This is a genomic window from Micromonospora sp. NPDC048898, from assembly GCF_043198035.1.
Taxonomy (GTDB): Bacteria; Actinomycetota; Actinomycetes; order Mycobacteriales; family Micromonosporaceae; genus Micromonospora.
Genome location: NZ_JBICUF010000002.1, coordinates 288,746 through 345,618, shown reverse-complemented (window position 1 = coordinate 345,618; position 56,873 = coordinate 288,746). Strand labels below are relative to the sequence as shown.

The following is a 56,873-nucleotide window of genomic DNA, read 5'->3' as shown; positions in this document are numbered from 1 at the left end:
GGGACCCTAATCTCGCCGGGACGGTTTCCCCCTGTCCCCCTAACGTACGAGGTGGCGGAGTCCCTAGTTCAACCGGGCCGGATGCGGGCTGAGCCCCGATGCCCGGGGTGCGCCCCCGGCCATAGCGTCACTGTCGACGTACGACACCCGCCGACGCCACATCCGAGGAGAACCCGGCACATGGACTCGCACCAGACCCTCCACGACTTCGTGCTCGACCTGCTGACGAACCCGGACGCGCGGTCGGCCTTCGACCTCGACCCCGAGGGCGCGCTGCGGGGCGCGGGGCTCACCGACATCACCGCGGCGGACGTGCAGGACGTCGTGCCGCTGGTCGTCGACTACGCGCCGGGGGCGGGCCTCGCGCCGTTGGCCTCGCCGGTCGGGCAGCTCGGGCTGGACCCGCTGCTCACCGACGCCACAGATGTGGTGGGTCAGTTGCAGAGCGTGGCGCAGCAGATCAGCGTGACGAGTTCCCCCACCGGCGTGGACATCAAGGCGGGCGTGCTCGGCGCCATCGCGGTGGACTCGTCGACGGCGGCCGCCGGGGTCACCGTGCTGCCGGGGATCGGCCTGGGCGTCGGCCCGTCCGGCCTGGACACCGACTTCGCCGGCGTCTCGGATGTGGCATACACCCTCGACGCCGACGTGGTGCAGCCGGTGGACGCGATCGCGGACCCGGTGATCGGCGACGTCACCGGCACCGTCGGTGACGCGAGCGGTCTGCTCGGCGGCACCGACCCGAACCTGATCGGCGGCGACCTGGTCGGTGGCGTCCTCCCCGGCGCCCACGGCCAGATCGGCGGGGTCGTCAGCTCCCTCGGTGTCGACGACACCCTTGGTGGGCTGGGCCTCGGGCACGGCGACGGTGTCGTCGGCGGTGTGGTCCCGCCGCTCGACGTGCAGTCGACGGTGGGCGGCGTGACGCACCAGGTGGACAGCCTCCTCCCCGGTGTCACCGACACGGTCGGTGACGTGACCGGCGGGGCCACCGATGGTGTGCTCGGCGGCGACTCGCACGCCTCGTCCGATCACGGGCTGCTGGGTCTCACCGGCGGCCTGCTCTGACCCGGTTCTCCGGTCGGAGCGGAGGGTCGGATCGTCTCGGGCGATCCGGCCCTCTCCGGTTCCAGTTCCGGAACCTCTTGATAATTGAGCCGAAATCCGCACACTTGGTGCGGTGATGGCCGGGATCTGGTTGGACGTACTGGACGACATCGCCCGCACGTGCAGTGCACACGGTCGTGGCGACCTGCTCCAGACGGTCCGACAGAAGCGTGCCCAACTGCTGGACCCGACGCTGCGCGTCCTGGTCATCGGTGAACCGAACCAGGGCAAGAGCCAGTTGATCAACGCGATCATCAACGCCCCGGCCTGCCCGGTCGGCGACGGCCGTACGACAGTCCTACCGACGGTGGTGCAGCATGCCGAGGCCCCGTCCGCCGCGGTCGCGCAGGCGCCACCCGCCCGCGGCGGGCCCGCCGGCACCGCGCTCGCGGTGGCCGTCGAGCGGACCCCGGTGGCGCTCGACCAGGTCGCCCAGAGCGTGGCCGGCATGGTCGGACGACAGCCGGGCGGCGGTCCCGCGTACGTCGAGATCGGGGTGCCCCGCGCCCTGCTCGGCGCCGGGTTGGTGCTGGTGGACACTCCCGGCACCGACGAGGTCGCCGGCATCGGTGGCGCCGCCTCGGTCGCCGCTCCCGCCCGCGCCGACACCGTGCTGCTGGTCTCCGACTCCACCCGGGACCTGTCGGTCGCCGAACTCAACATGCTGCTGCACGTCGTGCGCTCGCACCACAACGTGGTCGTGGTGCAGAGCAAGACCGATCTGGTGGCGGACTGGCGCGCGGTCGCCGAGCGCAACCGGCAGCACCTGGCCGAAGCCGGCATCCCGGCGACGCTGATCCCGGTCTCGGCGACGTTGCGTCTGCGCGCCGCCGGGGCCGACGACCGGGGCCTCAACGCCGAGTCCGGCTTTCCCGTGCTGATCGCCCGACTACAGCGGGACCTGGCCGGCAAGGCCGACCACCTGGCCAGGGCCTCGGTGCAGACGGTGGCTCGGACGGTGGTGGAGCAGTTGGCCGCGCCGCTGCGCGCCGAGCTGGCGACCCAGGAGGCCGAGGAGCAGTCCGGGCCGATCTCCCGGCTGCACGTCGCACAGCGTGAGGTCGACGAGCTGCGCCGGTGCTCCACCCGCTGGCAGAACACCCTGAGCGACGAGATCGGCGACCTGCTGTCCGACATCGAGTACGACCTGCGCGACCGGACCCGACAGATCCTGCGGACGGTCGACGAGGCGTTCGACACGGCCGATCCGCTCGTCGCCTGGGACACCTTCCAGGACTGGCTGGAGCGGAGCCTGGTGGAGGCCGCGGAGGCCAACCACGAGTGGCTGGTCCAGCGCTGCGACTGGATCGCCCGCCGGGTGGCCGCCAACTTCAACAGGTACGGCTACGACGTGTTGCCGCCCTGGTCGATGACGATGCCGGACGACCTCGGGGAGCGGCTGCCCGAGTTGCAGATGCCGACGATCGACCGGTTCACCGCGAGCCAGAAGCTGTTCACCGGCATGAAGGGCTCCTACGGCGGGATGCTGATGTTCGGTCTGGCGACCACCCTGGCCGGCATGCCGATGATCAACCCGGTCTCGGTGGGGATCGGGGCGCTGTTCGGCGGCAAGAGCATCCGGGACGAGAGCAAGCAGTTGCTCCGTCGCCGGCAGGCGACAGTCAAGACGGCCATCCAGCGACACGTCGACGACTTCTTCGTCCGGATGATCCGCGACTGCCGCGACGCCGCCCGGCAGGTGCAGCGGATGCTGCGGGACCACTTCACGGGCCTGACCGAGGAGCTTCAGGAGGCGATCGTCCAGTCGTTCCGCAGCGCCAAGCAGGAGGCCGACACCGATGCCTCGCTGCGCGAGCAGCGGCAGCGCGAGATCCGGCTGAAGATGACCCGGTTGGCCGCACTCCACGAGCAGGCCCAGCAGTTGACGGGCACGCGTTCCGCCCCGCTGCGGTTGGAGCCGCAGGCATGACGGTGGGGCAGCGCCTCGACGAGGCGGCCTGGGGGTTGCTGCACCAGGCCATCGACCTCTACCAGGACAACCCCCGGGCCGTCGGGCAGTTGCGACACCAGGTCGCCCGTCTGGAGCAACCGCTGCGGATCGCGGTTGCCGGCCCGTGGCGATCGGGCAAGTCGACGGTGCTCAACGCGCTGATGGGGGAGGAGGTCGCGCCGGTCGAGAGGGCGGACGGGGCGTTCACCTGGTACGAGGACGGCGCCGAGCCCCGCGCGACCGCCTATCCGGCCGGTCAGCCGCCGCAGGAGTTGACGGTGGTCAAGTCGGCGACCGGCCTGCGGGTGGATCTCGGCTGGGGCGCGGGGGACGTGCGCGACATCGTGGTGCGGTGGCCGACGCGGGCGCTGCGGCAGGTCACGCTCATCGACACCCCGGCGGTCACCGGTGGCGTCGAGCAGGGGCGGGCGCCGGTGTTGGAGCGGGTGTTACGGGACGCGGACGCGGTGTTGTATCTGACCCGCGACGCGCGCGACAGTGATCTGCGGGTGCTGGAGTCCGGCCGGGACAGCGTGGTCGGGCAGACCGCCCCGGTCAACGTGATCATGGTGCTGTCCCGGGCGGACGAGATCGGCGGAGGTCGGATCGACGGCCTGCTCACCGCCCGTCAGCTCGCTCGTCGGCACTACCGCGATCCACGGGTCGGCGCGCTCAGCGTGAACGTGGTGGCGTGCAGCGGGATGCTCGGCCTGGCCGGCCGGATGCTCGGCGAGTCGGACTTCGCCGCGCTCGCGGCCATCGCCCAGGTGCCCAGGGCGGAGTTGGACGCCCACCTGCTCTCCGCCGACCGCTTCCTGCACGGTGAGCTGCCGGTACGGCTGGAAACCGAGGTGCGCGCCGCACTGCTCGACCGGTTCGGCGTCTTCGGCGTCCGGCTGGCGACCACACTGGTACGCAGCGGGTTCGACAGCCGGGTGAAACTCTCCGCCGAGCTCATTCGGCGCAGCGGTCTCACCGAGCTGCGCGAGTCGGTGACCCGCTGTTTCATCGACCGCGCCGACGCCCTCAAGGCCCGGTCCGCGCTGGCCGCGGTCGAGACGTTGCTGCGGGCCGAGCCCACCCGGGGGTCCGCGGAGCTGGCCGGCGCCATCGAGCGGATCCTCGCGGGTGCGCACGAGTTCCGGGAGCTACGCCTGCTTGTCGCGCTGCGCAGCACCCGGCTCGGCTTCGACACGGAGTTGGCCGCCGAGGCGCAGCGGCTCGTCGGGGGCAACGGGGTGGGCCTCGCGGCCCGACTGGGCGTGGAGCACGAGGCGACGGTGCAGCGACTCTGGGAGGTTGCCGCCGACGCGCAGTGGCGGTGGCGGGACCGGGCCGAGGACCCCCTGCTCCCGCTGGCGCAGCGGCGCGGGGCCCAGGTCGTCGTCCGCAGCTGCGAGGGGATGATCGCCGAACTGGTCGCGGGCGGTCGCTGACGCGCGGTGGGGGCGGCCCGGACGGCCGTCCCCACCGGTGCCCGCGCCGGGCTCAGCGCGGTTGGTACGTCTGGCAGTCGGCGATGTCCTGCCCCGGGCCCACCCGAATGGACGGTGCGTGGCACTCCAACTCGGCGTTGTGTTGGCAGTCGCTGCGCTTGCAGGCGCCGACCTGGGCGATGACGCGGTCCAGTCCGCCCTTGGTCGAGGTGTCGATGAACGTCGCGCAGTTGGCGTTCTGCTGCCCGATGGTGATGGCGAACGCGTGGCAGCCATCGTGGTTGTAGCCGCAGTCGGTGACGGTGCACTCGTGTACCCGCGGCATCTCCAGCATGTCGGTCATCAGCGATCTCGCTTCCGTCGGTGTGCCTGGCAAGCTCAGTACCCGGCTTCGACGGGACAACTCCCTATCAGGTGGTTCTTTCGGGGATATTTTGCATAGGCGAGCCTTCCCTAATCGCCCTGATCAGTGCCGGTCAGTCAGCGAGGACGTCGGCTTCGGCAGCCGTGCGCCTGACGGAGCAGCGCCTCGATCTGGTCGCCGAGTTGGTCGGGATGCCACACCGGCGCCCCGAACCGCAGCCGGACGTCCCGGTCGCCCCGGGCCAACTCCAGCCGGAGCACGACGCCGTGCCGGTCCAGGCGGACCGGTCGGACCTGGCGGACACCCTGCAGGTGGTGGGCAGGTAGGAGCCGGCACAGTCGGTCGACGGTCTGCGGGTGATGGTGGTCGAGGTGACACAGCAGGTCGGCCTCGGCGGCGGCCAGTGGGTCGGGCCGGGCGGCCACGAAGGCGTCCGGGTCGACGGAGGTGGTGCGGCCGTCGGCGGTCAGTTCGGCGGTGGCGAGGTCGAGGATCGTCACCAGCTCCTGATCACTGTCGGTCGGGACGGTCTCGGCCGCCAGCCAGCCGGTGAGCGTGCCGCGCCCGCGGACCCGGTTGCGGACCGGGGTGGGCGCCAGGTCGGTCACCTCGACCATCGCCACTGTCTCCCGCTGCTGCGCGAGGTGGTGGGTCAGGTGGCAGCCGGCCGGTAGGTCGATCCGCAGCCGCCCGTCGCCGGTCACCACGTGTCGTCCGGCGACGTACGCCTCGATCCCGGGGATGCGCAGGGTGAGGGAGTCGGCGGCGGCGAGCATCGAGCGGAGTCGGACGCCCGCGTCGTCGGTGGTGTCCGTGCTGGTCGAGGGGTTGCTCACGGCGATCATCTCCTAATAAGGTTAGCCTTACCTTACTAGAGAGGTGACTGATGAATCAGACCCGTCCCAAGGTCAGGCGTTCCCGCGCTCTGGGCATCGCGCTGACCCCGAAGTGCGTGCGCTACTTCGAACGCCGACCGTTCCCGCCCGGCCAGCACGGCCGGGCTCGACGCACCACCAGCGACTACAAGGTCCGACTGCTGGAGAAGCAGCGCCTCAAGGCGCAGTACGACCTGCACGAGGGGCAGCTTCGGCGCGCGTTCGACCGGGCGGTGCGCCGCTCGGGCAAGACCGGCGAGGAGTTGATCGTCGAGTTGGAGAGCCGGTTGGACGCGCTGGTGCTGCGCGCCGGGTTCGCCCGCACCATCTACCAGGCCCGTCAGGTGGTCACCCACCAGCACGTCACAGTGAACGGCCGACGCGTGGACCGTCCGTCCGCGCGGCTGCGGCCCGGCGACGTCATCGCCGTGGCGGAACGCAGCCGGGGCAAGGCGCCGTTCGTCGTCGCGGCGGCGGGCGCGCACGCCTCGGAACGTCCGGCCCCCTACCTCGAGGTCAGCCTGTCGGGCCTGACGGCGCGGCTGACCCGGCTGCCGCAGCGCTCGGAGGTCCCGGTCGTCTGCGACGAGCAACTCGTCGTCGAGTACTACTCGCGCTGACGTCCGGCGACTGGCCGTCGGGAGGGGCCCCGAGCGCGGCGGGGCCCCGCCCGCGGGCCGGAAAACGGTTATCTGATCTTGCTTCGGGCAGTCGCGCCTGACCTGCGGAGATAACGCTCTCACGGATGGTGGAAGAGTGCTTGACGCGCCGGGATCCGGCCGCAACGATGCATGCACATACCTCACTCCACCACCAGGCGTGATCGGCGCACGCCGTCCTCGCACCGCGAAAGGACAACCGTGCGCAGATCCCTGAGATCGTGGTTCGGCGTCGCGCTGAGCGCGATCCTCGTGGCCGGCGGCATCGTCGCCGTGCCACCCGCGGCCAGCGCCGCGCCGTTCACCGTGCTGGTGTTCAGCAAGACCGCCGGCTTCCGGCACGGGTCCATCACCCCGGGCATCGCCGCCATCCAGCAACTCGGTGCCGCCAACGGCTTCACCGTCGAGGCCACCGAGGACGCCGCCCAGTTCACCGACGCCAACCTGGACCGGTTCGCCGCGGTCATCTGGCTGTCCACCACCGGCGACGTGCTCAACGCCGCCCAGCAGGCCGCGTTCGAGCGCTACATCACCGGCGGGGGCGGCTACGTAGGCGTGCACGCCGCCTCGGACACCGAGTACGACTGGCCCTGGTACGGCGGGCTGGTCGGGGCGTACTTCGCCGCGCACCCGGCCGAGCAGACCGCCACCGTCAAGGTCGCCGACCAGGTGCACCCGTCCACCGCGACGCTGCCACAGCGGTGGAGCCGGTTCGACGAGCTGTACAACTACCGCACCAACCCCCGGGGCACCGCGCACGTGCTGGCCACGCTGGACGAGAGCACCTACACCGGCGGGAGCATGGGTGCCGACCACCCGATCTCCTGGTGCCAGAACTACTCCGGCGGTCGAGCCTGGTACACGGGCCTGGGGCACACCGACGCGTCGTACACCGAGGCGGCCTTCCGGCAACACCTGCTCGGCGGCATCCAGACCGCCGCCGGGGCGGTCGACGCCGACTGCGGCCCCACCGTCACCAGCAGCTTCCAACAGGTGGAGCTGGCCAGGGGCGCGGCCGAGACCGGTGAACCGATGAGCCTCACCGTCCTGCCCGACCGGGGTGTGCTGCACACCTCCCGCGACGGCGTGATCCGACACACCGACGCCGCCGGCAACACCAAGGTCGCCGCCACCCTGCCGGTCTACACCGGAGACGAGGAGGGCCTACAGGGCATCAAGGCCGATCCGAACTTCGCCACCAACCGCTGGGTGTACGCCTACTTCGCCCCGCCACTGAGCACCCCCGGCGGCGGTGCGCCGGCCACCGGCACCCCGGCCGACTTCGCCGTCTGGGACGGCGTCAACCGGCTGGCCCGGTTCACCGTGAACGCGGACAACACCATCAACCTGGCCAGCGAGACGCTGATCCTCAACGTGCCGACCAGCCGGGGCATGTGCTGCCACGTCGGCGGTGACATGGACTTCGACGCGGCCGGCAACCTCTACCTGTCCACCGGTGACGACACCAACCCGTTCGACTCGGCCGGCTTCACCCCGATCGACGAGCGGGCCGGGCGCAACCCGGCGTTCGACGCGCAGCGCACCTCGGCCAACAGCAACGACCTGCGCGGCAAGGTGCTGCGGATCAAGCCGAGCGCGGCCGGCGGCTACACCATTCCGGCCGGCAACATGTTCGCCCCGGGCACCGCGCGGACCCGACCGGAGGTCTACGCGATGGGCTTCCGCAACCCGTTCCGGATGAGCGTGGACAAGGCCACCGGCGTCGTCTACCTCGGTGACTACGGCCCCGACGCGGGCACCGCCGACCCGAACCGGGGGCCCGCGGGCAACGTGGAGTTCGCCCGCATCGACCGGCCCGGCTTCTACGGCTGGCCGTACTGCACCGCCCGCAACGACGCGTACAACGACTACACCTTCCCGTCCGGGCCGTCCGGGGCGAAGTTCAACTGCGCGGACGGGCCGGTCAACAACTCGCCGAACAACTCAGGCATCGCCCAACTGCCGCCGGCCATCCCGGCCTGGTTGCCGTACGGTGGCTCCGGCTCGCCCCCGGAGTTCACCGGCGGCGGCCTGTCGCCGATGGGCGGCCCGGTCTACCGGTACGACCCGAACAACACCTCGCCCGTGGCGTTCCCCGAGTACTACGACGGGACCTACTTCGCCGGTGAGTTCGGCCGTCGCTGGATCAAGAACATCAAGCTCGACGCGTCCGGCCAACCACTGAAGATCAACCCGTTCCCGTGGACCGGCACCCAGGTCATGGACCTGGAGTTCGGGCCGGACGGCGCGCTCTACGTCCTCGACTACGGCACCGGCTGGTTCAACGGCGACGCCAACTCGGCGCTCTACCGCATCGAGTACGCCCGCGAGGGCCGAGCGCCCGTCGCCAAGGTGTCCGCCACCCCGACCAGCGGCACCGCGCCGCTGACCGTGGCCTTCTCCTCGGCCGGCACCCTCGACCCGGACGGTGACCCGTTCACCTACGCCTGGGACTTCGACAACAACGGCACCACCGACTCGACAGCCGCGAACCCGAGCTTCACGTACACCACGAACGGGACCCGCAGCCCCACGCTCACGGTCCGGGACAGCACCGGCAAGACGGCCACCGCGAGCCTCGTCGTCACCGTCGGCAACAGTGCCCCGGTCGTCACCGTGAACACGCCGTTGAACGGGCAGACCTTCAGCTTCGGGGACGCGGTGCCGTTCAGCGTGACAGTCACCGATGCCCAGGACGGTGCGATCAACTGCGCCCGGGTCAAGGTGAACTACGTGCTCGGCCACGACTCGCACGGCCACCAACTCGGCAGCGCGCAGGGCTGCACGGGGGTCATCCAGACCTCGGCCGACGGTGAGCACGACACCGCGGCGAACATCTTCGGCATCATCGACGCCGAGTACACCGACCTGGGCGGCGGCGGCCAACCGGCGCTGACCACGCACACCCAGGCGGTGCTGCAACCCCGGGTACGGCAGGCCGAGCACTTCGGTGACTCGTCCGGCGTCCAGATCGTCGCCGGGGCGGCCGGACACGGCGGCGCGGCGGTCGGCTACGTCGACAACAACGACTGGATCTCGTTCCGCCCGTACAACCTGACCGGCGTCCAGTCGTTCAGCGCCCGGGTCGGCGCACCGGCCGGCGGGGGCGGCACCCTCGAACTGCGGGTCGACTCACCCACCGGCCCGCTGGTCGGCTCGGCCACCGTCGTGCCCACCGGCGGGTACGCCACCTTCGCCACGGTCACCGGCGGGGTCGCCGCCCCCACCGGCACCCGGACCCTGTTCCTGGTCTTCAAGGGCACCGGCCCGTACTTCGACATCGACGAGTTCACCCTCTCCGGCAGCCCCGGAGAACCCGGCCCGGACCCCGAGCCGGGTGCCAACCTGGCTCGCGGCAAACCGGCCCGCGCGTCCAGTTTCGAGGGCGCGTACACCGCGGCGAACGCGTTCGACGGCGCGACCGGCACCCGCTGGGGCAGCGCATTCGGTGACCCGCAGTGGATCGACGTGGACCTGGGTGCCTCGTACGCCATCAACCGGGTCAAGCTGACCTGGGAGGCGGCGTACGGCAGCGGGTACCAGATCCAGACCTCACCGGACGGTGTCACCTTCACCACGATCCGGACGGTAACCGGCGGCGACGGCGGCGTGGACGACCTGACCGGGCTGACCGGCTCCGGCCGCTACATCCGCCTGCTGGGCACCACCCGGGGCACCGCCTGGGGCTACTCGCTGTTCGAGTTCGAGGTGTACGGCAGCACGGGCGGCCCGACCGGCGGCAACCTGCTGCTGAACAAACCCACGTCGACGTCCAGCACCGAGGGCGCCGACGTGTCCGGTGCCCAGGCGGTCGACGGCAGCCTCACCACCCGCTGGTCGAGCACGTTCTCCGACCCGCAGTGGATCCGGGTGGACCTCGGCAGCCCCACCGCGATCGGACGGGTCAAACTGAGCTGGGAGGCGGCCTACAGCAGCGCGTACCAGATCCAGACCTCGAACGACGGCACCACCTGGACCACCGCGAAGACGGTGACCGGGGCCGACGGTGGCGTGGACGAGCACACCGGGCTCGGCGCCAACGGTCGCTACCTGCGGATCCACGGCACCGCCCGGGGCACCGGCTACGGCCATTCGCTCTGGGAGGTCGAGGCGTACACCAGCTGAACCACCACCCGGGTCCGCCCCCACCCTCGACCGGGCGGTGGGGGCGGACTCCCCTCGATCATGTGATGCCCAGTAGTTCAGATGGCCTCCTGACAACTACTTCTCATCACCTGATCATGGTGCGGCCCCGCGCGGCGTCGGCCCCGGCGGCCGGCTGGTCTTCAACCGGTCGCTGGCCCACCGCAGCTCCGTGCACCCGTCCGGCCGGCAGCGCCGGCACGATCCGTGCGCCTGGTGCTGCGCGACGGTCTGCCGGGCCAGCATCGGTACCCACACTGACCGGGGCAACTCCCGCTCGATCACCCGCGGTGCGTCTTGAGTGTGTCCCGCGCCCAAGTCAACATCTCGCACCCGTTGTCCCGGCACTGCGCGCGGCGGCTCGGTGACTCGTGATGCTGGGTGATCGCCCGTTGCGCAGTCCAGATGACTAGCGCTGGCGTTACGGGTCCGTCGTCCATGGCCACGGCTCCACCTTGAGGAACAGGCAGGTCCGGCCACCGATCCCCGATCAGGTGCGGGGGTCCGACCTTCTGTTGTGCCGCTGACCCCTTCTCCACCATGTCCGTGGGCCAGTCGCAGATGTAGGACAGGCTCAGTGAAAGTGATGCCGTACCGTCGCCGAGGTGGGTCTGCTGTTGGCGCTGCGCCCCCCGCAGCCGCGTCCGAAGAGCCTGCGTCGTGCTACCCGGACGCAGCGGCGTGAACGCCACCGTGCTGACGCCGAAGAGTGGGCCAATGCGGAGGAATGCGGCTTGCTGCTCGACGTGCCCGTCGAGGAGCTACTGCCGTTGATGAACGCGGCCGGGGGTAACCGACTGCCGATCTTGGGACAGCTGGACCCATGGTCAGATGGCGTACTCAGTCGTGAGGATCTGCCGCAGCTCGACGTCGAAGTCGACCGTCTCGAGGCGACGGCAGATGACGACATGGAACGCGGGCTGGTGGCGGCGCTACGGGCATTGCTGGCGAGGTGGCGCGACGAGCCTGGCTTGATGCTCCACTGGTACGGAGACTGATTCCGTTCGGCGGCCCGCCAGCGGTCAACGCAAGGTGCGTCGTCGCGCACGCCGATCCCGATGGCGATGAGATCCGTCGTGGATCGGGCTGTCCGCCCCTGGGTTAAGAGGCGGCGCCGTGCCCGGACCCAGGTCCGGGCACGCCTTCGGCAGCCCGAAGCGGCATCGAGCAGGGGAGCGGTCCCGGGACAGGTCCCTTCAGGGCGGGCAGTCGGACGCAGTCACGGCCTACTGCGCCTCGGTGGTAGGCGTAGAAACCCTCACGTGTACATCCAGCTCAGTCGTCGGCGACGGCCACCGGTTCCGAGCCGATGCAGCGCACCTTCAACTCGTACTCGCGGGTCGGCCCCGCGAACGTGACCTCGACGTCGTCGTCCGGGCCCCGGTCCACGTCCCGGACCCGGTAGCCCTGGGCGGGCGCCCAGGAGACGAGGCGTACACCGTCGGGGCCGCACTCGGCCACGGCCGTGCCGCCGTCGGTGGCAAACCCGCGACGGGCCCCGGAGTTGGCGCTCGGCGCAGGGCTCGTCGTGCCCGGCCTGGGTGCGGCGGTGCCCGTCGTGCCGGTGGACACCGGCTCCGGCGAGGCGAGCGCCCGTTCGATCTCCGCCTCGCTGCGTACTCCGCCCGGAGTGCCGGTGATGCTCTCCCCGACTAACCGGATCGCACCCAGCCCGATCAGGGTGGCCACGGCGACCGTGGCCACCCACCCGGCGGCGACGAGGACCGAACGACGGCTCATGCCCCGACTATCCCCGATCCAGGGTGTTGTCGGCACCTGTGAACCCTCGACCGGTGAACGTCACGACCAGTCCGCGCTCGGGCAGCAGACGCATCGCCGACCGGACCCACGAGCCATGCCGTCAAGCCGGCCGATCGAGCGTGTCGCCAGTGGTGCTGGCCTGCCAGGCTGTCTCCATGGCGAACGGTGGATCCCTGGCGGTCGTGCTGTCAATCGGAGCCCTCGTTGTGGCGGGAGCGAGCCTGCTGGTGTCGGTGCTGACCTACCGACGGGGTGGCGCGCGTGTGAGGGCCTACGTCCACACCGCCCATCGAAAGCTGAAGAGCGGGCGTGAGGTCGGCGTCCTGGCGGCCACGATCATCAACGAGGGATACGGCGCAGTGCAGCTACGCGGGGCTTCCTTTGGCTTCATCGGCCGGCCGTGGCCCAAGTTCATGATGGAAGGCACGGATGGCCCCGACTTCCCTATCAAGCTTGAAGGGCATCACGCCGAAACGGTATGGGTACCCATCGCCAGCTGCCTCCGCGAGATGGATCACCATCGAGTGACCGAGTTTCCATTTCAGGTCGTCTTCGCGCTGGGCTCCGGCCGGGCGGTTTTCAGCACCAACCGATGCACTATCCCGCTCTGGATGATCCGCGAAGCGCTCCTCGATGTCAGAACCTTGGCGGAAGACGAGATGGATTTGTCCGACAGATGGGATGCGATTCGATACGCCGAACTTGACGCTTGGCTCAAGGACATGCTCGACAGGCACAAGCCCCCGCCGTCACTGGGACCGTGGTCTATCGCTGGCCCCGGGCACCCATCGCCAATTCCGCCCGCAGCCGATTCCGGACGGACCGGGGAATCGGCTGCGGGCTGAAGATCGGCTGGCGGTCGAGCGGCCAGCCGTTGTAGTCCGCGTAGAGCGTTGGCCGCCCCACGACGGGCATCGGCCGTACTGGCGGCCGTGGTCCCGCGCGAGCGCCTCCGGCCGCTGCTCTCCCAGCCCGGCATCGATGATCGCCCGCATGGCCTCTTCGCTGCCGCGTCACCCTCGCCACCGAAGGGCCGGGACACGGCTCGGGCCGCTTCGTCGACCGGCACGGCGAGATCGCGTGGTCCTAGGCGGTGAGCCGCTAGCCTGCCAGGTGTGCCGCGTCTACTGCTCATCGAGGACGACCTGACGATCCGTACGCCGCTGATCCGGGCGTTGCGGGAACGCGGGCACGCGGTGGCCGCCGCCTCGACCGCGATGGCCGGTCTCCGCGACGCCCTGGAGGACCGGCCCGACCTCGTCGTGCTCGACCTGGGCCTGCCCGACCTGGACGGCCGCGAGTTGCTGCGGATGCTGCGCGCGGTCAGCTCGGTGCCGGTCATCGTGGCCACCGCCCGCGACGACGAGGCGGAGATCGTCCGGGTGCTCGACGCGGGTGCCGACGACTACCTGGTCAAGCCGTTCACCGCCGCGCAGCTCGACGCCCGCGCACGGGCGGTGCTCCGGCGGGGCCCGGCCGGCGCGGACGGGCAGGACCCGTCGCTCGTCGTGGGCGGGCTGCGCGTCGACCCGCGGTCCCGGCAGGTCACCCTGGACGGGACGGCTGTCGAGTTGACGCCGCGCGAGTTCGACCTGCTGCACCACCTGGCCGGCCGCCCGGGCCAGGTGGTGACCAAACGGGAGCTGCTCACCGAGGTCTGGCAGATCCCGTACGGCGGCGCCGACAAGACCGTCGACGTGCACCTGTCCTGGCTGCGCCGCAAGCTGGGGGAGAACGCCCAACAGCCGCGCTACCTGCACACCGTGCGCGGGGTCGGTGTGCGTCTCGAGGCACCGGCGGCGCAGCCGTGAGGGTCCGGCTCGCGCTGCTCGTCGCCGCGGTCAGCGTGCTCACCCTCATCGCCTTCCTGGTGCCGCTGGCGCTGCTGGTCCGCACCGTCGCGGAGGACCGGGCCACCGTCGCGGCCACCGCCGACGCGCAGAGCCTGGTGCCGGTGGTCGGCACCGCCGACGGGGCGACGATCCGGCTCACCGTCGAGCAACTCGCCGCGGAATCCGGGCGACCGGTGAGCGTCTTCCTGCCGGACGGGTCGGTGCTCGGCGCGCAGACCCCCCGTACGCCGGCGGTGGCCCTGGCCGCGCGCGGGCAGAGCCTCACCGGGGAGTCGGCGGCCGGCCGGGAGGTGGTCATCGCCGTGCAGGGTCGGGCGGACGGGACCGGGGTGATCCGGATCGTGGTGCCGCGTGACGAGTTGACCGCCGGGGTCACCCGGGCCTGGTTGGTGCTGGCCCTGCTCGGTGTGCTGCTGGTGCTGATCGGTCTGTTGGTCGCCGACCGGCTGGCCCGCACTCTGGTCCGGCCGATCAGCGACCTCTCCGCCGTGTCGCACCGGCTGGCCAACGCCGAGCTGGACGCCCGGGTCACCCCGGCCGGCCCGGCCGAGCTGCGCGAGGTGGCCGGTGCGCTCAACCACCTCGCCACCCGCATCCAGGTGCTCCTGGTGCAGGAACGCGAACAGGTCGCCGACCTGTCGCACCGGTTGCGTACCCCGTTGACGGCGTTGCGGCTGGAGGCGGAGTCGTTGCGCGACCCGGAGGACGCCACCCGGATCACCGCCGCGGCCGACGGTCTCGAACGCGCGGTCACCGGGCTGATCCGGCAGGCCCGGTGGCGTCACTCACCGACGGCACGGCCGGCCGCCTCGGACGCGGCGGCGATCGTCGCCGACCGGGTCGCGTTCTGGTCGGTGCTGGCCGAGGACACCGGCCGGGCCGTCACCCTCGACCTGGTTCCCGGCCCGCTGCCGGTGGGTGTGCCCGCCGACGACCTGACGGCGGCCGTGGACGCCCTGCTCGGCAACGTCTTCGCGCACACCCCGGACGGGACGCCGTTCGCCGTCCACCTCGGCCGCGACGCGGGGGAGGTGGTCCTCACCGTCGCCGACGAGGGGCCGGGGATGCCGGTCGGGGCGGTCCGGCGGGGCGCCAGCGCGGCCGGGTCGACGGGCCTCGGCCTGGACATCGCCCGACGCGCCGCGCAGGCCGGCGGCGGTCGCCTGGAGTTGCACACCGGCCCGATGGGCGGGGCGCGGGTGCTGCTGCGGCTCGGCCCACCGACGTCGCAGCGGGAGGCATAGGCGCTGCGGCGTCGCAGCGGGAGGCATAGGCGCTGCGACGTCGCGGCCGGAGGCATAGGCGCTGCGGCGTCGGGTAGCTGCCAGCCATGGCGCGGTATACGAAACCCGAGCTCAGAGAGCAGATCAAGGAAGAGATCAAGGCTTCCGACAAGGGCGGTCGGCCGGGGCAGTGGTCGGCACGCAAGTCACAGCTGGTCACTCAGGAGTACAAGAAGCGCGGCGGGGGATTCCTGGGCGAAAAGGACGAGCGGCAGAAGTCGCTCCAGCGCTGGGGCAACGAGAAGTGGCAGACGAAGGAGGGCGACACCCGCGCCCGCAAGGGCGACACGACGAGTCGTTACCTGCCCAAGAAGGCGTGGGACGAGATGTCGGACAGCCAGAAGCGCGCGACCGACACCAAGAAGCGCGAAGCGTCCCGGTCCGGCAGGCAGTACGTCGCCAACACCGGGCCGGCCAAGCGAGCGCGGCGAGATGCCACCACTGCCGGGCGGATGTCGGAGATGTCGGTCGCCGAGGCGGCCAAGCTGGTCCGTGGCCTCGACACCCGCCAGCTCAGGACCGCGCTGCGCAACGAGCACGCCGGCAAGGACCGCAAGACGCTCGTCCAGCGGCTCGAGGCGGAGCTCAACCGGCGCGGCTGACCGTGCCGGTACGGCTGGTGGCGCACACCGGGCAGGTCAGAGCCGCTGCCGCACCGGGCAGGTCAGAGTGCTGCCACACCGGGCGGCTCAGGGAGCCTGACCCGCGGCCTCGAAGCCCGTCGCGGTGATCCGGTCGTCCTGTCGGCGGCGCAGGATCTGCACCTCGGTGGTGGCCTCGGTGCCGGTCAACGGCAGCACTCCCACCGAGGCGGGCACCACCGCGGAGATGCTCGCCGGGGCGATCGTCACCCCGAGGCCGGCCGCGACGAGGTGCGCCACCGTGGCCCAGCTGGTGGCTTCCTGGACGATGTTCGGTGTGTAGCCGGCTTCCAGGCACGGCCGGAGATTGCGCTGGTAGGCCCGCTCGCCGGCCACCCGGGGGAAGAAGACGAACGGGTCGTCGCGCAGCACCGCGGCGTCGATCGCGAGGTGTCCCGCGTGCGGATGATCGGCCGGCAGGACGGCGACGAAGGACTCGGTGGCGAACGTGGTGCCGACCAGGTCTTCGTGGTCGTCCGCGTCCCGAACCACGCCGAGATCGACCTCGCCGTTCAACAACCGGTCGACGATGTGCGCCGTGTACGCCTCGTGCAGGCGCAGGTGGACGGCCGGATGGCGCTCGCGGAACCGACGGATCGGCCCGGCCAGCCCGAGTTGGATCGCCGAACTGACGAAACCGATGTCGAAGCGCCCCTGCTCCCCGCGCCCGATCCGACCCGCCTCGTGCACGTCGTCGGCCACGGTGGCCAGCACCCGCCGGCACCGGTCCAGGTACGCCTCGCCCGCGGGCGTCAGCGCCACCGACCGGGAGGTACGCACGAACAGCGGCGTGCCGATCATCGCCTCAAGCTGGCGGATCTGCTGCGACAGCGGCGGCTGGGCCATCCGCAGCCGCACCGCGGCCCGGCCGAAGTGGAGCTCCTCGGCGACCGCGACGAAGTAGCGCAGGTGGCGCAACTCGGGTTCCATACCTCAAGGATACCGATGACCCCGAACAAGATATTGGACGTTTGAATGGCGGTGGCCGAGAATACAACCATGAAGCCGAGCACGCTGACCATCACGTCCATGACGACCGCCGCGGAGGCCGAGGCCTTCCGGACGCTGAACGAAGAATGGATCTCCCACTTCTTCACCATCGAGGAGTCGGACCGCAAGACGCTCAACGACCCGTTCACCGCCATCGTCGACCCGGGTGGCGACGTGCTGATCGTCCGCGACGGCGCGGAGATCATCGGCTGTGTCGCCCTGGTCCGCAGCTCGGACGACGTCTTCGAACTGTCGAAGATGACGGTGGCCCCGGCGGCGCGCGGCAAGGGCCTCGGCCGCCAGCTCATCGAGGCGGCGATCGAGCGCGCCCGCCAACTCGGCGCGACCACCCTGTTCCTGGGCAGCAACACCCGGCTCGCGAACGCCGTGCACCTCTACGAGGCCACCGGTTTCCAGCACGTGAGTCCGGATCAGATCCCGCTGCCGCCGTACGCCCGCGCGGACGTCTTCATGAAGATGGCGCTCTGACCAGCCCAGGCCGAGGGCCCGGCCGCAGGGTCGCTGGCTTAACCCGGCCTTAGCGTTCGGACAGCGCGGTGCTATCCCCGTTCAGCGGATCCTCAGAGTCGACAGCCCAGGAGTTGACATCCGAGGAAAGGTGGACACCACGATGAAGCGCACCAACCTGCTTCTGGCGACGGTCGGCGGGTCGGCGGTGCTGGCGGTGGCCGGGGTCGCGCTCGGCGTCGACGCGGCGAACGACAGGCGTACCAGCGGCACGGCACTCGCCGCGGCCACCGTCGCACCGACGGCCACGGACGCGCCGGAGGGCAGCGCCGCTCCGGCGACGAGCAGCGGTACGCCGTCGGCCGGCACCGGATCGGGTACGCCGTCGAGCGGTACGCCGTCCACCGGCACCGCTCCGGCGGGCGGCGCGGTCGACGAGAAGCGCGCCGGTGAGATCGCGCTCGCCAAGGCCGGTGGCGGCCAGATCGTCGAGGTCGAGGCCGAGCAGGAGAACGGACAGCCGGTGTGGAGCGTCGAGATCGTCGCGGGCGACACCGAGCACGAGGTGGACGTCGACCGGGACAACGGCTCGGTGGTCAAGGCCGAGCAGGAGCCGGTCGACGCCGATGACGACAACGACGCCGACAACGACGCCGACGACAACAACGACGCCGACGACAACGACGACGCCGAGGACAAGGACGACGACGACAACGACAACGACTGACCGTCCGCTGCCGCCGCCCGCCTCGGGGATTCCCCGGGGTGGGCGGCGGCCCGCGTCGTGCAGCAGGCGCCCGCTGCGGCGGCCTCAGATGGCGACGCGTTGCTCCTGGACCGTCGGCTGGTCCTGGTCGAACTGGGTACGGTACAGCTCCTGATACCGCCCACCGGCGGCGAGCAGGTCGTTGTGTCGTCCACGTTCGACGATCCGGCCGTCTTCGACGACGAGGATCTGGTCTGCCGCACGGATGGTGGAGAGCCGGTGCGCGATGACCACACTCGTCCGGCCGGTCAGGGCTTCGGCGAGGGCCTCCTGAACCGCAGCCTCGGAGGTGGAGTCGAGATGCGCGGTGGCCTCGTCGAGGATGACCACGCGCGGACGGGCCAGCAGCAGCCGCGCGATGGTGAGCCGTTGCCGTTCCCCGCCCGACAGCCGGTACCCGCGTTCACCGACGACGGTGTCGAGCCCGTCGGGAAGTGAGCGGATCAGGTCGTCGAGGCGGGCCCGCCGGAGCACCTCCCACATCTCGTCCTCGGTGGCGTCCGGTCGAGCGAACGCCAGGTTGGCGCGGATGCTCTCGTGGAAGAGATGCCCGTCCTGGGTGACCACGCCCAGCGCCGTCCGGATCGACTCGGCCGACAGGTCGCGTACGTCGACGTCGGCGAGCGTCACCGCGCCGTCCTCGACGTCGTACAGGCGGGGGACGAGCTGCGCGATCGTCGACTTGCCCGCCCCCGAGGAGCCGACGAGGGCGACCATCTGCCCCGCCTCGGCGCGGAACGACACCCCGTGCAGCACCTCCTCGCCGCCGCGGGCATCGAGCTTCACCACGTCCTCCAGGGATGCGAGCGACACCTTGTCCGCCGAGGGGTAGCCGAACCGCACCCTGTCGAACTCCACCGCGACCGGCCCGTCGGGCAGCGGGCGCGCGTCGGGCCGGTCGAGGATCAGCGGCTTGAGATCGAGGACCTCGAACACCCGCTCGAAGCTCACCAGCGCGCTCATCACCTCCACCCGAGCGCTGGCCAGCGAGGTCAACGGCGCGTAGAGGCGCGACAGCAGCAGAGCGAGGGCGACCACGGTCCCGGCGTCGAGGCTGCCCCGGAGGGCGTAGAGACCACCCAGCCCGTAGACCAGGGCCAGCGCCAGCGAGCCGACGACGGTGAGCGCGGTGATGAAGACCCACTGGAGCATCGCGGCACGGATGCCGATGTCCCGCACCCGACGCGCCCGTGCCGCGAACTCGGCCGACTCCTCGGCCGGCCGCCCGTACAGCTTGACCAGGGTCGCGCCGGGCGCGGAGAAACGTTCGGTCATCCGTGTGCTCATGGCCGCGTTGTGCTCGGCCGCCTCACGCTGCAACTGGGCGAGCTTCGAACCCATCCGACGCGCCGGGAGGACGAAGACGGGTAGCAGCACGAGCGCCAGCACCGTGATCTGCCACGAGAAGCTGAGCATCACCGCAAGCGTCAGCGCCAGGGTGACAGTGTTGCCGACCACCCCGGACAGGGTGTCGCTGAAGGCCCGCTGCGCGCCGATCACGTCGTTGTTCAGGCGGCTGACCAGCGCACCGGTGCGCGTCCGGGTGAAGAACGCCACCGGCATGCGTTGGACGTGGTCGAAGACGGCCGTCCGCAGCGCGACGATGAGCCCCTCACCGATGCTGGCGGACAGGAACCGCGTCACCAGACCCAGGCCGGCTTCGGCCAGGGCGATCACGGCGATCAACACCGCCAACCGGATGACGACGCCGCTGTCGGCGCCGTCGACGATCGCCTCCACCACCCGCCCGGCGAGGACCGGTGCCGCCACGGTGAGGACCGCCGTCAGCACGCTCAACAGCAGGAACCTGACGATCAGGGTCCGGTGCGGCCGCGCGAACCCCACGATACGTTTCAGGGTGACACGGGACAGCGGTCGTTTTTCCTTCGCGTTCATCGCGTGGTGCAGAGACGTCCACGCGGTAAATTCCATACTCATGCCCTACCTCCGATAGTGGAGGCTAGGACCTCACCCGAGCTTGAGGTCAAGTCACCGCGCCGCGTGGCTGTGTTGTCGCTGGACGCGTGGCCGAGCGACGGTGTGGGGGCGCGGAACCCCGCGTCAGGCGTCGGGCTGCCGGTAATCGGCAACGCCCTCGGCACCGGAGCGGGGTTCGAGAACCACCACAGCGGTCTCGGACGAACGCAGCGCCGCGAAGGCGTCGAGCTTCGTGTCGACCTCACGCCAGCGGGCCCACAGGCGTGCCCGTTCGTCGCCGGTCGCGGCGCGTCCATGGATCTGCCGCTGCCCGTCCACCAGGTCGACTGCCGCGTCCGGATGTGCCTGTAGGTTGAGCCACCAGGCGGGCTCACCCTCGCCCCAGCCGTTCATCGCCAACGTGAACAGGTTCGGCCCATCCTCCAGGTACGCGACGATGACACCGCGCTGCTGGCCGCTGCGGCGACCCGTGGTGGTCAGCCGTAGCGTGCCCCAACGGTCCGGGCGGGGCCGCCAGAGCCCGACCCGGCCGCGGAAGACCCGATAGAGACCCCGGTGTACGGACCAGGCTGTCCGGATGAACCAGCGCGGCGGAAGCTTCGGCTTCTCCGCTCGATCCTCGATCGACACGACGACCTCCCACACCTGCCCGGCGATGGTGCGAACAGGATGCCAGCCACGGCGCCGGGCGCACCAGTGGCCGTCTATGCATCCGACACCTCCGATCGGGCCACGATTGCCCGCCAGGGCGGGTGCGAGCGGTTCTCTCGGTGTGCCGGTGCCGGTTGCCCCGATTGCCGGTGGACCGGCCGTCCCCGCATCGGTGAGCGGAATCCGCTACCGTTGGCGGGCAATGTGTGGACAGCGTTGAGTTGGTGGAGTGGGTGGTGTCTGTGTGGGCGGCAGGTAAGGTCATCAGGTTCGACGAGACGCGTGGCTACGGCTTCATCGCGCCGTCGAAGGGCGGCGAGGACATCTTCGTCCACGCCAACGATTTCGGTGAGCTGCGGCATCTCGTGCATCCCGGCATGCGTGTCGAGTACGAGGTCGAGGCCGGCGACCGTGGCCTGAAGGTGGCCACGCTTCGGGTCGTCGATCCGGTCGCGGTTCCCCGTCCGGAACGTGTTCCGGACGCCGCGCCGACGCGGACCGGGCAGACCGGTGACGACGACGGGATGTGCGACGTCCTGTCACCGCGCGAGTTCACCTACGAGGTGACCGAGTTGCTGATCGGGCGGGTGCCGACACTGACCGCGGCCCAGGTCTCCTCGATCCGGCAGGCTCTCGTCGACCACGCCAGATCGCACGGCTGGGTCGAGAGCTGAGTCGCTGGTCGCCGCGCCGACGCGCCGCGAAGTAGGGTTCACCGGCGCGGGTCACCGCGCCGGTGAGCACCCCAGGGCCGGTCCGCGACTCGCCCTAGGCGCTCCTGCGCAGGTAGGCCTCGGCCAACTGGCGAAGGCGTGCCCGGTCGAAGCTGGGCCCGTGGCCGGGATGCACGACGGACACGTCGAGGTCGGCGAGGAACTCCATGCTTCGTCGGTAGGCGGCCACGTCGGAGTTCGGCAGATCGTCGATCAGATAGCCCTCGTAGACGACGTCGCCGGAGTACAGGGCACCGCTGACCTCGTCCAACAGGGCGATGCTGCCCGGTGTGTGGCCGGGAAGGTGCAGCACGGTCAGTGTCCGCCCGCCCAGGTCGACGCGGTCGCCATCGTCGAGCACGCGGTGCAGGGTGACGGGTTCGACGCGGTAGGAGGCCGGGTCGTAGTCGGGCTCGGGCAACGTGTCGAGCATCAGCTCCGGGACGGATTGTCCCGCCGCGTCGATGCCGAGTTTGTCGTAGAGTTCCGCCCCGTACAGGCTCGCCGGCACGCCCGCCGCCAGGAGCCCCGCTTCGGCGGAATGGGCGGCCCGGTCGGCGAACTCAGCAGCCCCACCGACATGATCCAGGTGCGCGTGGGTGAGCAGGACCATCGGATCACGCTCGAACATGGCCGGGATCGCCTCCCGCAGGGCGACGACACCGAGCCCGGCGTCGACCACGATGTCACGATCGTTGCCGCGCAACCACCAGAGGTTCGCCGACAGGAGTTCGTTGACGTGCGGCTCCGAGATCCGGATGACGCCATTACCCGCCTCACCTCGGACGTACCAGTCGACCATGTCGACAATTGTGCCAGTGATGGATATGCGTCTCGATCGGTCACAGCCCGGCGTGCGTGGTCAGGCTCTGCCGCAGGTGCAGTTTCGGCCTGGACCCGACGACCGAACCGACGACCTCACCCCGACGGAACACCAGCAGTGTCGGCAGGGACATGACCCGGTAGCGTCGCGTGGCCTGCGGGTTGTCGTCGGAATTGAGCTTGGCGATGACCATCCGGTCGCCGAACTCCCCGGCCAGCTCGACGAGGCTCTTCTCGATCATTTTGCATGGCGGGCACCACTCGGCCCAGAAGTCGACCACGACGGGCCGGGCGCTGGCGAGCACCAGCTCGGCGAACGTGGCATCGGTGACGGTGGTCAGGGAGCCGACTGTCGTCTCCTGGGGCATGTTTCCTCCCGGTGCGTGATGGCGTGGGTGAGCTGGGTGTGCAACTGCTGACGGACCGCTGTGAGCCGACCGAGGTAGTCGTCGACCTCGGCGAGCTTGCGTCGCAGCACCAGCACGGAATCGGGGCAGACGTCGCCCGACGTGTTTCCCGCCCGCAGGCAGGCGACGAACGGACGGACGTCGTCGAGGCCGAAGCCGACGTCGAGCAGCGCGCGGATCTCCTGGACGACCCGCAGCTCCGCCTCGTCGTAGACGCGGTAGCCGTTGGCCGAGCGCTGCGGACGTACCAACCCGTGGGCCTCGTAGTAGCGCAACGTCCGGGTGCTCGTGCCGGCCCGTTCCGCCAGCTCGCCGATCAGCATCAGACCTCCTCGACCAGCCCGTCGCGGACCAGGCTAAACCTTGTCGTCAGCGTCAAGGCAAGGTCGCGCCCAGGGACGGCTCAGGGTGCCGCGAGGCGGCACCCTGAGCGTCTACTCGTCTATCCGATGCGGAACTGTTCGCCGTAGACGGCGAACACCAACGGCGTGTTCAGGGTGAAGTTGCCGTTGTTGAGGAACACCCGCTGGGCGGTGTCGACGCGGGACGTGTCCGAGTGGGCCTCCTCCTTCTTCATCTCGATGACCCGCTCGTCGAGGAACGCGTTGAGCCAGGTCCGCTCGTCGCCACCCTGGGCTGGGGGCTTCGCGCGGGCGAGGGCGCGGTTGCGGATCTGGCGCATGCCCTCGTACCCGTGCATGACCGCCGCGTCGTAGTAGGCGAACTGACCGAGCGCCCGAACCTGGTCGTTCTTGCCGTCGCGTACCGATGGGTTGAAGTAGACCCGGTCCCGCTCGGCCTCCTGCGCGGCGCGGAACACCGAGTCGGTGGCCGCGGCCCGCCAGTCGCGGGGGAAGTTGGGGTCCAGACCCGCGTGCGAGGAGGTGCCGTTGACGGCGCGCAGCGCCGGCAGGTATCCGGCCAGCACGTTGCCCGGCTTGGTGCGCGTGTACGCCTCGACCAGTTCGAGCATGTCGCCCGTGCCGGAGCAGAAGCCGATGATGCCGGCGGTGTAACCGCGCCCGTCGCCGATGTCCTCGATGTAGGAGAACTGCGCGCGCCAGTCGAGCGAGGAGTTCTCCGCGGCCGAGACGAGCTGCATGGCGACGTCCTTCTTCGCCGGGTCGTCGAGGTTGGTGCCGGCCGGGACGGTGGCGGTCGGCGTCGGGCCGGGTGTGCCCCCGCCGGGCAGCGTCCACTGCTGGTTGGTGGTGCCCCCGCAGGTCCAGATCTGCAACCGGGCGCCGTTGGCGGTGCTCCGGTCGGTCACGTCGAGGCACTTGCCCGAGGCGGTGTTGACAAGTGCGCCGTTGCTGGCCGTCCACTTCTGCGCGCCGGTGTTGTTGCAGTCGTACAGCTGGACCTTGGCGCCGTTGGCGGTCGACGCGGCGGTGACGTCCAGGCACTTGCCGAGCGCGCGGATCGAGGTGTCGGTGTTGCCGACCGTCCACGTCTGGGCCGCGCTGCCGTTGCAGTCGTAGAGCTGGACCGGCGTGCCGTTCGCCGGGTTGGCCCCGGCGACGTCGACGCACCTGCCGCCGAGACCGGTGATCGGGCCGGCGGTCGCGGCGCTGGCCGACGGCAGGCCGTAGCCGACCGCCGCGACGCCGGTCAGCAGGGTGCCCATGACGTAGGCGGCTGTTCTCTTGCGCACCATGGTGTTCCTCGGGGAAGGGGCGGCGTGCCGCCGGCCGGTCGGTGCCCGGCGCGGCGATCGGCCCCGGTGGGCACCGCGAGCATCAGGAAACATTATTAACAAATAGTGCTACGTCGATCAACAGTCAATCGTGGACGACGCGGGATCAACCGCGATCTCATGAACACGATGATGCGCAAGGCCCTCGGCCGAGCCTTGACGGCCGGACGGTAGACGCTGGACCGGCTCGCGGTGCCCGTCCGCACGGTTGCGCACCTGCGGAGCATCCTGGTCAGCGCCGGCGCGCTGCCCCAGCGAGACGAGTACCTGGCCGCACTCTGTAGCTCCGGCTCCGCCTCTGGTGTGGACTTCAGCCGCGTTGACCCGGCGTCGCCCTTCCGAGACGGACGGGCCGTATGGTCCAACCAGGGTCAGCGCAGGTGCATGCGCTCGTCGATGACGTTGGTCGGCTCGGCGAGGAAGATGTCGGGAGGAACCGAGCCGTACGCGATGTTCAGCGTGTCGAGACGGTAGTGCCAGTTCGCGCTGTAGCGGGCGGCGAACCGGTAGTTGACCTGCCAGCGCAACCACTCACCTCGGGGGACTCGCACCGCCCCTCGGCGGCGACGGCGCAAGGGTCTACCCGAGGGTGCCGGGATGAGGTCTACCCACAGTTCCCCGTCCGCACGGCGGAGTCGGACCGTGTCACCGGAGGGCTCCGCATGGTGAACGGTGCTGTGGGGCTCGAACCCGTCACGCTCGTCCATCGCGACTTCGTGCGTGAGCGTGGCCTGCCCCTCCGGGAGCGCGAACGCTACGGGCAGGGCGTTCCGGCGGTTGTCCTGGGCGTCTCCCCGGGACTGCTTGATCCAACTGATTCTGACCCACTGGGCGACGACGTCCATCCAGGGATGCTCCCGGACCACGCCCCGCACTGGCAATCCGTTCCCGACTCGCCTCTCGACGCGTTTGATCTACGAGCCCTGTTAGGGCCTGTGTCAAAGCCCCTGGCCGGCCTGCGGCGGGCCCAGACGACGACCGGCCGCGTTGGAGATTGGTCCGGATACAACACCGGTATCCGGACGAATCTCCGCCTTGCCGGATCGCCGCCTGGACTCCGCCTCGGCTCGACCGAGGGCTTTGACACAGGCCCTAGTCGCGCAGCGGGGTGTGCCGGCTTGGCGATCATGGAGTTGTGGTGCCGAGCTTGGGGGTTTACGGGCGTTCTGTTGCCCACCACAACTCCATGATCGGCGAGGCAACGCCGGTTGACGAACAGCCGTTCCACCTAACGCAACGATCTGGTCGAGGATCGGCCGGCTCGCACAGTCGGACCGGAACCAAGATCGTGCTCGGCGACAGCCCGGTAGACGGTCTCAGAAGTGGCCACGGCGGTATCCTCCTCGCCCGGTAGTTGCTGGAGCCGATGGCCACCTTCTCCTCGTCGGTAAACAGCGCGCCCTCCCGGCGGCTACCGGCCGGTGACCGGACGGCACCCGCCGGGCGGCGTCCGCATGGTCAGTGCTCCCGATAGGTGGCCCGGTCGAAGTCGGCGTACACCCCGTCGCCACCCAGATCCTGCACCCACAGGCCGACGAACGCCCCGGTGAAGCCCCACGCCGCCGGCTCCCCGTCGATGATCAGCGCGGCGTGCTCGTCGGACAGGATCGTCGCGTCCAGGTCGACCGGCAGCCGCTGCCAACCCGCGCCGAGGTCGTACTCGAAGCGCACCACCGGCCCGTCGAACACCGCCCGCAGACCCACCCGCGCGACCCCGCTGGCATCGACGGTCAGTTCGGGGTACGGGGTGCGCCGCCCGTTGTCGGAGCTGAGCAACTCCAGCACCGTCCGCCCGTCGTCGGCGCGGGTCAGGTAGAGGTGGTGCCAGTTGAGGGTGTTGTAGTACGCGGTGATCCCAGCGAGCTGACGGTGGTCGACCGGGTCGAACTCCACCACGGTCTCCAGGGAGCAGTGCGTCGCCTCGACGCGTCGCGCGACCAGGCTGGGGGCCTGTCGGCCGACCGGTGACTGCCCGCCGTGCACGCGCAGGTGCGACGGCCGGGACCGCAGATCGATCCAGTCGTCGGTGGCCGGCCGGCGCAGCGTCGACCAGCACAGACCCAGCTCGGGGGCGTCGAAGTGGTCGGTGTCCGGCTCCGCCGGCCACGGGTGCGGGGGCAGGTCCGGTGCGACGACCTCGTCCGCCGGCACCCCTCCGGCGATGCGGGGCCAGCCATCCGACGGCCACTCGACCCGCTGGATCGCGGTCTCCCGACCGAGCACGCAACTGCCCAGCGGCGAGTAGGGGCGAGCCACCAGGTGGGCCAGATACCACTCGCCGCCCTGGGTACGAACCAGGCTGCCGTGCCCGGCCTTCTGCAACCGCAGGTCGGGTCGGCCGACGGAGCTGAGCAGCGGGCCGTCCGGGTCGACCTCGTACGGCCCGAACAGCTCCCGGGAGCGCGCCACGGTGACCTGGTGCTCCCAACTGGTGCCGCCCTCGGCGGTGATCAGCCAGTACCAACCGTCGTGGCGGTACAGGTGCGGACCCTCGGTGAGGCCGACCGGGCTGCCGGTGAACAGGATGCGGGGTCGGCCGACCAGGCGGCGCGCGGCGCGGTCGTACTGTTGGATCTCGATGCCGCCGAAGCGGTCCCGGCCGGGTCGCCAGTCGGCGCTCATGCTCAGCAGCCAGGTGGTGCCGTCGTCGTCGTGGAACAGGGCGGCGTCGAAGCCGCGCCCGTGCAGCTTCACCGGATCCGACCAGGGGCCGGCGATGTCCTCGGCGGTGACCAGGAAGTTCTGTGGATCCCAGTAGCCGCTGGCGAAGCTGGCCACGTCGCTGTAGACGAGGTGGAACTGGCCGTCGTGGTACGTCAGGTCGGGCGCCCACACGCCGTTGGAGTCGCCGCAGCCGCGCAGGTCGAGCAGGCGGCGGTCGGTGATGATCCCGCCCAGCGTGCGCCAGTTCACGAGATCACGCGAATGGTGCACACGCACGCCCGGATACCACTCGAAGGTCGAGGTGGCCAGGTAGTAGTCGTCGTCGACGCGCAGGATCGACGGATCCGGATGGAAGCCGGCGAGGACGGGATTGCGGATCGACCGGGCAGCGGTCACCACGTCAGCGATGTCGGTCGACACGAGAGCTCCTCTGGGGGACTGTCTGGAACTTCCGGAAACTTGCGGTCCAGGATCACTGGAAGTCCTGACTACGCTAGCCGGTCTTTTCGCAATAGGACAGAGGTCTTGACCGTCGCGGCAACAGCTCGTAGCGTGCCGGCCATCGACCGGTAATACCGGCGAAGCATTGAAAGTTCCGGAGATCCATGTTCCCCCTGCCGGCTCGACCGGCGTCCGAGCACCCCCGTGAGTCCCCGAAGGGATGGATCATGACAGCGCACCTTTCCCGCCGAACGCTGCTCGGCCTCGCCGGTGCCGGCGCCGGCGCATACCTGTTGAGCGCCTGTAGCGGTGACGACAAGTCCAGCGACCCGAACGCGCCACAGACCATCAACTGGTGGCACATCCAGAACACCGACCCGCTGCTGCCCGTGTGGGCGGCGATGGCGAACGAGTACAAGGCGGCACACACCAACGTCACCTTCGACATCCAGCCCCTGGAGAACGAGGCGTTCAAGGCCAAGCTCACCACCGTCACCCAGGCCGGCGACCCGCCGGACCTCTTCCAGTCCTGGGGCGGCGGCGTGCTCAAGCAGCAGGTCGACGCGGGCCTGGTCAAGGACCTCACCGACGACGTGAAGCCGTGGATCGGGGGGTTGCTGCCCGCCGCCATGGAGCCGTACACGATCGACGGCAAGATCTACGGCGTTCCGTTCGACATCGGTATGGTCGGTTTCTGGTACAACAAGGACCTCTTCACCCGCGCCGGCATCACCGCCGCACCCACCACCTGGACGGGTCTGCTCGACGCGGTGCGCAAGCTCAAGGGTGCGGGCATCACCCCGATCGCCCTGGCCGGCAAGGACAAGTGGCCGGCCCACTTCTACTGGTCCTACCTTGCGATGCGCATCGGCGGCAAGGACGCGCTGGGCAAGGCCGTCACGGACAAGAACTTCGACAGCCCGGACCTCGTCGCCGCCGGCGACCGGCTCAAGGAACTCGTCGACCTCCAGCCGTTCCAGAAGGGGTTCCTCGGCGCCTCGTACAGCTCGCCCGACGGGCAGGCCGCCACCATGGGCAACGGTGGTGCCGCCATGGAGCTCATGGGGCAGTGGGCACCGGCGACGCAGGCGACGAGCTCCACCAGCAAGAAGGGCATCGGCGACAAGCTCGGCTTCTTCCCCTTCCCCTCCGTCGAGGGCGGAAAGGGCACCGCCACCGAGGTGTTCGGCGGCGGCAATGGCTTCGCCATCGGCAAGAACGCGCCAGGCGCCACCGTCGACTTCCTGAAGTTCCTGCTCAGCCCCGACAACCAGCGCACGGCCACGAAGACCGGAGCGGTGCTGCCGACCGTGAAGGAAGCCGCGTCGGCCATCACCGACCCCAACGCCAAGACCGTCGCGGAGACGCTCGCCAGCTACACCGGCTTCCAGCTCTACCTCGACCAGGCGTACGCGCCCGCGCTCGGTTCGCAGATCAACGACAGCGTGGCCGAGCTCATCGCCGGCAACAAGTCGCCCGCGCAGATCGTCAAGGACATCACGCAGGTGGCGAAGAGCGTCTGACAGTGCTCTCCCACCCATTCGTAGCCGGCCGCAAAACCCCAGTGGAGTAGGCATGACCACGCCATCGACCGTGTCGGACACCAGGCACGGCGACACGGCGACGGACCCGCCGGCACCGGGGCCGGGCACCGCGCGTCAGCGCGGCCGCCAGCCCCGGCCGGGCCGCGGCGGCGTCCTCGCTGTCTTCCTCACACCAGCCCTGGCGTTGTTCCTGCTGCTGGTCATCGCCCCGATCCTGGTGGCCAGCTACGCCAGCCTCTACAAGTGGAACGGCTTCGGGCTGCCGGAGAACTTCGTCGGGCTGGACAACTACACGCGCGCCTTCAACGACCCCACCTTCCGGGGGGACCTGTGGCGTGGGTTCGTGCTGGTGCTGCTGTCGCTGGCCGTCCAACTGCCCGCCGCGCTGGCCCTGGCCATGTTGCTCAACCAGCCCCTGCGGGGCCGCGCCGTCTACCGGCTGATCTTCTTCGCCCCGTACGTGCTGTCCGAGGTCACCACGGCAGTCCTGTTCACCCTGGTGTTCTCGCCCAACCGGGGTCTGGGCGAGGCGCTCTCCGGGTGGCTGGGCGCGGATGCCGGTGCCGTCTTCGCCGACCCGGACACCGTGCTGTTCGCCGTCTTCCTGGTGGTGTCCTGGAAGTACTTCGGCCTCTACATGATGCTCTTCCTGGCGGCCCGCCAGGGCATTCCCAAGGAGCTCTCCGAGGCCGCGGTCACCGACGGCGCATCCGCCTGGCAGGCGTTCCGGCACGTCACCCTGCCCCTGCTGGGCCCGACGATCCGGATTAGCGTGTTCCTGTCGGTCATCGGCACCATCCAGCTGTTCGACATGGTCTGGGTGCTCACCGGCGGTGGCCCGATCCACTCCTCGGAGACCATGGCCGTGACGATGTACGAGTACGGTTTCCGCCGCTTCGAAGTCGGCTACGCCAGTGCGATCAGCATCATCATGTTCCTGCTGAGCCTCGTCTTCGCCCTGTTCTACCAGCGCGTGGTCCTGCGTCGGGACACCGAGGGCGCGATCACCAACCAGGGAGGCCAGCGATGACCGCCAGGACCAGTCGCGCCCAGCGGACCCGCAGCCTCGTGCTGCACCTGATCTGCGTGGCCGTCGGCGCGCTGATCGTCGTGCCGGTCTGGTTCGGGGTGCTCGGCGGCTTCAAGGACAACGGTCAACTGTCCACCAACCCGCTGGGCTGGCCCGACCCCTGGGTGGGCAACTACGTCGACATCCTCGCCAACGGGTTGTTCTGGCGACAGCTCGGCAACAGCGTGCTGATCGCCGTCACCAGCACCCTCATCGTCGTCGGCGCGGCGGCGATGGCCGCGTTCGTCTTCGCACGCTACGCGTTCCGGGGCCGCGAGTTCCTGGTGACCCTCTTCGCGATCGGTCTGATGTTCCCGTTCGCGGTGGCCATCCTGCCGCTGTTCGTGCTGCTGCGCGCCATGGGTCTGCTGGACAACCCGCTCGGCGTCATCCTGCCCCAGGCCGCCTTCGGGCTGCCGATCACCATCATCATCCTGCGCCAGTTCTTCCGTACCATCCCGGCCGAGGTGGAGGAGGCCGCCGTCCTGGACGGCTGCAGTTCCTTCGGGTTCTTCTGGCGGGTCCTGCTGCCGATGGCCCGTCCCGCCCTGGCCACCGTCTCGGTGCTGGCGATCGTGACCAGCTGGAACAACTTCATGCTGCCGCTCGTCGTCTTCAGCGACCAGAGCTGGTGGACGCTCCCCGTCGGGGTCCAGGCCTTCCAGGGCCAGTACGCCGACGACACCGCACGGGTGCTCGCCTACGTCGTGCTGTCCATGATCCCGGCCCTCGGCTTCTACGCCGTGGCCGAACGCCAGCTCATCGGCGGCCTGACCGGCAGCGTCAAGGGGTGACACCCCACCACCGCGAGCAGACCTGAAGCTTCCAGGCAGACGAAGGAGCGACCGTGGGCGCGGAGACCGGCCGAAACGTCACCATCGCGATGATCGCGCGACTGGCCGGTGTCTCCGTGCCCACGGTCTCCCGGGTCATCAACGGACGCTCCGACGTCGCCCCGGACACCCGGGAACGTGTCGAGGCGCTGCTCAACCGGCACGGCTACCGCCGCCGGTCACCGGCCCGACGCACCGACGCCGCGCTCATCGACCTGGTCTTCAACGACCTGGACAGCCCGTGGGCCGTGGAGATCATCCGCGGGGTTGAGGACGTCGGCCAGAGCAGCGGCGTCGGCACCGTCGTCTCGGCCATCCACTGGCGCATCTCCTCGGCCAAGCAGTGGCTCGACAACATGCGTACGCGCTCCACCGAGGGCATCATCTTCGTGACCTCGATGGTGAACCCGCCGTTGCAGGCCGAACTGCGCCGCCTGCACCTGCCGGTGGTCATCATCGACCCCGCCGGCGTCGACCCGCAGGAGTCACCCACCATCGGCGCCACCAACTGGGCGGGCAGCCTGAGCGCCAACCAGTACCTGATCAGCCTCGGGCACCGCCGCATCGGCTTCATCGCCGGCCCACCGCACCTGATGTGCAGCCGGGCCCGGATGGACGGCTACCGGGCCGCGCTCGGTGCCGCCGACATCCCCCTCGACGACAGCCTCATCCGCCCCGGCAACTTCTACCACGAGGCCGGGTTCAGCGCGGGCACCCAGCTCCTGGCCCTGCCCGACCCGCCCACCGCCATCTTCGCCTCCAGCGACCAGATGGCACTCGGCGTCTACGAGGCGGTCCGCAAACGTGGCCTGCGGGTGCCCGACGACATCAGCGTGGTCGGCTTCGACGACCTGCCGGAGGTCCGGTGGTGCTCGCCGCCGCTGACCACCGTGCGTCAACCCCTGGCCGAGATGGGCATGCTGGCCGCCCGGACCGTGTTGCGCCTCGCCAGCGGCGAGAGGACCGAGAGCCCCCGGGTCGAGCTCGCCACCGAGCTCATCGTCCGCGACAGTGCCGCACCACCACGGCGGCCGGTGACCTCGGGCTCGTGACGCCTCGCTCAGCCGTCCCGTGATCGACTCGGGTGCACGGGAATCGCGGTGTCCGGGTGTCGGGGACACCCGACATCATGAAAGCCGAGTCGACCTGGGCACGGGAGCCGGCGGGCCGCCGAGAGCCGGGTGGCCCGGCTCGGGAAGGGTCCCGAGCCGGGCCACAGGCGTGGCTCGAACCGAACAGCGCCGGTACGGACTCAGCTTCGGGTCCACCGTTGGCTGGTCGCGCCGTTACAGGTCGCGAGAACGACCGGGGTGCTGTTGGCGGTGCCACCGGCGTTCGGTGCGAGGCACAGGCCGGACTGCACGCCGGTGACGGTGCCGTCGCTGTTGACGTTCCACTGCTGGTTGGTGCCGCCGGTGCAGTCCCAGATGATCGCCCGGGTGCCCGCCGTGGTGCCCTGGCGCTCGGCGTCCAGGCACTTCGTGCCGTACACCTGGAGTTGTTTGGCGGCGGTCGGCGTCCACTGCTGGTTGGTGCCGCCGTTGCAGTCCCACAACGCGACCTGGGTGCCGTTGGTCTGCGACCGCGACGGGACGTCCAGGCACCGACCGGCGTTGGCGTTGCGCAGCGGCCCCGCCGTGCCGCCCGGTGGCGGAGTGGTCGGGTTCGGCGGCGGCGTGGTGGGGCTCGTGGTGTCGAAGCCGAGGAACCGGATGGCCTGCGCGGCGTCGAACGGGATGGAGTGGCCGTACCCCTGGAAGCTGATGGCCTCGACGGGCGCCGTGCCACCGGTGCCTCCGTACCGGGTACGGGTGGCGCTGGCCTGCGGGGAGTCGGTGTAGCTGGGGGTCTGGGACACGCCCTGGACGTTTGTCCACTGCTTGACCTGCTCGCCGAAGTTGACGTAGCTCAGCGTGGTGTCCGTGGTGCCGTGCCAGATCTGGACCCGGGGACGTTTGCCGGTGTAGCCGGGATAGGCGTTGCGCACCAGGTCACCCCACTGTTGCGGGGTCCGGACGATGCGCCCGCCGGAGCACTCGCTGTTCCACTCGGCGCCGTTGGTCGTGGCGAAGCAGCCGAACGGCACCCCGGACGAGCTGAACCCGGCACTGAACAGGTCCGGGTAGAGGCCGACCATGACGTTCGTCATCATGGCCCCGGAGGAGAAGCCACCCACGGCGATCCGGTTCGCATCGACCGGGTAGCGGCCCCGGACGTAGTCGACCATGGACTTGAGGCCGATCGGGTCGCTGCCGCCGTCGCGCCGCAGCGCCTGCGGGGAGGAGACATCCCAACACTTGCTGCTGCGGGTCACCGACGGGTAGATCACGATGAAGCCGTAGCGGTCGGCGAGGGTGCTGAGCCCGAAACCGGAGTGCACGGCCGGGCCACTGCCGGTGCAGTAGTGCAACGCGAGCAAGAGGGCTGGCTGGGCCGCGACCCGGTCCGGCACGTACAGGTGCATCTGGAGGTTCGTCGGGTTGGTGCCGAAGTTGGTCACCTGGGTGAGCGTCGCGGCCGACGCCGGGGTGGCGGCCGTGACCACGGCCGTCATCGTCGCCAGGGCCGTCGCGAGCGCGGCGGCCAGCAGTGCGATCCTTGATCTCATCGGCGCTTCCTCTGTGCGGGGACGGGGGACTCGGCGGCAGTACGGAGCGCGGACATGCGTCGTCCGCCGCGCGTCGCCGGCGGCCGCTGTCGAGTCCTGATGCGACGCCCGGATGCCCGGCCGGACGCCGTGACGCCGAGGCCGACCAGCGGGAGCTCTCCCGCGAGCCGCGAACGCCGGCCGCCTCGACATCGACTGTGAGCGATAACATGCCGTTCGTCAAGTTGTAACGTATGACGTCAGTCGATTGCTTGGAGGCTTGTTTTTCGGTGGGGCGGGAGTGTCACAATGGCGGTGGTGCTCTGGCGGCTGACCGCTCGGGCCCGGGGGAGGGCCTTCCGCAGGAAGCGGACGGTGGGCACGAACCCGGAGGCAGTTCATGGATCTTGTGCCGCACGCTGACGCCATCTCCAGCCTGGTCGACCTGCTGGGCGCCGCACTCCAACTGACCGCTGCGGTCGTCACCCTGCTGGCTGTCGGCACGGTGCGTCGACACCGTGGCGGCCGGGGCGACGACGAGGACGCGTAGCGCGTCGGGAGATCCCCGATCCGGCCGTGAGATCGGTGTGCGTCGACGACGGGCGGCGTGCGGGGCCGATGTCCGTCCAACGGCGCTTGCCGATCGTCAGTCGTCGGCCCCGCCCGACGGCCGCACAACGGTCAGGTCGGGCTCGCCAGCGATCGGTTCGAGCGCGTGCACGATCCGTCCGACGTAGACCCCTGCCGGCGCGATGCAGTAGCTGCCCTGGAGAAACTGCCGCAGCGTGGCAGCGGGTATCTCCTTTTCGAACTGGATCTGACAGACCACCACTCACTCCTGGTATTTGCTGTGATGGCGGAAGACCTCCAGCGCGCGGGCCCGGTGCGCCGGCGTGTTGGAGGGGTCCCTGGACAGCTCGGCCTCGGCCGCATCGAGGTCGCCGTCAAACTTGATGTAGGCCTTGAGCGCCTCGTACTCCTGATAGTCCAACGCCTCCAGGCCAGGCCCAGACTCGGGAACCATTCTCCCATCCTTGGGGACGTAGGTACGTCCGTTCACCACGTAGCGCTGGCGGCCGGCATCCCAGGTCGCCCGACCACTGTTGATGTCGTCGATGTCCTTGGTGACGTCCGCGCTGGGTAGGACGACGGTGTTGGCCGCCTTCGTGCGGCTGCCCTGGTGGACTCTTTCCAGATTGTGGCGCGGGTGTGGGGGTAGTTGCGCTTTCTTGCCGGCAGGTCCGGCGATGCGTCCGGTGGTCGTGCTAGACGACGCTCCGGTGTCTGGCGGTGACCTTCGTGCGGTGTTCGGTCGCGTCGAGGTCAGTGTGGCGGCCCGAATCGCCGTGGCACACCTGTTTGCGGCCTCCTGGTAGAGGCCCTTGGCCTGCAGAGCAGAGGCCCGAGCCTCCTGGCGTTCCGCCTCGCACAGCCGGGCCGACCGGCCGACGAAGCTGGCCATTGAGTAAACCGGTTCACGTTCTCCTGACGCGTCGAACTCGGTGAGACCGCGCCAGATCCCCGACCCGTAGCGACGCCGACGGGTCAGTGCGCAGAACTGATCGAGCAGGCTGCGGTACTGGTTGTCGGCCGCCATCCCCCTCTGCAGCGCCGTGCGGGACTGCCGCTGGACCCGCTCCAACTCGTCCGCGAACGAGGAAAGGGCTCGGGCACAGGCCATACAGGCGTCCGCCAGGGCCTTCGCCTCACTGGGCAGCGGCGCGAGTTCCTGCTCGACGGTCGCGGCGAAGTCGCCCCGTAGGGCCAGCGCGCCGCTGTCCGCCGCGATGGCGCGCAGTCGCGTGCCGTGCTCGTCGGCCTCCCCGCCCCCGCGTCGGAAATCGGCCGCCATCGCACGGATCGAGGCCGGCTCACCGGGGGTCGGATCGCCGTCGTAGATGTCGAGGACCCGCCACTGTTCCACGTCGGTCGGCGATCAGCCGTTGATGCCCCCGGCCAGCCTGGCGTCCAGGTCCTGGTGCTCGCGGACGACGCCGACCAGGAACGTGGACATGCCCTCCAGCCCGCCGATCATGTTCTGCGCGCCGGTGGTCCACTGCTGGTAGGACTCCTGGAAGCGACCCGAGGCCAGCTGGGTACGGAACTCGCTGTTGACCAGTTGGTCGATCATCGACTTCAGGGCGTTCAACTTCTGGGTCATCTCCTCCTGCCCCGCGGTCAGGGTGCGGGCCGCCGACTGGAGGCCCTCGTAACCGACGCTGACGTCACTCATCGCGCTTCCCCTTTGCGTGTTGGTTGGTCGGTAGCTCGTTGGCCAGTGCGCTGTCCAGTTGGGCGTGGCCCGTGACCACGCCGTCGAGCCGGTCCGCGACGGCCGCCACCGCGGCCAGCAGATCGGTCTGGTGCTCGATCGCGGCCTCGGTGAACTCGTCGAGCGCCAGGTCGATGTCGTAGGAGCCGGTCTTGGGTAGCTGACCGGTCTGCTGCCGGGCGGACTCGAGACCGGAGCGCACATCCGTCAGCTGCCGCACGGCCTGAAGGACCGCGTCCCGGTCGAAGCCGAACCCGGTCGCCATCGCCCGTCCCCCTGAAAGTCGCGCGTTTCCCGGTCGAACCCAGCCCACCGCCGGCCCACGACAGGCAGTAGACGTCGATCAACTCCTATGTGGATGGACACCGCCGAACGATCCGCCGGAGTATGGTTCGCACCGACTGTAATGCCCGATGGCAAGGAGCGCGAAGGTGCCCAATCCCCAGTCGCCGCACCAGCTCATCGCGGGACGTTACCGGTTGGAGAGTGTCCTCGGCCGGGGCGGCATGGGGGTGGTCTGGCGGGCGACCGACGAGCTGATGGGACGCACCGTCGCGGTCAAGGAGGTCCGCGTTCCCCTCGGGCTTCCCGCCGAGGAGCGTCTGCGGTTCGCCGAGCGGGCGCTACGCGAGGCGCGCAGCGCGGGGCGCATCAACCACCCGGCGGTCGTGGCGATCCACGACGTGGTCCCGGCCAACGGCGACGACGAGGCCGTCTACATCGTGACGGAGTTGGTGGAGGCTCCGACGCTCGCCGATCTCCTCGACCGGGAGGGGGCGTTGTCGCCGGATCGGGTGGTGGCCATCGGCATCCGTGTGCTCGGCGCACTGGCCGCCGCGCACTCGGTAGGTGTGGTGCACCGCGACGTCAAACCCGGCAACATCATGGTGCTCCCCGGTGACGAGGTGAAACTGCTCGACTTCGGCATCGCGCACGCGGCGGGGGACACCCGCCTGACCCGCCAGGGGATGATGGGCTCGACGGGCTACCTCGCACCGGAGCTGTTCCACGGCAACGACCCCACGCCGGCGGCCGACCTGTGGTCGGTGGGTGTGACCCTCGCCCAGGCCGTGACCGGTGAGCTGCCGTTCGAGGGGGCCTCCACCGCGGCCATCCTGCACGCGGTCCTCTACGACGACCTGCCGGCCATCCGCTGCGGCGAGCCGCTGGCCACGGTGATCGCCGGCCTGCTCACCCGGGACGTGGCCCAACGGCTCACCCTCGAGCAGGCCCGTGACCTTCTTGACGCCCCGGTCAGCGCGGGCGTGCCCGGCCGGCGCGACAGCCCGGCCGCCGCGGTCGGGGAGCACGACCAACCCGGCCCTGCCCGCCTCGCCCCCGAGCCGGAGGGCGAATCCTGGGAACGGCATGCCACCACCGTGCAGCCGGCTGGGCCCACGCCTCCTCGGCAACGCCCGGTCGCGCCAGACACGCCATCGACCGAGCAGCCGGCGGTCAACTTCCTCGCCGAGGTGCCGAAGAAGACAGTCATCGTCAACATCGCCACCCGGTTCGTCGTCGTGGGCCTCGTCCTGTGGGTGGCCGGCCTGCTCGCCAGCCTGCTGTTGATGACCGGCCGCCCCGACTGGACGCTGTTCCCCGCGATCCTCCTCCCGCTGCTGGTGGGGGCCGGGCTGGTGGTGAGCATCGTCAGCCCGCCGCACGGCTGGGTCCAGCTGACCAACCGCTCGATGCGGATGCACTTCCGCCGTGGGCAACCGACGCATCTGCTCTGGGAGCACGTCGCCGCCGTCACCGTGGGGCCTGGTGCCGGCAGGTCGGCCACGCGCGCCAGGCTCGGCATCGAGCTGACGACGGATGCGCCGGCGGCCACGATCAACCGCTGGAAAGCCCGCGGGGTGTTGCGCGAACACAACGACAGCGGCGCGGTCTGGATCGTCGGCGACCTCGATGCCGAGCCTTCGGTCCTGGTGGACGAGCTGAATGCCACAGCTCCCGGTCAGGTCCGCATCGCCGGTCCGACCGACGAGACGCCGGGCGGGTCCACCCGAGCCTTCCTGCCGCTCGGCCGTCGGTGGCCGATTCCGGTGCTGTCCGCTGTGTTGCTGGTCGTCCTCGTCGTGGCCGGTCACGTCCTCGTACGGCAGAGTCGGTCGGCGATGGTGGAGCTCGACGGCGACCGGGTCAGCACGCTGGCGCTCAGCCCGGACGGCACCACACTCGTCAGCGCCGAAGACGAGACGTCGAGTATCACCTTCTGGAATGTCGCCGACCGCACGGCGATGGCGACCGTGCCCGGGCATACCAGGGGTATCGAGGTGCTCAGCTTCAGCCCGGACGGCAAGACGCTCGCCAGCGGCGGGCGCGACGGCGTGGTCAAGCTCTGGGACGTCGCCAGCCGGCAGCACACGGCCGATCTCAAGTTCGGCGACTACGGCAGCGTCGACTACGTGGTGTTCTCGCCACAGGGTGACAGCATCGCCGTCCTCGGCGGGTTGCGGGTGATGATGTGGCGACTGTCGTCCACGGACGCGCGCGTCGATCTGCCCATCGATCCGGAGCCCGAGCCGATCGACTTCGACGAGCTCCGCTTCGACCAAGACGGGAAACTGCTCGTCGCCTTCAGCTACCGGGGGGGTCTACGCGCCTGGGAGACGGCCAGCGGTCGCCAGACCTCCCAGGTGGGCGCGCCCCTCACGCCTTGGGCGCAGACCACGTCCGACTCGAAGGTGTTGCTCCGCACGCCCGGCTCCAACCAGGTCGTGACCACCCTGGTCGGTGACTCGAGTGGCACTTTCGGTTCCACCGCCTTCGGCCCGGGAGACCTGTTCGTGGCTGCGTCGGCGGGCGACATCCGGATCTGGCACACCACGACCGGCCGCACCGCGCACCTGTACAAGCCAGGAGTCGTCCCCAGTCAGGGGGTGCCGGAGTCGGTGGTGGCAATCAGTTCCGCCGGCACCGTCGCACTCGGCGGCTACTCCGGGCTGTGGCTGTGGACGTACGACTCGGACCGCTGAGGGCACAGTCATGATCCTGCGGTTGACCGTGTGGGAGCCCGGCACCGGGAGCGCGCACGACGTCGAGGTGATCGCCGCACCCAGCAGCAGCGTGCGGTCTGTGCTCGCGGCGCTGCCCGCCTCCGTGGGCGGTCGTCGCTGCTTCGTCGGGGCCGTCGCGTTGGACCCGGCCGCGAGCCTGGGCGACAGTCCGCTGCTCCGCGGCTCGGTGATCAGCGTGGGCGGGCCCGGGCCGGTCGGTCGCCTGGCCACGGCTGGCGCGATGGGTGTGCTGGAGGTGGTGGACGGCCCGGACGCCGGCCTGGCCGTCGCGCTGCGCGCCGGCGCCCACCCGATAGCTCGCCGTTCCGCGGCGGCGCTGCCACTGCGGGACACGGACGTCTCCCGGGACACGCACGCGCGGCTGGACGTGGCACCGGACGGCACGGCCACGGTCACCGACGGCGGATCGAGCAACGGCACGTACGTCGACGGTGTGCGGATCGCCGAGCGGACCGCCGTCTCGCCGACCACCGTGCTCCAGATCGGCGCGAACGAGCTGCGGTGGACCCCGGTGCCGGCCGGGGCGCGGCGACTCGTCCGAGCCCCGGACTGTCGACTCGACTTCGACCGCGCCTTCGGCCGCGCCCCGGTGGTCCCCACCGCCGAAGTGACCCTGCCGTTCCAGCCGAGCGTGACCAGGGGTCCCGTGGTGGCCGCCTACCTGTTGGGTGCCGCGGGCTCGGTGGGGGCCGCTCTGCTCACCCAGTCACCCATCCTGTTGCTCGGTGCGGCGGTCTCCATCGGGGGGATGCTGCTACACCAGTCCGCACAGAAGAAGCAGGATGCCGAGCGCGAGGCCGAGTTCACCGCGGCGCGCAAGGTCGTCGAGGCGACCATCGCCACCCAGGTCACCGCGGAGCAGCAGGCACGCCGGGCGCTCGCCCCGAGCCGGGCCGAGATCATCGACATCGCCCGGGGTGCCCGCGCCGATCTGTGGACACGTCGGGCGGCCGCACCGCACGCACTGGCGCTGCGCGTCGGCGTCGCCGACGAGCCGGCATCGGTCACGGTACGCGGTGAGCCCTGGCCGGATTTCCAGCCTCCGAAGCTGTCGGCCGTCCCGGTCACCGTGGACCTGCGTACCGTCGGTGTGCTGGGTGTGACAGGTGACGACGAGCAGGTGCACGCCGTCCTGCGGTGGCTGCTGCTCCAGTTGGCCACCCTGCGCGGCCCCGACGACCTGCGGATGGTGCTGCTCAGCGCCGACCCGGTGGGCCGTCTGGCCTGGGCGCGCTGGCTGCCGCACGTCGACGCGGGCGAGACGGCGTCGTTTCCGTGCCGGATCGGCAACACCACCGCCACCCGGGCCGACCGGGTTCGGGAGCTGCGTACCCTCATCGCGTCGCGGCGTGCCGAACGCGGCCCGCAGCAGTTCGAGGACGTGGTCGTCGTCCTCGACGGCGCGTTGGCGCTGCGGGACCTGTCCGGCATGGACGAGGTGCTGCGGGACGGTCCGGCGGTCGGGGTCTACCTCATCTGCGCCGACCGGCACAGCATGAACGAGTGCCGGGGTCTGATCGAGACGGCGGGCGACTCGGCGCAGCTCACCCGCAGTCCGGACGGCCCGGCGACGACGGTCTGGGTCGACCGGCTCGACGCGACGACCGCCGAGCGGCTGGCGCGGGCGTTGGCGCCGATGCGCGACCGGGCGACACTCGGCGCGGCCCAGAACGCCATCCCGGGGGCGGTGCGCCTGCTCGACCTCCTGGATCTCGGCGCGCCCACCGGCGACGACGTACGCGCGCTCTGGGAGCGGGGGCGGGGCCCGCGGACCCGCGTCGTGCTCGGCGCGGACGCCACCGGCCCGGTGTACGTCGATCTCGCCGGCCAGGGACCGCACACCATGTTGGGCGGTGCGACGGGTGCCGGTAAGAGCATCCTGCTGCAGACCCTTGTCACGTCCCTGCTGCTGGCCAATCGGCCGGACGAGCTCAACCTGGTGCTCGTCGACTTCAAGGGTGGCAGTGCCTTCCTGCCCTTCGAACGCTGCCCGCACGTCGTCGCGCTCATCCGCTCCACCGGTGAGACTGCCGCCGACGTGTTCGACGACGCGGCGGCGGCCCGGGTGCTCGCCTCGATCCGGGCCGAGGTCAGCCGCCGGGAGTCCCTGCTGGCCCGGTACGACGGGGAGATCGACAGGTACTGGCAGAGGTGCCTGGCGGGGGCGGACCTGCCGCCGCTGCCCCGCCTGGTGATGATCTTCGACGAGTTCGGCCGGGTGCTGGACGCCGCACCCGACTTCGTCAAGGAGCTGGTCAACGTCGCCGCGAAGGGGCGCTCGTTGGGCATGCACCTCGTGCTGGCCACGCAGTCGTTGCAGGGCAAGCTCTCACCCGAGTTGAAGAACAACGTGTCGCTGCGGATCAGCCTTCGGCAGAACGAGCCCGCCGACAGCACCGAGGTGCTCGGAGTCCCCGACGCCGCCACCATCCCGGGCGCGTTGCGGGGCCGCGGCATGATCCTGTGCACCACCGCGGAGACCCGGGTCCCGCAACCGTTCCAGTCGGGCTACCTCGGCGATCCTCCGCCGACGGGTGGAGCCGCCCCGGCGGTCGTCCGCGTCCTGGGCCCGACGGACCTCGGCACCCCCCGACCCACCGCGTCGGCGCCGGTCGCAGCGGGACCCACCGACCAGGACCGCACCATCGCCGCGATCGAGGACGCCGCGGCCCGGTCCGGGCTACCCGCGCCCTTCCGGCCGATTCTGCCCCCGCTGCCGGCCACCCTGACGGCGGACGAACTGCCGGCCCGGTGGACCGCCGCCGCGCCGGAGACCGCCGTACCCTTCGGTCTGGCCGACGACCCGGCCCGGCAGGCACAGCCGGCGGACTTCCTCGACCTCGCCGGAGTCGACCGACTGCTCGTCGCCGGTGGCCCGCAGTCCGGTCGGACGACGTTCGCCCGCACCCTGATCACCGGTCTGGTCGCCCGCTTCCGACCCGACCAGGCCCACCTCTACGTGCTGGAACGGCACCCGGCGGGCCTGACCGAGTACGAGGCGTCACCGCACTGCGGCGGGGTCTTCTCGGCAGCGGAGCCGGACCGGATCCGTCGCCTGGTCACCTGGCTGGACCAGGAGGTCCAACGCCGTGCCACGACGGTGCCTCCGCCGGACGGCCCCCGACCGCACATCGTGGTCGTGGTCGACGGGTGGGAACACTTCGAGGATCACAGCGACCCCGCCTTCGTCGAGACGACACTGCTCGCCACCCTGCGCGGCGTCATCACCGCGGGCGCTCCACTCGGCGTGCACGTCGTGCCGCTCGGTGGCCTGGACATGCTCAACCACCGGCTGCCGACCCTCTACAACCGGCGGCTGCTCCTGCCGTTTCCCAAGGAGGAGACCCGCCGGATGCAGTTGCAGACCGGCATGGCCAGCCCGCCCGTCCTGCCGGGGCGGGCCATCGACGCCGGCAGCGGCCGGCATGTGCAGGTGTGCCTACCGACGAGAGTCGACGCCGTCGAGCCGCAGGACACAGCCGCGCACCTGCTGCCTCGGCGGTTCCCAGCCCTGCCCGCGCGCATCGACCTGGCCGCACTCGGGTCGAGCGCCGACACCGGGGCGCCGTCCACCTGGATACCGCTGGGCATCGGTGGGTCCGACCACACCACCGTCGGCATCGACCTGTTCCAGGCCGACTCGCACCTGTTGCTGATCTCCGGTGCCGGCCGGACGGGCCGTACGACAGCGGCGGCCACCGTGGTGCACGCGCTGCGGCGGCGGGGGATCGGCGTACTCGCTGTCGCCTCGCCCCAGTCCCCGTTGCCGAAGCTGCTCCCGGACGACGCCGGGCTTCGGATGCTCACCGGTGTCACGTTCCGGGACAGCGACCTGCGCGAGGCCGCCGCAGCGTTCGGCGACGAGCCGTACGCGGTGGTCGTCGACGACGTCGACCGGATCACCGTGCTCCCCAGCGAACAGGGCTTCGCGAGCAGCCCCACGCTGCTGGACGACATCAGCAGCCCTGCGGCTCGGGGGCAGCGTGCCCTGGTCGTCACCGCCGACGCCGCGCCGCTGCTGACCGGCTTTCCCAGCCCGCTGACCCGCCTGGTCAACGCGGTCACGATGACCGGGGCACGTCTCGTGCTGGGCCCGGGCAACCGGTCGGCGGCGGTGGCCCACAACATCACCCTCGAACCCGACCAGTACCTCACCGGTCCACCCGGTCGCGGCTATCTCTCCACCGGCCGTGCGCTGGTGCTGCTGCAGGTGGCCACGCCGTAGGACCGGTCGCCTTTCTGAAAGTCGGGGTGTCCAAGGGCCGCCGACACCCCGACTTCCAGAAAGCCGAGTGGATGATGCCCGGTTCGTCAGCCGACCACCGACCGCAGCGGCACTCGCGCGTCGCGTAGCGCGCGTACCAGATCGGCCGTGAACGGGTGTTCGTCGACCTGGAGTCCCTGCGGGTTCGGGATCACGACGTACGCCGAGTCGCCCTTCGCGGACGTCCGCGCGTCGGTGGTGAAGCGTTCGACGAGGGCCCGGGCGCGCGGCAGGTCGGTCGCCGCCACCTCGATGGTGATCGGTCGCCAGCCGCCGCCCAGGTCCGCCGCCGCCGGTGTGGCGGCGGCGTCGGCGCGCGCCGGGTCGATGCCCGCCGTGCGTCGGGCGGCCGGGGCGCCCGACGGGTAGAGCAGCGCGTTGGCCACCAGGTGCAGGCCGTTCTCGTTGTACGCCCGGAAGAGCGGGTTGAACGCGAACAGCACCGCCCGACCGGCACCGGTCGGCTCGTCGACGACGGCCGCCGTCCCGCTCAGGGTGTCCGCGCCGACGGTGTAGCCGTTGGCCCAGAACGTGTCGCCCGTCGGGTAGCTGAGCACGTTCGTGCCGGTGGTGCTCGGGTTGAGGATCGGGTCGCTGTTGTTGAACTCGAAGTCCTCCGCCGGGCGACCCAGGGCGACCGGGCTGGCGGTGTCCACGTCGACCCGCAGGTGCGAGCCGATCACCAGGTAGTCGGCCGGTTTGGTCTTCTCGGTGGTGGAGGTGAGGCCGGCGGCGCGGGCCAGCCGGGTGCCCTCGTTGCGCAGCCCGACGTAGGTGTGGCCCTGGGCGATCCAGGCACGCAGGTTGGCCTGGCCGGCGGCGGTCAGACCGCCGGTCGCGCTGCTGCCGTCCGGCACCAGCAGCACGGTACGACCGGTGAACGCCTCGGTGTTGTCGTTGATGTCGGCAGTGGTGACCGGGGTGAGGCCGAGCCCCCACCGCTTGCCGAGCACGTAGCGGGCCTCGCCGTGTGAGCCGGACGTGGTGGAGATGCCGGTGCCCTGGAACAGCCCCACGTCGGGCCGGGTGAGCGGGGTGCCGGTGGGGCGTCCGCCCGGAGTGAGGGTCACCCCGAAGGATTCGGCCAGCTCGTCGACCGTACGGCTCAGCGTGGCCGCCGGGAGCGCGACCCGGCCCGTCGTCAGGTCCCGCACGAGCGGGACGCCGCGACCGAGCAGGCCGAACGTCAGCTCCGCGGCGGCGGCCGAGTCGAGTGGGTACGTGTAGGAGCCCCACGGCCAGGCCGGGGCGGTCCGGCCGCCGGAGATCGCACGGACGAGCTGGGCCTTCGGCCGGACGTCGTCGCCGGTGTAGATGGTGGAGACACCCATCAGCAGCGGGTTGCTCCAGGACGACACGTCGTAGAAGTAGGGGAACGGCGTGTACGGATCCTCGCCCATGACGGCCTGGATCCAGTGCTTCTGCGGCTGGTCCATCGGAATCCAGTACGCGCCCCTGGGCACTGTCACGTTTGTGGCGCTCCGGCCGCCGAAGACCCGCGCGGTCGGCACCCGGGTCGGTTGCTGCACCTCGTACACCTCGACGTCCATCCGGCGCAGCCGCTCGACGAGCTGGCGGACGTCGGCGAGCTGCCGGTCCGGCAGGAGGAAGTACGAGCGGATCGTGAGGTCGGGCACCGGGAACTGGACCTCGTTGGTGGGCTGCACGACCTCGTTCGGTTCGAGGGTGCCCGCCCGGCCCTGGGCGAGCGCGTCGGTCCAGATGTCGAAGTAGCCGTCGAGCACCTCGCGCTTGTTCGCGGCGGCCCAACCCAACGTCGACCACTGGGTGTGGAACTGTTGCTGGACCCGGTCGGCGACCGCCGACGCACTGCCCTTCTCGTACGTCATTCCGGCCGCGCCGAAGCCGGTGGTCGGCACGGTGTCGCCGTAACCCATGAAGAACATGTCGTACGTGTCGAAGTTGAAGTAGCACTCGGTGGTGACCGTCTCGTCGCAGGCGCCGTTGTAGCCGAAGCCGGCCTTGTTGGCCTCGCCGATCCGGTTGATCCAGTCCACCGCCTCGCCGGCGATCTCGTGGTGGATCGGGTCGGCGTTGGGCGGGAAGAAATACTGTCGGCCACCCATCTCGTGGGCGTCGACGAAGACCTGCGGCGGATAGCGGCGCAGCAGTTCGAGTTTGCCGTCGGTCTCCTGCTGGGTGCGGGCGAACCAGTCCCGGTTCAGGTCGAAGCCGAACTCGTTCTGCCGCCGGTTCGCGTCGCGGCCGTCCGGGTTCTGGGTGGGAACGATGACGGTGACCAGGTTGTCGTTGCGCCGGGCGACCTCGCAGGACAGGCCCGCCGCCAACTCGTACAGCGTCTTGAGGGCCGCGTCGGTGCCGCTCTTCTCGCCGCCGTGCACGTTCGCGGTGACCCAGACGATGGCCGGGCTGTCCTTCGCCGTCCGGGCGGCCGTCCGCGCGCTGGTCCGACGGGGATCACGCAGGTCCCGTACGTCGTCGGCGATCCGGCGCAGCGCGGCGGGTCGCACGTGGCGCTCGTTGGACACCACCGCGTACGGCAGGGGTTGCCCGGCCACGCTGGTGGCCAGCACTCCGGTGACGACCCGGTCCGAGGCGCTGTCCACCGCCCCGAGATAGGTCCGGACCTCCTCGTTGGTGACGACCCGCTCCTGACCCACGCCGAGCGGGAAGCCGAACGCGGACTCCGGGGCGGGCACCGTGCTCAGGCGTGCGGTCGGGTCGTCGACGCACGGTGCGGGTCGCGCGGCGCTCGCGGCCGGCGTGCCGCCGAGCAGGGGAGTCAGGCCGAGCAGGAGCGCGATCGTGGCGGCACTCGCCAGCCGCTTCGGGGGAACCGTCCAGAACTGGCGCATCGATGGGGGCATGTGTCGTGTTTCCCTTCTCGGGAACAGCCTCGCAGTGGCCGGAGCCTATGAACCGGCCGACACGACGGTCAAGGGTGATCGACATTGCTCACTACACCGCGTGCCGGTTCCGACGCGGAGTGGCAGGATGACGGAGTGGGCTCGTCGTCTGGGAGGAGCAGCCCGTGCCAGAGATGATCACGCTTTCGGTTCATTCGGATCTGCCGTCCGCCGATGCTCGGCGCTCTCTGGCGTCCTGGCTGCGCGCCGAGGACCGGCTGCGCGACGGGGTGACCTCGACACCGGCCGGTGCGACGCCGGCCGGCGGCACGGACTCGCTGACGGTGGCGGTCGACGACGCGGGGGCCGCGATGGTGCTGGTGCAGACGATCGCCAGCTGGCTCATCCACCGCCGTGAGGACGTGACGGTGCGGCTTGCCCGGCCCGACGGCTGGACGGCCGATGTGGACGTCCGCCAGGCGCGGGACATGGACCAGGTGACCGCCCTCATCGAGGCGGCGGTGCGCGCGGTCACCCCCGTGCAGGAGCGGCTGCCTTGATCAGGTGATGAAAAAGGAGGTCGGGAACGCTCCTGACACCTGTGTCTCATCACCTGATCAAGGCGAGTGCGCACGGCTACCGGGTGGTCAGGCCCAGACCGATCGTCTTGGTCAGCGTGGCGTTGTCGTCGTCGCCGTCGAGTGACCAGATCATCGCGCCGGCCAGGCCGGCGCGGCGGATGTAGAGCGTCTTCTGCAACACGACCGCCGGATCGTCGTACGTCCAGAACGTCGTACCGTCGAACAACCAGGCGTGCCCGGTGCGCAGGTCGCGGTGCACGGCGTAGCCGTTGCCGGCCAGGGTCCTGAGCTTCTTGTAGTCCTCGTACCCGGCCTCGAAGGTCGCCGGCGCGGGCCCGGCGGCCGGCTGGAAGAGGCCGTTGCCGCCGCCGGTGACGCCGGTCCAGCCGCGACCGTAGTAGGGGATGCCGAGGACGAGCTTGTCGCGTGGCGCGCCACGGGCGATCCAGCCGTCGATGGCCACCTCGGCGGAGAAGTCCGGGTTGTCCGGCGAGCCCGCCGGTACGCGCAGCGCCGACTGCTGGTTGGTCACCGCGTCCCAGCCGCCGTGGAAGTCGTACCCCTGCACGGTGGCGAAGTCCAGGTACTTGAAGATCTTGCGGCCCTCGTAGCCGGCGTCCATGGTGGCCGGGTTGGCCGGTAGGAAGGCGGTCAGCGGGTGGTGTGCCCGGGTCGTGCGCCCGTACGCGTCGAGCTGCCGGCGGAACTCGGCGAGCAGCTTGGTGAAGTTCTCCCGGTCCTCCGGGCGGATGACGTTGCCGGGCTCACCCTCCCAGTTGGGCCACTCCCAGTCGAGGTCGACACCGTCGAAGACACCGGCGGCGGCGCCCGGGGCACCCGGCAGGTTGCCCCTGAGGTAGAGGTCGACGCAGGACGCGACGAACGCCCTGCGGGAGGCGTCGGTGCGGGCGGCGTTGGAGAAGTACGTCGACCAGCTCCAGCCGCCCAGCGAGATCAGCACCTTGAGCTTGGGGTGCTTGGCCTTCAGCTTGGCGAGTTGGCCGAAGTTGCCGTTGAGGGCCTGGCCCGGGGCGTCCGCGACACCGTCGACGCTCTCCTCCGCCGGAACGGGCCGCTGGTAGTCGGCCCAGGCGTCGCCCTCGCCCGGCCCACCGTCGAGGTAGCAGCGGCCGTCCTCGCTGACGTTGCCGAAGGCGTAGTTGACGTGGGTGAGGCGGCTCGCCGCCCCGGAGGTGTCGAGCTTCTTGACCGGGAAGGCGCGGCCGTAGATGCCCCACTGGGTGAAGTAGCCGACCCGGTGGTAGCCGGAGCGGCGCTGCTGGTGGTCGCCGGCGCTGGCGGCGGTGGGCGGGGTGGCCGTGACCAGCAGGGTCGCCAGGGCGACGACGGCGGTGAGACGGCGGTGGCGGAATTGTCGCATCGGCACACTCCCACGACGGTTGGCGCACAATTAGTAAAGACACTTATCTGATTGATGAAGTTAAGCCGACCACACTCCACGGTCAAGAGTCGACCGGCCACACGGGGGATTGTTAACGCGTTACCGACTGGTAACGATGTTGTGCCATGGACTCCGCCCTGACCCTGATCGGCCTGCCCGTCGCCCTCGGCATCATCATGCTCGGTCTGGGTCTCGGCCTGACCGTCGCGGACTTCCGCCGGGTGGCCCAGCACCCACGAGCCGCCGTCATCGCGCTGGTGTGCCAGGTGCTGGTGCTGCCGGTGCTCTGCTTCGGCCTGGTCCTCGCGTTCGACCTGGCACCGGAGTTGGCCGTCGGCATGATGCTGCTGGCCGCCTCACCGGGCGGCACGACCGCCAACCTCTACAGCCACCTGTTCGGCGGACACGTCGCCCTGAACATCACCCTGACCGCCATCAACTCGGTGCTCGCCGTGGTCACCCTGCCGATCCTGGTCAACCTGTCGGCGGCGTACTTCCTGCCCGGCGGCAGGAGCATCGGACTGCAGTTCGACAAGGTGGCGCAGGTCTTCGCCATCGTGCTCGTCCCGGTCGCGATCGGCATGCTGATCCGCGCCCGGGTGCCGCACGCCGCCGAGCGGCTGAACCGGCCGATCCGGATCCTCTCCGTCGTCGTGCTCGTCGCCGTCATCGCCGGAGCCGTCCTCGGTGAGCGGGACAACATCGCCGACTACTTCGTCTCCGTCGGCCTGGCCGTGCTCGCGTTCAACCTGCTGAGCCTCGCCATCGGGTACGGCGTGCCGCGGCTCTCCGGGGTGGACCGGAGTGCCGCGACCGCCGCCGGGTTCGAGATCGGCATCCACAACAGCACCCTGGCCATCACGATCGCGCTCAGCCCGGCGCTGCTCGACAGCACCCAGATGGCGATCCCGGGCGCCGTCTACGGCATCGTCATGTTCTTCACCGCGGCGGCCTTCGGCTACCTGGTGACCCGCGCCGGCACCCGGCCCGCCGCCAGCCTGACCCCCTGACCGGCGGCGTCAGCCGACCTGGTCGTTGTCCTTCTGTGCGCCCCAACCGTGCCACCTGTCGATCTCGATCAGGGCACTGACCCGGGCGCGCTCCCGCCGCGGGTACGCGTTGCCCGTGTAGTGCTGGGACAACCGGTCGATGTCCGCCAGGCCCTCGTCGGCACGCAGCTCGGCGACGTGCCCGACGACGCTGACGTGGGTGTACCAGCCGGCCTCGTCGAGCACGGTCAGGGACACCCGCGGGTCGTTGCGGATGTGGTCCAACCGGCGGCGGCTCTCGTCCAGGTTCACCAGGATCCGGCCGTCCTCCCACAGGTACCAGGTCGCGGCGGACACCGGCTGACCACCGTTGCGAAGCGTGGTCATGACGGCCGGGTTCGGCTTGCGGAGCATGGCGATCGCGGCCTCGGGAAGCGGTGGCTTGGACATGCAGTCTCCTCGTCGCGTCAGCGTTTACCCCTGCACGTTACGCACCCGCGGGGCCCGAGCACGCGCGGACCGGCAGGTACACCGCAGGGAGTACCTCGTGCAGCGGATGTGCGCCCACCCGGTGGCTCGTACGCATCATCACCAAACTCGGCGTCCGAGACCGTACGCAGTTGGTGGTCCTGGCGTACGAGAGCGGGCTCGTCACCCCCGGCGGTTAGGGCCGCGCGCGGGCCTGCGGTCGCTTTGGGCGAGGATGTGGTGATGAGCAACTCCGCACCGCCCAGGCGTGTCGTCGTCACCGGTGCCACCGGCAAGCTCGGGCGGGCCGTGGTCGCCCACCTGCGCGCCGTGGGCGTCGACGTGCTGGCGCTGGACCGCGCCGGTGGCCGTGATCCGCGCGACGTGGACGGCGAGTTCCTCCTGGTCGACCTGACCGACTACGGCCAGGTGGTGGAGGCGTTCACCGGGGGCGCCGACGAGCACGCCGGCGGGGTCGACGCGATCGTGCACCTGGCGGCGGTCCCGGCTCCGGGGCTGAGGTCGAACGCGACGACGTTCGCGAACAACTCCGCCGCCACGTACAACGTCTTCGCCGCGGCACGGGCGGCCGGGATCAAACGGGTGGTGTGGGCGTCGAGCGAGACGGTGCTCGGGCTGCCGTTCGACACCCCGCCGCCGTACGCGCCAGTGGACGAGGAGTACGCGCCGCGGCCCGAGTCGACGTACTCGTTGAACAAGGTCCTCGAGGAGGAGATGGCCCGGCACTTCTGCCGGTGGGACCCGGAGCTGGTCATGGTGGGTCTGCGCTTCTCCAACGTGATGGACGTCGAGGACTACGCGCCGTTCCCGTCGTTCGACGCCGACCCTCAGGCGCGGCGGTGGAACCTGTGGGGCTACCTCGACGCCCGCGACGGGGCGCAGGCGGTCGAGCGTGCGCTCGCCCACGACCGGCCCGGCGCCGACGTGTTCATCATCGCCAACGCCGACACCGTCATGAGCAGGTCCAGCGCCAGCCTGCTGGCCGAGGTCCACCCGGGCGTCGAGGTCCGTAAGGAGTTGGGCGAGCACGAGACCCTGCTCAGCATCGACAAGGCACGCCGGGTGCTGGGGTACGAGCCGCGGCACTCCTGGCGAGACCACGTGGATCCGGTTCAGCGCGCGGCCTGGTAGGCGCGGCCCACAGCGGTCGCCTCGCCGCCGGCACGGAAGAGCCCGGACTGGTCCTTGTCGGTGGCGGGCAGACCGAACCACGCGTACCGGTGCAGCCAGGACAGGCCGCCCAGCATCCGGGTCGCCGCGGTGAGGAAATCGGCCTGCTGTGCCTGGGTCGGAAAGCGCACGCCGTTGGAGAAGTCGATCAGGGCGAACTCGGTGAGCCAGATCGGCAGCCCGTAGCGGTCGTGCACCGCCTGGAGGTACGACCGGAGTTGGTTGACCGCGTTGGCGGTGGTGAAGTCGCCGCCGTACCAGTGCAGGGCGATGAAGTCGACCCGGTGACCGCGCTGCTTCGCCCCGGCCATGAAGCGGTCGAGCCACTCGCCCGGCCGGTCACCGCCCCAGGCCACCGCAGGGCTGCCCAGCGGCAGGCCGGTCGCCTCCAGCTGCGGCCACAGCTCCAACGCCTGCTCCACGGTCATCTCGGCCTGACCCTTCAGGTCCGGTTCGTTGAACCCGAGCAGGTGGCGGCCGTTCTGCCGGGCCTTCTGCAGGTTGCCGGCGGTGACGCTCCTCGCCCCCCAGATCATCGGGACGAACTCGGCGTTCCTCGGGCTGGTGACGCCCGGGTGTGCGACGTCCCAGGTGTAGAACCAACTCGCCCCGGAGTTGGCCAGCGCCGGGCCGACCCCGTCGAAGGTCCACACCCCGACGCCCTTGCGCGTCGAGGTCACGGCGGCCGCCGCCGGGGCGACCGGACGCCGGGCCGTGGGCGTCGCCGTCGGCGTGCTCCGCGGGGTCGGGGTCGTCGCCGTCGGGCTCGTCGTGGGGGCAGGCGTGGTCGCGGTGGGTGGGCTGGCCTCCGGGCTCGTCGACGGCGACGCGTCGACCGCCCGCGTCGCGGCGGGGACGGGCACCGGCCCGGTCGGTTGCACCACGACGATCACCCCGGTCACCAGTACGGCGACCACGACGGCCACGGCGAGGGGCCACCGCAGACGCCACACGCCGATCGGGAGGCTTAGGCGTCGGGGCTCCGCGTGGACACCCCGGGGGCCCTTCGGGGTATCCGCTTCACCCGGGCCGGTTGCGCGCATCGTCTCGACTCCTCCGTGTGGTCACATCGCTGCTCGACGCTCCGTTGGCGGGAATCCCGCCAACGCCTCACCTCAGGAGACTCGCCAGACGCGCCCGGATGACAGTTTCGGCGGCAATGCTGTCCCACACGGCCCGAACCGGGCCGCCCGCGTCAGCGAAGTGTCGGGCTGGCGGGCTGAATGTCCGGCATCCCGGTCAGCGACGGAGGGTCTCCGCCGGCGACTCACCGAACCGGCTCCGATGCTCGGTCGCGAACCGGCCGAGGTGCACGAACCCGTGCCGCAGCGCGACTGTCGTCACCGAGACCCCCGGCTCGGCCGCCCGCAGCGATCGCTGCGCCGCGTCGAGGCGACAGGAACGCAGGTACGCCGTCGGGGTGGTCCGCAACTCCCGGCGGAAGCAGTCCTGCAGCGTTCGTACGCTCACCCGCAGCGCCTCGGCGACATCACCGACGGTCAGCGCCTCGGCGTGGTGGTCGGCGATCAGGGCGCAGGCCCGGCGGACGAGTCGCCCGGGGTTGGGTGGTGGTCCGGCTCGGCGAACAGGTATCCCGGCCTGCACACCCAGAACAACAAGGGCACCTCGAGGTGCTTGACGAACTGGGGCTCAACCTCGGCCCACTGACCCGGGCTCGGCAGTGGCTGCTCCCCGTCTACCCACGCTCCTAACGGGCGGTGACGGCACGCATGATCCGGCGTACCGCCGAGGCGGGCGGAACGGACGAGGTGGCGGCGGTCCGCCCCGGGCGCGGCGGTGTCCGCCACGACCGCGACGACTCTCCGGTCGCCGGATGAGGGCGGGCGGGTGACGACCTGACCGTGGTCCGGCACCCGCCGCCGTCCGAGACCAACCCGACGGCGGACACCTGTTGCCCGCCGTCGACCGCCGCGCGTATGGTTTCGTGGCACGCCGTCGAGCTGGAAGGAGGTCAGAACAATGTCCGATGTTCTGCGCCCCCTCCGCGCTCCGGCGTCCGCGCGGGCCTGACCCGGGGCGCTCGCCACCCGGAGGACCACGATCCATGACTGACCTGCTCATTCGTCCGCTCGTCGCGGGCGAGGAAGACCTGTTCGACTCCATGCCCGATCCGCTGCCCCAACTGCGCCAGGTCGCGTACGCCGACGGGGTCGCCGGCGGCGGCTACCGGCCCGAGACCACCTGGGTAGCCCTGCGCGCCGGCCGGGTGGTGGGCCGGGCCGCCTGGCTCCGCCCACCGGGCGCGGTCGGCGCCCCCTGGCTGGACCGGTTCGATCTGGACGCCGAGCCGGAGGTGGGCGCCGAGTTGTTGCACGCCGCCCACGAGGCGCTGGGCGGCCCCGGCCGCTACTACGCCGCACTGCCGGCGCACTGGCGGCGTCGACCGGAGGTGCTGGCCGTGGTGCGGGCGCCGATGGAGGCCGCCCGGCTCGCCGGGCTGGTCGAGCGGGGGGAGCGGCTCCGGTGCTCCTGGACGGGCACACCGCTGCCGGCGTCCTCCGGCCGCTACGACTTCCGGGCCCCCACCGACCTGGCGGAGATCAACGTCCTGGTCGCCAGGATCGCCGAGCCGGACGTGCTGACCGGTGCCGAGATCGCCCGGGCGGTCGGCGGAGTGGACCTGGCCACCGACCCGCTGGCCTGGCTGGGAGACGCCGCCGAGAAATGGCGCGTCGCGCTGGAGGCCGGGCAGCCGGTCGGGCTGGCCGGAACGTTCGGGGACGCCTGCTACCCGCTGCTCGCCTATCTCGGCCTCCTCGACGAGGCGGCCCGGCCCGAGCTGCTGGCCGAGGCGGTCCGGGTGCTGGCCGCCGGCGGTGCCCGCGAGGTCATCGCCGACGTGGACGCCCACCGGGTGGCGGTGCTCGCGGAACTGGAACGGACCGGCTTCCGGCAACTGCGCTCCCGGGTCGTCTTCGCGCCGCCGCAATAGCCGATCGGGTGCGCCCGGTCACCCGGGCGCACCCCCTCGGCCGGCACCGGACCCCGCCCCGCGCCGCCGACGACCATGCGGGACGTGGGCCGCGCGCTGCCGCGCCGGCGTCTAAACTGCGCCCGTGTCGTGCCTCGTGTGGGCGCGTCATCTTCATCCGGCCAGGCGTACCCGCTATTGACCGCACGAGATGTTAGCGCTAACCTGCCGCGCTACCGCATCGAAGGGTCGCGCTGCGACGGATCCCATCCCCACCCCGAAAGGCGACACCAGCAATGAGTACGGCCGGATCAACCGACTTGCGTGCCGCAGTCCTCGCCGCGAACCGTCTCATCTCCGAGGCCGGTCTGGCCGCGCTGACGTGGGGCAACGTGAGCGGGGTCGACCGAGAGGCCGGCATCTACGTGATCAAGCCCTCCGGCGTGGCATACCAGGACCTCACGGCCGACCTCCTCGTCCCGGTGGATCTGGAGACCGGGCAGGTCGTCGCCGGTGAGCTGAGGCCCTCCGTCGACAGCGAGACCCACCGTGCGTTCTACCTGCGCTGGCCGTCCATCGGCGGGGTGACCCACACCCACTCGACGAACGCCGTCGCCTTCGCCCAAGCCGGGCGGGACGTGCCGGTGCTCGGCACCACGCACGCCGACACCTTCGCCGGCCCGATCCGGGTCACCCGGGACCTGACGGCCGACGAGTGCGCCCAGGACTACGAGTTCAACACCGCCCTGGCGATCATCGAGCTGATCGGGGGAGAGGCCGAGGCGCTGGCCAACCCCGTCGCGCTCGCCGCCAACCACGGCCCCTTCACCTGGGCGGCGAACCCGCTCAAGTCGGTGGAGAACGCGATCGTCTGCGAGGCGGTCGCGGAGATGGCCATGAAGACGCTCTCGCTGAACCCGGCGGCGGCCGCGCCACAGTGGTTGTTGGACCGCCACTTCACCCGCAAGCACGGCGCGGGTGCCTACTACGGCAACCAACTGCCCGAACAGAGCCGGCCGTGACCGCCGGCACGGGCTCCGCGATCGGAGCCCGTGCCGGCGTCGCCGTCCTCGCTGGTCGGCGGGCGGCGGTCCCGGATCGCCTCACGTCGAGGGCTGGGCGGCGGCGCCGTTGAACACCGGAGGCGCGTAGCCGGCCGGCTTGTCGCCGATGCCGAGCCCGGGGCTGACCACCCAGGACTGGTACTGCGGGGTGAACATCACGTAGGGCGCATCGAGCTTCGGTGCGCTGGCCTCCTCGATCCGGCGACGCGCGTCGGCCGGGATCTCGAACCGGAGCGCCTCGAAGTTGCTGCGAACCTGCTCGGCGCTGCTCGCCCCGATGATGACCGAGGCGACGGCGGGCTGGGTGGCCACCCAGTTGATCGCGACCTGGGCCATGGTGCGGCCCAGGTCGGCCGCCACGTCCTCCAGAGCCTCGATGACCTGCCAGTCGCCGGGGCTGATCTCCCGGCCCGCGGCGTCGGGGTTGGTCAACCGACCGGTCCCGCTCAGGCCGTCGCCGGTACGCCGGTACTTTCCGCTGAGCAGGCCTCCGGCGATCGGGCTCCACGCGGTGAGCCCCATGCCCACGGTCTGGGCCATCGACACGTACTCCGCCTCGATGCCCCGACTGACCAGGGAGTACGGGAGCTGCAGATTGATCATCGGGGCCAGGCCGTGCGCCTCGGCGTAGCTCTGGGCGCGGGCCGCGTACCAGGCCGGCACGTCGGACAGCCCGGCGTACCGGATCTTGCCGGCGCGTACCAGGTCGTCGAGGGTGTGCACGACCTCCTCGACCGGGGTGATCCGGTCCCAGGTGTGCAGCAGGTACAGGTCGATGTAGTCGGTGCCGAGCCGGCTCAGCGACGCCTCCACCGCCCGCACGATGTGCTTGCGGCCGTTGCCGCTGGCGTTCGGGTCGCTTGGGTCGACGGTGTTGGTGAACTTGCTGGTGAGCACGAGCCGTTCACGGACACCGGCACTGTCGATCAGGCGGCCGAGCATCCTCTCGCTCTCCCCGGCGGTGTAGAAGTCCGCCGTGTCGATGAAGTTCCCGCCCGCCTCCAGGTACTGGCGGAAGATCGGCTCCGCCTCCTCCTCGGTCTTGCCGTACGCGGCGTGGAACCCGTCGACGCCGAAGTTCATGGTGCCCAGCGCCAGTCGGCTCACCCGCAGACCGGACCGCCCGAGCAGGTAGTAGTGGTTCATGGTGGTGCCCTCCCGATCGTGGTGTCGGCCCGGAGCGGACCGCGTTGCCGACCTTTGCTCGCCAAAAATGGACCTGCAAGTCCAGAGTTCGGGCTAGGGTCGGACCAGCAGGTACGGGCCAGGAAGCGGTGACGGAGGTCGCATGACACGGGCGTTGACCCGCAAGGGCGAGGCCACCCGGGCGCGGATCGTCGCCGGCGCCGCCGCCGAGATCCGCGAACGCGGGGTCGACGAGGTACGCCTCGAGGACGTGATGGCCCACACCGGCACCAGCAAGGGTCAGCTCTTCCACTACTTCCCCGACGGCAAGGAGGAGCTGCTGCTCGCGGTGGCCCAGCACGAAGCCGACCAGGTGCTCCTCGACCAGGAGCCGATGCTGAGCAACCTCACGTCCTGGCCGGCCTGGTCGGCGTGGCGCGACCGGCTCATCGAGCGCTACCTCGCACAGGGCGTGAAGTGCCCGCTCAACGGTCTGCTCGGTCAGACCGGCCGACGCGCACCGGCCGCCCAGGCGATCGTCACCGGGCTCATGTGGCGCTGGCAGGCGGCGATCACCGAGGGCATCCGACACATGCAGTCGACCGGGGACATGGCCGCGCGGGTGGACGCCGACCGCGCCGCCGCGGCACTGCTGGCCGGCATCCAGGGCGGTGTCCTGCTGCTGCTCTCCACCGGCAAGATCGACCACCTGGAGGCGGTCCTCGACCTCACCATCGACTCGCTGCGGGTGACCGAGGCTCAGGAGGGGCACGGCAATGAGTGACGACGAAAAGCGCCCACCGTTGGTGCTGCTGCACGGCCTCACGTTCGACCGGCGACAGTGGGACCCGGTTCGGCGCGAGCTCGCGGTGATCGATCCCGCCCGGCAGGTGCTCACCCTCGACCTGCCCGGGCACGGCGACGCACCCCGGCGGGCGTCCTACGGGATGGCCGAGGTGGCCGACGTCGTGCACGAGCAGGTCACCGAGGCGGGCATCGACCAGCCGATCGTGGTGGGACACTCGGTCGGCGCGGTGGTCGCCACGGCGTACGCGGCCCGCCACCCGGTGCG

General features: G+C 70.7%; 50 protein-coding genes (1 of these 50 cut by a window edge). 27 read left to right on the top strand and 23 right to left on the bottom strand.

The genetic code is table 11. From position 1 onward, the window contains the following. The first annotated feature begins 180 nt into the window (after positions 1-180). The 3 genes from ACGFIQ_RS08395 to ACGFIQ_RS08385 all read left to right on the top strand — a co-directional run bounded on the left by ACGFIQ_RS08395 (position 181) and on the right by ACGFIQ_RS08385 (position 4,494). Positions 181-1,068 (top strand): IniB N-terminal domain-containing protein, encoded by an 888-nt coding sequence (locus ACGFIQ_RS08395; protein ID WP_393241203.1) that lies wholly within the window; start codon positions 181-183, stop codon positions 1,066-1,068. 115 nt (positions 1,069-1,183) lie between these two features. Further along, positions 1,184-3,037, top strand: a complete 1,854-nt coding sequence (locus tag ACGFIQ_RS08390; protein ID WP_393242156.1) for a dynamin family protein — start codon at positions 1,184-1,186, stop codon at positions 3,035-3,037. Then, a complete protein-coding gene (locus ACGFIQ_RS08385; RefSeq protein ID WP_393241201.1) occupies positions 3,034-4,494 on the top strand; it encodes a hypothetical protein in 1,461 nt (486 codons plus the stop codon). The genes ACGFIQ_RS08390 and ACGFIQ_RS08385 overlap by 4 nt, the downstream gene beginning before the upstream one ends. A gap of 52 nt (positions 4,495-4,546) precedes the next feature. Here the strand turns inward: ACGFIQ_RS08385 and ACGFIQ_RS08380 are convergent, their stop codons facing one another. Then, on the bottom strand, positions 4,547-4,837 hold the full coding sequence (locus ACGFIQ_RS08380) for a DUF1540 domain-containing protein (protein WP_393241198.1): 291 nt from the start codon (positions 4,835-4,837) through the stop codon (positions 4,547-4,549). 137 nt (positions 4,838-4,974) lie between these two features. After that, entirely contained in the window at positions 4,975-5,703 is a 729-nt protein-coding gene (locus tag ACGFIQ_RS08375; protein WP_393241195.1) for a DUF2470 domain-containing protein, read from the bottom strand. A gap of 41 nt (positions 5,704-5,744) precedes the next feature. Here ACGFIQ_RS08375 and rpsD point away from each other — a divergent pair, with 41 nt between their 5' ends. The 3 genes from rpsD to ACGFIQ_RS08360 all read left to right on the top strand — a co-directional run bounded on the left by rpsD (position 5,745) and on the right by ACGFIQ_RS08360 (position 11,533). Next, positions 5,745-6,353, top strand: a complete 609-nt coding sequence (gene rpsD, locus ACGFIQ_RS08370) for a 30S ribosomal protein S4 (protein ID WP_357064267.1) — start codon at positions 5,745-5,747, stop codon at positions 6,351-6,353. A gap of 240 nt (positions 6,354-6,593) precedes the next feature. Continuing rightward, positions 6,594-10,517, top strand: coding sequence for a ThuA domain-containing protein (locus ACGFIQ_RS08365; protein ID WP_393241192.1), 3,924 nt, complete (start codon positions 6,594-6,596; stop codon positions 10,515-10,517). Between the two features lie 623 nt (positions 10,518-11,140). Continuing rightward, a complete protein-coding gene (locus tag ACGFIQ_RS08360) occupies positions 11,141-11,533 on the top strand; it encodes a hypothetical protein (RefSeq protein ID WP_393241189.1) in 393 nt (130 codons plus the stop codon). Between the two features lie 277 nt (positions 11,534-11,810). On the opposite strand, the gene ACGFIQ_RS08355 is transcribed toward ACGFIQ_RS08360, so the two are convergent. Beyond that, positions 11,811-12,275: a septum formation initiator gene (locus ACGFIQ_RS08355; RefSeq protein WP_393241187.1), complete on the bottom strand. Its 465-nt coding sequence runs from the start codon at positions 12,273-12,275 to the stop codon at positions 11,811-11,813. A gap of 53 nt (positions 12,276-12,328) precedes the next feature. Between ACGFIQ_RS08355 and ACGFIQ_RS08350 the strand changes: the two genes are divergently transcribed. The 4 genes from ACGFIQ_RS08350 to ACGFIQ_RS08335 all read left to right on the top strand — a co-directional run bounded on the left by ACGFIQ_RS08350 (position 12,329) and on the right by ACGFIQ_RS08335 (position 16,034). Next, positions 12,329-13,141: a hypothetical protein gene (locus tag ACGFIQ_RS08350; protein ID WP_393241184.1), complete on the top strand. Its 813-nt coding sequence runs from the start codon at positions 12,329-12,331 to the stop codon at positions 13,139-13,141. A gap of 270 nt (positions 13,142-13,411) precedes the next feature. Further along, on the top strand, positions 13,412-14,107 hold the full coding sequence (locus ACGFIQ_RS08345; RefSeq protein WP_393241181.1) for a response regulator transcription factor: 696 nt from the start codon (positions 13,412-13,414) through the stop codon (positions 14,105-14,107). Further along, entirely contained in the window at positions 14,104-15,393 is a 1,290-nt protein-coding gene (locus ACGFIQ_RS08340; RefSeq protein ID WP_393241178.1) for an ATP-binding protein, read from the top strand. The genes ACGFIQ_RS08345 and ACGFIQ_RS08340 overlap by 4 nt, the downstream gene beginning before the upstream one ends. A gap of 86 nt (positions 15,394-15,479) precedes the next feature. After that, the gene (locus ACGFIQ_RS08335) at positions 15,480-16,034 is read left to right on the top strand and encodes a DUF5872 domain-containing protein (RefSeq protein ID WP_357557339.1); all 555 of its coding nucleotides are present in this window, start codon (positions 15,480-15,482) and stop codon (positions 16,032-16,034) included. An 87-nt stretch (positions 16,035-16,121) separates the two neighbouring features. Here ACGFIQ_RS08335 and ACGFIQ_RS08330 read toward each other — a convergent pair whose 3' ends face one another. Further along, positions 16,122-17,003, bottom strand: coding sequence for a LysR substrate-binding domain-containing protein (locus tag ACGFIQ_RS08330; protein WP_393241174.1), 882 nt, complete (start codon positions 17,001-17,003; stop codon positions 16,122-16,124). A gap of 69 nt (positions 17,004-17,072) precedes the next feature. Here ACGFIQ_RS08330 and ACGFIQ_RS08325 point away from each other — a divergent pair, with 69 nt between their 5' ends. Further along, positions 17,073-17,552 (top strand): GNAT family N-acetyltransferase, encoded by a 480-nt coding sequence (locus tag ACGFIQ_RS08325; RefSeq protein ID WP_393241171.1) that lies wholly within the window; start codon positions 17,073-17,075, stop codon positions 17,550-17,552. 142 nt (positions 17,553-17,694) lie between these two features. Then, a complete protein-coding gene (locus tag ACGFIQ_RS08320; RefSeq protein ID WP_393241168.1) occupies positions 17,695-18,258 on the top strand; it encodes a PepSY domain-containing protein in 564 nt (187 codons plus the stop codon). An 84-nt stretch (positions 18,259-18,342) separates the two neighbouring features. On the opposite strand, the gene ACGFIQ_RS08315 is transcribed toward ACGFIQ_RS08320, so the two are convergent. Further along, the gene (locus ACGFIQ_RS08315) at positions 18,343-20,235 is read right to left on the bottom strand and encodes an ABC transporter ATP-binding protein (RefSeq protein WP_393241165.1); all 1,893 of its coding nucleotides are present in this window, start codon (positions 20,233-20,235) and stop codon (positions 18,343-18,345) included. Positions 20,236-20,358: 123 nt separating this feature from the next. After that, positions 20,359-20,865, bottom strand: a complete 507-nt coding sequence (locus ACGFIQ_RS08310; protein ID WP_393241162.1) for a nitroreductase/quinone reductase family protein — start codon at positions 20,863-20,865, stop codon at positions 20,359-20,361. A 227-nt stretch (positions 20,866-21,092) separates the two neighbouring features. On the opposite strand from ACGFIQ_RS08310, the gene ACGFIQ_RS08305 reads away from it, so the two are divergent. Further along, positions 21,093-21,560, top strand: coding sequence for a cold-shock protein (locus tag ACGFIQ_RS08305; RefSeq protein WP_393241159.1), 468 nt, complete (start codon positions 21,093-21,095; stop codon positions 21,558-21,560). 94 nt (positions 21,561-21,654) lie between these two features. On the opposite strand, the gene ACGFIQ_RS08300 is transcribed toward ACGFIQ_RS08305, so the two are convergent. The 6 genes from ACGFIQ_RS08300 to ACGFIQ_RS08275 all read right to left on the bottom strand — a co-directional run bounded on the left by ACGFIQ_RS08300 (position 21,655) and on the right by ACGFIQ_RS08275 (position 27,608). Next, on the bottom strand, positions 21,655-22,401 hold the full coding sequence (locus ACGFIQ_RS08300; RefSeq protein ID WP_393241156.1) for an MBL fold metallo-hydrolase: 747 nt from the start codon (positions 22,399-22,401) through the stop codon (positions 21,655-21,657). 40 nt (positions 22,402-22,441) lie between these two features. Then, on the bottom strand, positions 22,442-22,789 hold the full coding sequence (gene trxA / locus ACGFIQ_RS08295) for a thioredoxin (RefSeq protein WP_393241153.1): 348 nt from the start codon (positions 22,787-22,789) through the stop codon (positions 22,442-22,444). Then, complete coding sequence (locus ACGFIQ_RS08290; RefSeq protein ID WP_393241150.1) at positions 22,759-23,151, bottom strand: MerR family transcriptional regulator; 393 nt, start codon at positions 23,149-23,151, stop codon at positions 22,759-22,761. Before ACGFIQ_RS08290 ends, trxA begins: the two co-directional genes overlap by 31 nt. A 119-nt stretch (positions 23,152-23,270) precedes the next feature. Then, entirely contained in the window at positions 23,271-24,485 is a 1,215-nt protein-coding gene (locus ACGFIQ_RS08285) for a chitosanase (RefSeq protein WP_393241147.1), read from the bottom strand. 410 nt (positions 24,486-24,895) lie between these two features. Continuing rightward, the gene (locus tag ACGFIQ_RS08280; RefSeq protein WP_393241144.1) at positions 24,896-25,075 is read right to left on the bottom strand and encodes a hypothetical protein; all 180 of its coding nucleotides are present in this window, start codon (positions 25,073-25,075) and stop codon (positions 24,896-24,898) included. A 907-nt stretch (positions 25,076-25,982) separates the two neighbouring features. Continuing rightward, positions 25,983-27,608, bottom strand: a complete 1,626-nt coding sequence (locus ACGFIQ_RS08275; protein WP_393241141.1) for a glycoside hydrolase family 43 protein — start codon at positions 27,606-27,608, stop codon at positions 25,983-25,985. A gap of 248 nt (positions 27,609-27,856) precedes the next feature. Between ACGFIQ_RS08275 and ACGFIQ_RS08270 the strand changes: the two genes are divergently transcribed. The 4 genes from ACGFIQ_RS08270 to ACGFIQ_RS08255 are packed head-to-tail and all read left to right on the top strand — an operon-like array spanning position 27,857 to position 32,127. Then, entirely contained in the window at positions 27,857-29,152 is a 1,296-nt protein-coding gene (locus tag ACGFIQ_RS08270; RefSeq protein WP_393241138.1) for an extracellular solute-binding protein, read from the top strand. Positions 29,153-29,204: 52 nt separating this feature from the next. After that, a complete protein-coding gene (locus ACGFIQ_RS08265; protein ID WP_393241135.1) occupies positions 29,205-30,203 on the top strand; it encodes a carbohydrate ABC transporter permease in 999 nt (332 codons plus the stop codon). Beyond that, complete coding sequence (locus ACGFIQ_RS08260) at positions 30,200-31,036, top strand: carbohydrate ABC transporter permease (RefSeq protein ID WP_393241132.1); 837 nt, start codon at positions 30,200-30,202, stop codon at positions 31,034-31,036. The genes ACGFIQ_RS08265 and ACGFIQ_RS08260 overlap by 4 nt, the downstream gene beginning before the upstream one ends. A 53-nt stretch (positions 31,037-31,089) precedes the next feature. Next, positions 31,090-32,127 carry a LacI family DNA-binding transcriptional regulator gene (locus ACGFIQ_RS08255; protein WP_393241129.1) on the top strand — a complete coding sequence of 346 codons (1,038 nt, stop codon included), beginning with the start codon at positions 31,090-31,092 and terminating at the stop codon, positions 32,125-32,127. Positions 32,128-32,327: 200 nt separating this feature from the next. Here ACGFIQ_RS08255 and ACGFIQ_RS08250 read toward each other — a convergent pair whose 3' ends face one another. Further along, positions 32,328-33,683 (bottom strand): PHB depolymerase family esterase, encoded by a 1,356-nt coding sequence (locus ACGFIQ_RS08250; protein ID WP_393241126.1) that lies wholly within the window; start codon positions 33,681-33,683, stop codon positions 32,328-32,330. A gap of 379 nt (positions 33,684-34,062) precedes the next feature. Between ACGFIQ_RS08250 and ACGFIQ_RS08245 the strand changes: the two genes are divergently transcribed. Next, entirely contained in the window at positions 34,063-34,212 is a 150-nt protein-coding gene (locus ACGFIQ_RS08245) for a hypothetical protein (RefSeq protein ID WP_393241123.1), read from the top strand. Between the two features lie 96 nt (positions 34,213-34,308). Here ACGFIQ_RS08245 and ACGFIQ_RS08240 read toward each other — a convergent pair whose 3' ends face one another. The 4 genes from ACGFIQ_RS08240 to ACGFIQ_RS08225 form a co-directional block, all read right to left on the bottom strand. Continuing rightward, positions 34,309-34,491: a hypothetical protein gene (locus ACGFIQ_RS08240; protein WP_393241120.1), complete on the bottom strand. Its 183-nt coding sequence runs from the start codon at positions 34,489-34,491 to the stop codon at positions 34,309-34,311. 3 nt (positions 34,492-34,494) lie between these two features. Continuing rightward, complete coding sequence (locus tag ACGFIQ_RS08235) at positions 34,495-35,514, bottom strand: hypothetical protein (protein WP_393241117.1); 1,020 nt, start codon at positions 35,512-35,514, stop codon at positions 34,495-34,497. A gap of 84 nt (positions 35,515-35,598) precedes the next feature. Then, positions 35,599-35,895, bottom strand: a complete 297-nt coding sequence (locus tag ACGFIQ_RS08230; RefSeq protein ID WP_393241114.1) for a WXG100 family type VII secretion target — start codon at positions 35,893-35,895, stop codon at positions 35,599-35,601. After that, on the bottom strand, positions 35,888-36,199 hold the full coding sequence (locus tag ACGFIQ_RS08225; protein ID WP_393241111.1) for a hypothetical protein: 312 nt from the start codon (positions 36,197-36,199) through the stop codon (positions 35,888-35,890). Before ACGFIQ_RS08225 ends, ACGFIQ_RS08230 begins: the two co-directional genes overlap by 8 nt. Positions 36,200-36,365: 166 nt before the next feature. On the opposite strand from ACGFIQ_RS08225, the gene ACGFIQ_RS08220 reads away from it, so the two are divergent. Both ACGFIQ_RS08220 and ACGFIQ_RS08215 read left to right on the top strand, forming a co-directional pair. Next, complete coding sequence (locus ACGFIQ_RS08220; protein ID WP_393241108.1) at positions 36,366-38,915, top strand: protein kinase; 2,550 nt, start codon at positions 36,366-36,368, stop codon at positions 38,913-38,915. 28 nt (positions 38,916-38,943) lie between these two features. After that, positions 38,944-43,182, top strand: a complete 4,239-nt coding sequence (locus ACGFIQ_RS08215) for an FtsK/SpoIIIE domain-containing protein (protein ID WP_393242153.1) — start codon at positions 38,944-38,946, stop codon at positions 43,180-43,182. An 86-nt stretch (positions 43,183-43,268) separates the two neighbouring features. On the opposite strand, the gene ACGFIQ_RS08210 is transcribed toward ACGFIQ_RS08215, so the two are convergent. Next, positions 43,269-46,070 carry a M14 family zinc carboxypeptidase gene (locus ACGFIQ_RS08210; protein WP_393241105.1) on the bottom strand — a complete coding sequence of 934 codons (2,802 nt, stop codon included), beginning with the start codon at positions 46,068-46,070 and terminating at the stop codon, positions 43,269-43,271. 173 nt (positions 46,071-46,243) lie between these two features. Between ACGFIQ_RS08210 and ACGFIQ_RS08205 the strand changes: the two genes are divergently transcribed. Further along, entirely contained in the window at positions 46,244-46,609 is a 366-nt protein-coding gene (locus tag ACGFIQ_RS08205; RefSeq protein ID WP_393242150.1) for a hypothetical protein, read from the top strand. Between the two features lie 76 nt (positions 46,610-46,685). Here the strand turns inward: ACGFIQ_RS08205 and ACGFIQ_RS08200 are convergent, their stop codons facing one another. Further along, complete coding sequence (locus tag ACGFIQ_RS08200; RefSeq protein WP_393241102.1) at positions 46,686-48,011, bottom strand: glycoside hydrolase family 18 protein; 1,326 nt, start codon at positions 48,009-48,011, stop codon at positions 46,686-46,688. Between the two features lie 146 nt (positions 48,012-48,157). On the opposite strand from ACGFIQ_RS08200, the gene ACGFIQ_RS08195 reads away from it, so the two are divergent. Then, the gene (locus ACGFIQ_RS08195; RefSeq protein ID WP_393241099.1) at positions 48,158-49,042 is read left to right on the top strand and encodes a bile acid:sodium symporter family protein; all 885 of its coding nucleotides are present in this window, start codon (positions 48,158-48,160) and stop codon (positions 49,040-49,042) included. A 9-nt stretch (positions 49,043-49,051) separates the two neighbouring features. Here the strand turns inward: ACGFIQ_RS08195 and ACGFIQ_RS08190 are convergent, their stop codons facing one another. Continuing rightward, complete coding sequence (locus ACGFIQ_RS08190) at positions 49,052-49,471, bottom strand: PPOX class F420-dependent oxidoreductase (RefSeq protein WP_393241096.1); 420 nt, start codon at positions 49,469-49,471, stop codon at positions 49,052-49,054. A 261-nt stretch (positions 49,472-49,732) separates the two neighbouring features. On the opposite strand from ACGFIQ_RS08190, the gene ACGFIQ_RS08185 reads away from it, so the two are divergent. Further along, positions 49,733-50,641 carry an NAD-dependent epimerase/dehydratase family protein gene (locus ACGFIQ_RS08185; protein ID WP_393241093.1) on the top strand — a complete coding sequence of 303 codons (909 nt, stop codon included), beginning with the start codon at positions 49,733-49,735 and terminating at the stop codon, positions 50,639-50,641. Here ACGFIQ_RS08185 and ACGFIQ_RS08180 read toward each other — a convergent pair. Both ACGFIQ_RS08180 and ACGFIQ_RS08175 read right to left on the bottom strand, forming a co-directional pair. After that, positions 50,623-51,606 carry a glycoside hydrolase family protein gene (locus ACGFIQ_RS08180; protein ID WP_393241091.1) on the bottom strand — a complete coding sequence of 328 codons (984 nt, stop codon included), beginning with the start codon at positions 51,604-51,606 and terminating at the stop codon, positions 50,623-50,625. The genes ACGFIQ_RS08185 and ACGFIQ_RS08180 overlap by 19 nt on opposite strands. Positions 51,607-51,919: 313 nt before the next feature. Then, entirely contained in the window at positions 51,920-52,285 is a 366-nt protein-coding gene (locus ACGFIQ_RS08175) for a helix-turn-helix transcriptional regulator (protein WP_393241088.1), read from the bottom strand. A gap of 460 nt (positions 52,286-52,745) precedes the next feature. Here ACGFIQ_RS08175 and ACGFIQ_RS08170 point away from each other — a divergent pair, with 460 nt between their 5' ends. Together ACGFIQ_RS08170 and araD are read left to right on the top strand one after the other, a co-directional pair. Continuing rightward, complete coding sequence (locus ACGFIQ_RS08170; RefSeq protein ID WP_393241085.1) at positions 52,746-53,633, top strand: acetyltransferase; 888 nt, start codon at positions 52,746-52,748, stop codon at positions 53,631-53,633. 299 nt (positions 53,634-53,932) lie between these two features. Next, the gene (gene araD / locus ACGFIQ_RS08165) at positions 53,933-54,634 is read left to right on the top strand and encodes an L-ribulose-5-phosphate 4-epimerase AraD (RefSeq protein ID WP_393241082.1); all 702 of its coding nucleotides are present in this window, start codon (positions 53,933-53,935) and stop codon (positions 54,632-54,634) included. Between the two features lie 81 nt (positions 54,635-54,715). On the opposite strand, the gene ACGFIQ_RS08160 is transcribed toward araD, so the two are convergent. Then, entirely contained in the window at positions 54,716-55,822 is a 1,107-nt protein-coding gene (locus ACGFIQ_RS08160) for an aldo/keto reductase (RefSeq protein WP_393241078.1), read from the bottom strand. Between the two features lie 142 nt (positions 55,823-55,964). Here ACGFIQ_RS08160 and ACGFIQ_RS08155 point away from each other — a divergent pair, with 142 nt between their 5' ends. Then, the gene (locus ACGFIQ_RS08155; RefSeq protein WP_393241075.1) at positions 55,965-56,585 is read left to right on the top strand and encodes a TetR/AcrR family transcriptional regulator; all 621 of its coding nucleotides are present in this window, start codon (positions 55,965-55,967) and stop codon (positions 56,583-56,585) included. Further along, positions 56,578-56,873, top strand: the beginning of a protein-coding gene (locus ACGFIQ_RS08150; RefSeq protein ID WP_393241072.1) for an alpha/beta fold hydrolase. 445 nt of this gene lie beyond the right edge of the window; only the first 296 of its 741 coding nucleotides appear in the window; its start codon is at positions 56,578-56,580; its stop codon lies off the right edge, out of view. Before ACGFIQ_RS08155 ends, ACGFIQ_RS08150 begins: the two co-directional genes overlap by 8 nt.

Coding starts and splice junctions, on each gene's coding strand:
- ACGFIQ_RS08395 (WP_393241203.1), top strand. CDS start 181: ATGGACTCGCACCAGACCCTCCACGACTTCGTGCTCGACCTGCTGACG.
- ACGFIQ_RS08390 (WP_393242156.1), top strand. CDS start 1,184: ATGGCCGGGATCTGGTTGGACGTACTGGACGACATCGCCCGCACGTGC.
- ACGFIQ_RS08385 (WP_393241201.1), top strand. CDS start 3,034: ATGACGGTGGGGCAGCGCCTCGACGAGGCGGCCTGGGGGTTGCTGCAC.
- ACGFIQ_RS08380 (WP_393241198.1), bottom strand. CDS start 4,837: ATGACCGACATGCTGGAGATGCCGCGGGTACACGAGTGCACCGTCACC.
- ACGFIQ_RS08375 (WP_393241195.1), bottom strand. CDS start 5,703: ATGATCGCCGTGAGCAACCCCTCGACCAGCACGGACACCACCGACGAC.
- rpsD (WP_357064267.1), top strand. CDS start 5,745: ATGAATCAGACCCGTCCCAAGGTCAGGCGTTCCCGCGCTCTGGGCATC.
- ACGFIQ_RS08355 (WP_393241187.1), bottom strand. CDS start 12,275: ATGAGCCGTCGTTCGGTCCTCGTCGCCGCCGGGTGGGTGGCCACGGTC.
- ACGFIQ_RS08335 (WP_357557339.1), top strand. CDS start 15,480: ATGGCGCGGTATACGAAACCCGAGCTCAGAGAGCAGATCAAGGAAGAG.
- ACGFIQ_RS08330 (WP_393241174.1), bottom strand. CDS start 17,003: ATGGAACCCGAGTTGCGCCACCTGCGCTACTTCGTCGCGGTCGCCGAG.
- ACGFIQ_RS08325 (WP_393241171.1), top strand. CDS start 17,073: ATGAAGCCGAGCACGCTGACCATCACGTCCATGACGACCGCCGCGGAG.
- ACGFIQ_RS08320 (WP_393241168.1), top strand. CDS start 17,695: ATGAAGCGCACCAACCTGCTTCTGGCGACGGTCGGCGGGTCGGCGGTG.
- ACGFIQ_RS08315 (WP_393241165.1), bottom strand. CDS start 20,235: ATGAGTATGGAATTTACCGCGTGGACGTCTCTGCACCACGCGATGAAC.
- ACGFIQ_RS08300 (WP_393241156.1), bottom strand. CDS start 22,401: ATGGTCGACTGGTACGTCCGAGGTGAGGCGGGTAATGGCGTCATCCGG.
- trxA (WP_393241153.1), bottom strand. CDS start 22,789: ATGCCCCAGGAGACGACAGTCGGCTCCCTGACCACCGTCACCGATGCC.
- ACGFIQ_RS08290 (WP_393241150.1), bottom strand. CDS start 23,151: ATGCTGATCGGCGAGCTGGCGGAACGGGCCGGCACGAGCACCCGGACG.
- ACGFIQ_RS08285 (WP_393241147.1), bottom strand. CDS start 24,485: ATGGTGCGCAAGAGAACAGCCGCCTACGTCATGGGCACCCTGCTGACC.
- ACGFIQ_RS08270 (WP_393241138.1), top strand. CDS start 27,857: ATGACAGCGCACCTTTCCCGCCGAACGCTGCTCGGCCTCGCCGGTGCC.
- ACGFIQ_RS08265 (WP_393241135.1), top strand. CDS start 29,205: ATGACCACGCCATCGACCGTGTCGGACACCAGGCACGGCGACACGGCG.
- ACGFIQ_RS08260 (WP_393241132.1), top strand. CDS start 30,200: ATGACCGCCAGGACCAGTCGCGCCCAGCGGACCCGCAGCCTCGTGCTG.
- ACGFIQ_RS08250 (WP_393241126.1), bottom strand. CDS start 33,683: ATGAGATCAAGGATCGCACTGCTGGCCGCCGCGCTCGCGACGGCCCTG.
- ACGFIQ_RS08245 (WP_393241123.1), top strand. CDS start 34,063: ATGGATCTTGTGCCGCACGCTGACGCCATCTCCAGCCTGGTCGACCTG.
- ACGFIQ_RS08235 (WP_393241117.1), bottom strand. CDS start 35,514: ATGGCGGCCGATTTCCGACGCGGGGGCGGGGAGGCCGACGAGCACGGC.
- ACGFIQ_RS08230 (WP_393241114.1), bottom strand. CDS start 35,895: ATGAGTGACGTCAGCGTCGGTTACGAGGGCCTCCAGTCGGCGGCCCGC.
- ACGFIQ_RS08225 (WP_393241111.1), bottom strand. CDS start 36,199: ATGGCGACCGGGTTCGGCTTCGACCGGGACGCGGTCCTTCAGGCCGTG.
- ACGFIQ_RS08210 (WP_393241105.1), bottom strand. CDS start 46,070: ATGCCCCCATCGATGCGCCAGTTCTGGACGGTTCCCCCGAAGCGGCTG.
- ACGFIQ_RS08205 (WP_393242150.1), top strand. CDS start 46,244: ATGATCACGCTTTCGGTTCATTCGGATCTGCCGTCCGCCGATGCTCGG.
- ACGFIQ_RS08200 (WP_393241102.1), bottom strand. CDS start 48,011: ATGCGACAATTCCGCCACCGCCGTCTCACCGCCGTCGTCGCCCTGGCG.
- ACGFIQ_RS08195 (WP_393241099.1), top strand. CDS start 48,158: ATGGACTCCGCCCTGACCCTGATCGGCCTGCCCGTCGCCCTCGGCATC.
- ACGFIQ_RS08190 (WP_393241096.1), bottom strand. CDS start 49,471: ATGTCCAAGCCACCGCTTCCCGAGGCCGCGATCGCCATGCTCCGCAAG.
- ACGFIQ_RS08185 (WP_393241093.1), top strand. CDS start 49,733: ATGAGCAACTCCGCACCGCCCAGGCGTGTCGTCGTCACCGGTGCCACC.
- ACGFIQ_RS08170 (WP_393241085.1), top strand. CDS start 52,746: ATGACTGACCTGCTCATTCGTCCGCTCGTCGCGGGCGAGGAAGACCTG.
- ACGFIQ_RS08160 (WP_393241078.1), bottom strand. CDS start 55,822: ATGAACCACTACTACCTGCTCGGGCGGTCCGGTCTGCGGGTGAGCCGA.
- ACGFIQ_RS08155 (WP_393241075.1), top strand. CDS start 55,965: ATGACACGGGCGTTGACCCGCAAGGGCGAGGCCACCCGGGCGCGGATC.